Origin of the sequence: Phormidium sp. CCY1219 (assembly GCF_035615515.1) — a bacterium.
GTDB lineage: Bacteria > Cyanobacteriota > Cyanobacteriia > Cyanobacteriales > Laspinemataceae > CCY1219.
In genome coordinates this window covers 1-57,671 of record NZ_JAJENT010000479.1, presented here as the reverse complement: position 1 = coordinate 57,671, position 57,671 = coordinate 1, and the positions used below count along the sequence as shown (strand labels likewise).

General features: G+C 50.4%; 39 protein-coding genes and 2 pseudogenes (1 of these 41 running past the window's edge). 18 read left to right on the top strand and 23 right to left on the bottom strand.

The window, feature by feature from the left end; genetic code table 11:
- Positions 1–733, bottom strand: partial view of a Gfo/Idh/MocA family protein gene (locus LKK83_RS12300; RefSeq protein ID WP_324631435.1) — the 5' portion only. 257 nt of this gene lie to the left of the window's left edge; 733 of the gene's 990 nt are visible here — the first part of the coding sequence; the start codon lies at positions 731–733; its stop codon lies off the left edge, out of view.
- Between the two features lie 412 nt (positions 734–1,145).
- On the opposite strand from LKK83_RS12300, the gene LKK83_RS12295 reads away from it, so the two are divergent.
- Complete coding sequence (locus LKK83_RS12295) at positions 1,146–1,439, top strand: ferredoxin (RefSeq protein WP_324631431.1); 294 nt, start codon at positions 1,146–1,148, stop codon at positions 1,437–1,439.
- A 166-nt stretch (positions 1,440–1,605) separates the two neighbouring features.
- Here LKK83_RS12295 and LKK83_RS12290 read toward each other — a convergent pair whose 3' ends face one another.
- Entirely contained in the window at positions 1,606–3,315 is a 1,710-nt protein-coding gene (locus LKK83_RS12290; RefSeq protein WP_324631430.1) for a SpoIID/LytB domain-containing protein, read from the bottom strand.
- Between the two features lie 299 nt (positions 3,316–3,614).
- On the opposite strand from LKK83_RS12290, the gene LKK83_RS12285 reads away from it, so the two are divergent.
- The 5 genes from LKK83_RS12285 (at position 3,615) to LKK83_RS12265 (ending at position 6,055) form a co-directional block, all read left to right on the top strand.
- Positions 3,615–3,875, top strand: a complete 261-nt coding sequence (locus tag LKK83_RS12285; RefSeq protein WP_324631429.1) for a sulfiredoxin — start codon at positions 3,615–3,617, stop codon at positions 3,873–3,875.
- 73 nt (positions 3,876–3,948) lie between these two features.
- A complete protein-coding gene (locus LKK83_RS12280) occupies positions 3,949–4,443 on the top strand; it encodes a Dps family protein (protein WP_324631427.1) in 495 nt (164 codons plus the stop codon).
- 119 nt (positions 4,444–4,562) lie between these two features.
- Complete coding sequence (locus LKK83_RS12275) at positions 4,563–4,964, top strand: nitroreductase family protein (protein WP_324631426.1); 402 nt, start codon at positions 4,563–4,565, stop codon at positions 4,962–4,964.
- Positions 4,957–5,232, top strand: coding sequence for a nitroreductase family protein (locus LKK83_RS12270; protein ID WP_324631425.1), 276 nt, complete (start codon positions 4,957–4,959; stop codon positions 5,230–5,232). The genes LKK83_RS12275 and LKK83_RS12270 overlap by 8 nt, the downstream gene beginning before the upstream one ends.
- Before the next feature lie 13 nt (positions 5,233–5,245).
- Positions 5,246–6,055 (top strand): helix-turn-helix domain-containing protein, encoded by an 810-nt coding sequence (locus tag LKK83_RS12265; RefSeq protein WP_324631423.1) that lies wholly within the window; start codon positions 5,246–5,248, stop codon positions 6,053–6,055.
- Positions 6,056–6,230: 175 nt separating this feature from the next.
- Here LKK83_RS12265 and LKK83_RS12260 read toward each other — a convergent pair whose 3' ends face one another.
- The 3 genes and pseudogenes from LKK83_RS12260 to LKK83_RS12250 form a co-directional block, all read right to left on the bottom strand.
- The gene (locus LKK83_RS12260; RefSeq protein WP_324631421.1) at positions 6,231–6,683 is read right to left on the bottom strand and encodes a DUF1350 family protein; all 453 of its coding nucleotides are present in this window, start codon (positions 6,681–6,683) and stop codon (positions 6,231–6,233) included.
- A gap of 156 nt (positions 6,684–6,839) precedes the next feature.
- Positions 6,840–8,402, bottom strand: coding sequence for a reverse transcriptase N-terminal domain-containing protein (locus LKK83_RS12255; RefSeq protein WP_324631419.1), 1,563 nt, complete (start codon positions 8,400–8,402; stop codon positions 6,840–6,842).
- A gap of 602 nt (positions 8,403–9,004) precedes the next feature.
- A pseudogene (locus tag LKK83_RS12250) lies at positions 9,005–9,313 on the bottom strand (DUF1350 family protein); the annotation flags it as partial.
- Positions 9,314–9,876: 563 nt separating this feature from the next.
- On the opposite strand from LKK83_RS12250, the gene LKK83_RS12245 reads away from it, so the two are divergent.
- Positions 9,877–11,097 (top strand): sensor histidine kinase, encoded by a 1,221-nt coding sequence (locus LKK83_RS12245; RefSeq protein ID WP_324631418.1) that lies wholly within the window; start codon positions 9,877–9,879, stop codon positions 11,095–11,097.
- Between the two features lie 74 nt (positions 11,098–11,171).
- Here LKK83_RS12245 and LKK83_RS12240 read toward each other — a convergent pair whose 3' ends face one another.
- Together LKK83_RS12240 and LKK83_RS12235 are read right to left on the bottom strand one after the other, a co-directional pair.
- Positions 11,172–12,482, bottom strand: coding sequence for a restriction endonuclease subunit S (locus tag LKK83_RS12240; RefSeq protein WP_324631417.1), 1,311 nt, complete (start codon positions 12,480–12,482; stop codon positions 11,172–11,174).
- Between the two features lie 160 nt (positions 12,483–12,642).
- Complete coding sequence (locus tag LKK83_RS12235; RefSeq protein ID WP_324631416.1) at positions 12,643–14,259, bottom strand: type I restriction-modification system subunit M; 1,617 nt, start codon at positions 14,257–14,259, stop codon at positions 12,643–12,645.
- An 817-nt stretch (positions 14,260–15,076) separates the two neighbouring features.
- Here LKK83_RS12235 and LKK83_RS12230 point away from each other — a divergent pair.
- The gene (locus tag LKK83_RS12230; RefSeq protein ID WP_324631415.1) at positions 15,077–18,778 is read left to right on the top strand and encodes an EAL domain-containing protein; all 3,702 of its coding nucleotides are present in this window, start codon (positions 15,077–15,079) and stop codon (positions 18,776–18,778) included.
- A gap of 143 nt (positions 18,779–18,921) precedes the next feature.
- Here the strand turns inward: LKK83_RS12230 and LKK83_RS12225 are convergent, their stop codons facing one another.
- Positions 18,922–19,194 carry a hypothetical protein gene (locus tag LKK83_RS12225; protein WP_324631414.1) on the bottom strand — a complete coding sequence of 91 codons (273 nt, stop codon included), beginning with the start codon at positions 19,192–19,194 and terminating at the stop codon, positions 18,922–18,924.
- A gap of 260 nt (positions 19,195–19,454) precedes the next feature.
- On the opposite strand from LKK83_RS12225, the gene LKK83_RS12220 reads away from it, so the two are divergent.
- Positions 19,455–20,060 carry a DUF3318 domain-containing protein gene (locus LKK83_RS12220; protein WP_324631413.1) on the top strand — a complete coding sequence of 202 codons (606 nt, stop codon included), beginning with the start codon at positions 19,455–19,457 and terminating at the stop codon, positions 20,058–20,060.
- 58 nt (positions 20,061–20,118) lie between these two features.
- Here LKK83_RS12220 and LKK83_RS12215 read toward each other — a convergent pair whose 3' ends face one another.
- The 3 genes from LKK83_RS12215 to LKK83_RS12205 all read right to left on the bottom strand — a co-directional run bounded on the left by LKK83_RS12215 (position 20,119) and on the right by LKK83_RS12205 (position 24,066).
- Complete coding sequence (locus tag LKK83_RS12215) at positions 20,119–21,840, bottom strand: glycosyltransferase family 39 protein (protein ID WP_324631412.1); 1,722 nt, start codon at positions 21,838–21,840, stop codon at positions 20,119–20,121.
- Between the two features lie 53 nt (positions 21,841–21,893).
- Positions 21,894–22,901, bottom strand: coding sequence for a glycosyltransferase family 2 protein (locus tag LKK83_RS12210; protein WP_324631411.1), 1,008 nt, complete (start codon positions 22,899–22,901; stop codon positions 21,894–21,896).
- Between the two features lie 262 nt (positions 22,902–23,163).
- Positions 23,164–24,066 carry an alpha/beta fold hydrolase gene (locus tag LKK83_RS12205; RefSeq protein ID WP_324631410.1) on the bottom strand — a complete coding sequence of 301 codons (903 nt, stop codon included), beginning with the start codon at positions 24,064–24,066 and terminating at the stop codon, positions 23,164–23,166.
- Between the two features lie 88 nt (positions 24,067–24,154).
- Here LKK83_RS12205 and LKK83_RS12200 point away from each other — a divergent pair, with 88 nt between their 5' ends.
- Positions 24,155–25,651 carry a glycosyl hydrolase family 57 gene (locus LKK83_RS12200; protein WP_324631409.1) on the top strand — a complete coding sequence of 499 codons (1,497 nt, stop codon included), beginning with the start codon at positions 24,155–24,157 and terminating at the stop codon, positions 25,649–25,651.
- Between the two features lie 137 nt (positions 25,652–25,788).
- Here LKK83_RS12200 and LKK83_RS12195 read toward each other — a convergent pair whose 3' ends face one another.
- On the bottom strand, positions 25,789–27,858 hold the full coding sequence (locus LKK83_RS12195) for a prolyl oligopeptidase family serine peptidase (RefSeq protein ID WP_324631407.1): 2,070 nt from the start codon (positions 27,856–27,858) through the stop codon (positions 25,789–25,791).
- A 589-nt stretch (positions 27,859–28,447) separates the two neighbouring features.
- On the opposite strand from LKK83_RS12195, the gene LKK83_RS12190 reads away from it, so the two are divergent.
- From LKK83_RS12190 to LKK83_RS12170, 5 genes are all read left to right on the top strand, one after another.
- Positions 28,448–30,910 (top strand): PAS domain S-box protein, encoded by a 2,463-nt coding sequence (locus LKK83_RS12190; protein ID WP_324631406.1) that lies wholly within the window; start codon positions 28,448–28,450, stop codon positions 30,908–30,910.
- A gap of 2 nt (positions 30,911–30,912) precedes the next feature.
- Positions 30,913–31,068 (top strand): hypothetical protein, encoded by a 156-nt coding sequence (locus LKK83_RS12185; protein ID WP_324631404.1) that lies wholly within the window; start codon positions 30,913–30,915, stop codon positions 31,066–31,068.
- A 246-nt stretch (positions 31,069–31,314) separates the two neighbouring features.
- Positions 31,315–32,694, top strand: coding sequence for a VWA domain-containing protein (locus tag LKK83_RS12180; RefSeq protein WP_324631403.1), 1,380 nt, complete (start codon positions 31,315–31,317; stop codon positions 32,692–32,694).
- Between the two features lie 120 nt (positions 32,695–32,814).
- Positions 32,815–33,798 carry an ARPP-1 family domain-containing protein gene (locus LKK83_RS12175; protein WP_324631402.1) on the top strand — a complete coding sequence of 328 codons (984 nt, stop codon included), beginning with the start codon at positions 32,815–32,817 and terminating at the stop codon, positions 33,796–33,798.
- Between the two features lie 137 nt (positions 33,799–33,935).
- Entirely contained in the window at positions 33,936–35,060 is a 1,125-nt protein-coding gene (locus LKK83_RS12170; RefSeq protein ID WP_324631401.1) for a THUMP domain-containing class I SAM-dependent RNA methyltransferase, read from the top strand.
- Between the two features lie 51 nt (positions 35,061–35,111).
- Here the strand turns inward: LKK83_RS12170 and LKK83_RS12165 are convergent, their stop codons facing one another.
- From LKK83_RS12165 to LKK83_RS12150, 4 genes are all read right to left on the bottom strand, one after another.
- Positions 35,112–35,534, bottom strand: coding sequence for a peptidylprolyl isomerase (locus LKK83_RS12165; RefSeq protein WP_324631400.1), 423 nt, complete (start codon positions 35,532–35,534; stop codon positions 35,112–35,114).
- A 279-nt stretch (positions 35,535–35,813) separates the two neighbouring features.
- Positions 35,814–36,440 (bottom strand): TenA family transcriptional regulator, encoded by a 627-nt coding sequence (locus LKK83_RS12160; RefSeq protein ID WP_324631399.1) that lies wholly within the window; start codon positions 36,438–36,440, stop codon positions 35,814–35,816.
- 128 nt (positions 36,441–36,568) lie between these two features.
- Positions 36,569–38,518 (bottom strand): ABC-F family ATP-binding cassette domain-containing protein, encoded by a 1,950-nt coding sequence (locus LKK83_RS12155; RefSeq protein WP_324631398.1) that lies wholly within the window; start codon positions 38,516–38,518, stop codon positions 36,569–36,571.
- A gap of 72 nt (positions 38,519–38,590) precedes the next feature.
- Positions 38,591–38,797 carry a hypothetical protein gene (locus LKK83_RS12150; RefSeq protein WP_324631396.1) on the bottom strand — a complete coding sequence of 69 codons (207 nt, stop codon included), beginning with the start codon at positions 38,795–38,797 and terminating at the stop codon, positions 38,591–38,593.
- A gap of 485 nt (positions 38,798–39,282) precedes the next feature.
- Between LKK83_RS12150 and LKK83_RS12145 the strand changes: the two genes are divergently transcribed.
- From LKK83_RS12145 to LKK83_RS12135, 3 genes are all read left to right on the top strand, one after another.
- On the top strand, positions 39,283–40,350 hold the full coding sequence (locus tag LKK83_RS12145) for a glycoside hydrolase family 24 (protein WP_324631395.1): 1,068 nt from the start codon (positions 39,283–39,285) through the stop codon (positions 40,348–40,350).
- 1,123 nt (positions 40,351–41,473) lie between these two features.
- Entirely contained in the window at positions 41,474–41,842 is a 369-nt protein-coding gene (locus LKK83_RS12140) for a hypothetical protein (protein WP_324631394.1), read from the top strand.
- 1,017 nt (positions 41,843–42,859) lie between these two features.
- Positions 42,860–43,714 (top strand): Npun_R2479 family HD domain-containing metalloprotein, encoded by an 855-nt coding sequence (locus LKK83_RS12135; protein ID WP_324631393.1) that lies wholly within the window; start codon positions 42,860–42,862, stop codon positions 43,712–43,714.
- A 370-nt stretch (positions 43,715–44,084) separates the two neighbouring features.
- Here LKK83_RS12135 and LKK83_RS12130 read toward each other — a convergent pair.
- The 7 genes and pseudogenes from LKK83_RS12130 to LKK83_RS12100 form a co-directional block, all read right to left on the bottom strand.
- Positions 44,085–48,821, bottom strand: a pseudogene (locus LKK83_RS12130) (response regulator); the annotation flags it as partial.
- A 1,354-nt stretch (positions 48,822–50,175) separates the two neighbouring features.
- A complete protein-coding gene (locus LKK83_RS12125; RefSeq protein WP_324631390.1) occupies positions 50,176–53,397 on the bottom strand; it encodes a methyl-accepting chemotaxis protein in 3,222 nt (1,073 codons plus the stop codon).
- Positions 53,398–53,535: 138 nt separating this feature from the next.
- The gene (locus LKK83_RS12120; protein WP_324631389.1) at positions 53,536–54,150 is read right to left on the bottom strand and encodes a chemotaxis protein CheW; all 615 of its coding nucleotides are present in this window, start codon (positions 54,148–54,150) and stop codon (positions 53,536–53,538) included.
- A gap of 13 nt (positions 54,151–54,163) precedes the next feature.
- Positions 54,164–54,529 carry a response regulator transcription factor gene (locus LKK83_RS12115; protein ID WP_324631388.1) on the bottom strand — a complete coding sequence of 122 codons (366 nt, stop codon included), beginning with the start codon at positions 54,527–54,529 and terminating at the stop codon, positions 54,164–54,166.
- Entirely contained in the window at positions 54,526–54,771 is a 246-nt protein-coding gene (locus tag LKK83_RS12110) for a hypothetical protein (RefSeq protein ID WP_324631387.1), read from the bottom strand. The genes LKK83_RS12115 and LKK83_RS12110 overlap by 4 nt, the downstream gene beginning before the upstream one ends.
- A gap of 436 nt (positions 54,772–55,207) precedes the next feature.
- Positions 55,208–56,482: a response regulator gene (locus tag LKK83_RS12105; protein WP_324631434.1), complete on the bottom strand. Its 1,275-nt coding sequence runs from the start codon at positions 56,480–56,482 to the stop codon at positions 55,208–55,210.
- 953 nt (positions 56,483–57,435) lie between these two features.
- Complete coding sequence (locus tag LKK83_RS12100; RefSeq protein WP_324631386.1) at positions 57,436–57,627, bottom strand: hypothetical protein; 192 nt, start codon at positions 57,625–57,627, stop codon at positions 57,436–57,438.
- Positions 57,628–57,671 lie beyond the last annotated feature (44 nt).

Below are 57,671 nucleotides of genomic sequence, written 5' to 3'. Positions count from 1 at the left end.
ATTTCCGTTCCCCTTTCGAGAACTGGTCTCCTTTCCCATAAATCAAATCCGCGATCGCCCCACTGGTAAAACGAAGCTGGGCCGTACACAAACAAGCGGTATAGTAGTCCGGTTCCGACGCTTCCCAGAACCTTGCCTGAGCGCTTACCGTAGCCACAGAGCCAAATAAATCCGTAAAGCGATGCAGGCGGGAAAGCGCCCCGACGAAGGGAAAGCCAAACAGATTGAGATTGTAAGTCCACTTCAGGGGAACCGGGCGTTGCGGGGTGATGGTGGCGTAGCGGGCATAGGTGACTTCTCCGGCTTCGGGCAAGGAGGCTTTCAGGGCATTATGCAAGCCTCCCAAGAGTTCGATATGCTCCACATGCAGCAGTAATTGGCGCTGACTTGCCAGAGAAATTAATTCTTTGGCGGCGATCGCGTCGAGACAGAGGGGGTATTCCACCACCACATGCTTGCCGGCTTGCAGCGATCGCGCCACGATGTCCCCATGAGCGGAATTAACCAGGGAAATCATCACCAAATCGATATCGTTGCGTTCCACCAGTTGTTGCCAGGATCCGATCGCCTCCGCTTGGTAAGTTTGAGCGAATTGTTCGGTTTTCATGGCGGTATGACCTGCCACCGCCACCAGGGTGGCGCGATCGTCTCCTTGCAGGGTCTCCGCGCGCAATTTGGCGGCAAAACCGGTCCCCACCAACCCGACTCGAACGGGCAATGGCAGGGGTTTCACAGGAGAACTCGTTGCAGCGCTGGGATGAGAATTGGTGTTCACGGGCTTTTTCTGGGTTGGTGCTTGCAGTTGATATTCCGGGACGGGAGTGGCGATCGCCCCCCTCGCGATCGCGATCGATTTTACCACGCCCGCCGTGCCCCCCCCAGGTCCTCCCCCCAGAGGCGATCGCTGCCAAACCCTCATTTCGTAAGGGTTTTCCCCTAGGTATAAGTAATCAGGATGAAATTAGAAATTTTTATAATAAATTTTGTTGAAAATATTGGGAAAATCGGTGTTGCAAGCTTTGTTTTTTCCCGTAATATCAGAGATAGGCTTAACCTATAAGCAGTGTTGCAGGTTAATCAAGACGCAACATCTGTATTAGGAGAACTTATCTTTTAACCAGTCGATTACTTGAGAGGATCGCGAAATGGCAACTTACAAAGTTACCTTAAAAATGCCCGATGGCGAGCAGACCATTGAAGTGCCCGATGACGAGTACATTCTCGACGTGGCCGAAGAACAAGGTCTGGATCTGCCTTATTCCTGCCGTGCAGGCGCTTGCTCTACTTGCGCGGGCAAACTGGACGCTGGCACCATCGACCAGTCTGACCAGTCTTTCTTGGATGACGATCAAATCGAAGCGGGTTATGTGTTGACTTGCGTTGCCTACCCCACTTCTGATTGCACCATTACCACCCACCAAGAAGAAGAACTCTACTAGAAATTAACAATTGGAGTTCGATCCCGAGGTTTCCTCGGGATCGAACTCGTAGATCGGCTCTAGAGAGGGGAAATCAAAGCCTCTCGACTCCAGCCTGTTTCCAAGAGCGAACAAATTAATTTCCTCAAAGGGACGCGCGATCGCGCGCCCCTTTGCTGTTGCTACCTCACCCTTGGGATGCAGTGGGCGGGAGAGACTCGAGGGGGTCGCGCCAGAAGATAATGTCTTCATGGAGGGTCTCGATTTGAGTTCCGGGATAGTAAAATTCCAAAATGCGTACGCTCGACCACCCCAACTTGGCTAATTTGTGGGATCCGGTTTGACTCAATCCCACCCCATGTCCGAATCCACCACCCACAAAGGCATACCCTTTTAACGTTTTATCCGCACCGTAAACCCGTTCCACGTAAAAAAAGGTACTCAACGGCGCGTAAAATGCACGGAGAATTTCGTCTTTCCTGAGGATGATGCTTCCTTTATCGGTGGTGGCTTTCACCGCGATCGCCCGCCCGGCCCGACTGCGCTCGACTACCTCAATTCCGGTTACAGTATTAAAATTCGCCAGGGCATGTTTCTTTTCGACCAAATACTCCTTCAGGTCTTCATTGGTCTGTGCCAAGGGAGAGAATTCCCGCCAGCGAAATAAATCCCACTCCTCTTCATTAAATCCTTTTTCCAAGCTGAGAAACCGTCGGAAGTTTTGCTCGCTTGCCAAACTGTTGCGCGATAAGTCCCACAGATTGGCTACGGAGTCGATGACGGCGGTGAGGTAGGGTCGCCCTTCTCCGTCCCACATGTCGTTATAGGGGGAGGTGATTCCCCCGGTGGTGGAAGAATACAGGGCGTCTACTAATTCGTTGTTGTAGGTCAGCACTTTTCCCGCCGTGGCGGCGATCGCGATATCTGCTGGTTCCCAGGTTTGCCCCAGACCCTTATAAACCTGGCACTGGGTACTGGCGCATAGTTCGTAGTTGTCGATCGCAAATCGTCGCAGGTTCCGCAAGGCATAGGTGCGCGCGATGATCGCTTGCGCTTCTACCGCCGCATCTGGGGCATTGGCTCCAATTTCATGGGGCACCACGCCGCGCAAGTAGGTCTCCATCTTCACGTCATTCACTACGGTGAAGCTACCGTAGGCGTCGGGTTGCACCCGCAATGTCCCGCCATATAACCGGGGATTGCGATCGTCTTTCCCTTTGCTGACTTGAATTCGATTGTTGTTCGCGAAAATTTCTAGCCGATCGCGGTGGTAGCGAAATCCATCCACTACCCAGGTGGGTTGAGGCACCTGCTGCCGGATCTCGGTGTCTAAAAATGCCAGTTCGTTCCCTTGCGCTTGCAGGCTTTGCAGCAGCAACCGCCGCAGTAATGGGGTGCTGTAAACTTCCCGCTTCGCCCATACCTGCCAACGCCCGGGGTAGGCAAGTTCGACTTCGAGTCCCTGTTTGCGCCAGTCTTGGGCGCTTTGTTCGGCATTCTCAAAGCTGCGATGGGTACTCAGCACTAACCGCTCTTCGACAATGGGTTGTGCGAGGGGTTTCATCTCGATTTCTAGTTCCAGTTCGTTCACTGATTGGGTGACGGGGGTGCCGTCTCCTCCCTCAAACCGGACAAATAAGCGATCGCCGCTCATGGGTTTGAAGATCAGTTTATCCCTGGCTTCCCTGCCAAATCGCTGCACCACCCCCACTTGCAGTTCTCGGTTGGTGATGCTATTCCCCCACACTCCCTCGGTAACGACTCCCCACCAGCAAATTGCACTCAGCAGGGTGCCGGAAATTCTCCTCAACCACTTTCGGGTTGTCGGTGTCTTGGGGTCGATCTCGCGATCGCCAATCGCAATTGGTTCTCTGACGCTTGTTTTGCCAAAAGCCATAACGCTCGCTCTGTGTTTGATGGGCTGGGTTTTTTTTGCCCGGGTCTGGTGGTTCGATCCGGTTTGCTCCTACTTTACCCAATCTCGACAATTTGTATTGTAAAAAGGGGGGACTTCTATCTAACCTCTATTCTCCCCGGAACCTGCGATCGCTTCGGTAGTCCAGATGACGATTTCCCCGATCGCTCCTCCTCCCCTCCCCTCTTCCCCCTTCTCCCCTAGCTACTTCTACTCATGGCAAGTCGAAGTCATTATGAGTATGATTTAGTAAAGCACTTAAAATAGAGAAAAACCTGCTGATGAGAATCGAAGAAATTCCGATTGACAAGATTCGCCGCCCCTTACCGCGAACCAACGACCCGGAGAAAGTCGCCGCCCTGATGGAGTCGATTGGGCAAGTAGGCTTACTCGAACCGATTGACGTGCTAGAAGTGGATGGGCAATACTACGGCTTTTCCGGATGCCATCGCTACGAAGCTTGCCAACGCTTAGGCCATGAAACCATCCGGTGTAAAGTTCGCCGCGCCCCGCGATCGGTATTGAAAATGCACCTAGCGTAGCCCAGATTGGTCATCACCTCTTCATCGTTTGATGAGAAAATAAACATATTCTCGTTTTTTGGAGGCTTGCCTCATGGGCAAAGATAAAAAGAAAGCGCCGCAAATCAATCTCGGCATTGACGAAAAGGATCGCAAAGAAATCGCCGAAGGGTTATCGCGGGTGCTTGCCGATACCTACACCCTTTATTTGAAAACCCACAATTTCCACTGGAACGTCACCGGTCCGATGTTCCAGACGTTGCACCTGATGTTCGAGCAGCAGTACAACGAACTGGCATTGGCGGTGGATGGAATTGCCGAACGCATTCGCGCGTTAGGTTTCCCAGCTCCCGGGACTTACAGCGAATTTAGCAAGTTAAGCTCGATTCGAGAAACCGAAGGGGTGCCTTCCGCCACCGAGATGATTAAGCTGCTGGTGGAAGGTCAAGAAACAGTGGTCAGAACCGCGCGATCGGTGTTCCCGATCGCCGACAAAGTTAGCGACGAACCCACTGCAGACTTATTGACCCAGCGAATGCAGGTTCACGAAAAAACCGCTTGGATGTTGAGAAGCCTGCTGGAAGACTAGAGGAGGAGTAGGGTGGGCAAGTCCTTGCCCACCCTACAGCTACAGCTTTTGTCAAGTAGGTTGAGGCGATCGACCTACTTTTTTTTGCAGCCCTAACCCCGGAAACTTTATAAGGTAGAATGACCATTGAAATACAACCAACCTTGGGCTTAAAAGATGCGATCCAACAGCGTCGCGCGGCCAGAGCATTTCATCGAGATCCGATTCCCCCGGCAATTTTAGAAGCCATTTTGCGCTTGGGGGTGCGATCGCCCTCGGGGTACAATCTGCAACCGTGGCGATTTATTGCACTTCGCGATCGCGACAATCGAGAGAAACTAAAAGCCTGTGCCTTTGACCAAAGACAGGTGGGCGAGGCCCCGGTGGTCTTGATTTGCTGTGGCGATCGCCGAGTCACAGATTCCGAGTACATCGAATCGGTGATTCAACTGGGCAAACAAACCGATGCGATAAACGAACAATATGCCCAGATGATGCGAGAAGCGATTCCGCAACTGTTCGAGAGCCGCCCTTATGCATGAATCCGTCGAAGCCTGGACCAACCGCCACACCATGCTGGCTGTAGCGCATATGATGATTGTTGCCAAAAGCTTTGGTGTAGATAGCTGTCCGATGGAAGGATTTGCCAGCGATCGCGTCAAAGAGGCATTTAACATCCCCGAGGAAGTGGATGTTTGCTGCTTGCTAGCCCTTGGATTTGCGACCGAACCATACAAACAGTATGGCGGACGGTTCGATATCGATCGCGTTTGCTATAGCGAAAGTTTTGGCGAACCGTTTGTCCTCTAATTGGCGATCGCCAATGGTTGGTGATTCCCACTTTCGGGAACACTTACAATTAATTGCTAAACCGTCTGCTTCCCCCTTAACCATGATCGATCCACAACCAACCCTCAACCCTCAATTCCCCACGGAGAGTGACGCTGTAGATTACAGCCAAAAGTTGCAAGGGTTGATGCAACAAGTGGGAATTTCCAGTTTTCGCGCCCTCTCTCGCGCGGCGGAGGTTTCCCACTGGCAGGTGCGACAGCTTCGACGGGGGCAAGCGCTGCAAATTCGCGGGGAATATTTGCTCAAATTAGCGGCGGCCCTGCAAGTGTCGGTAGCGGATCTGCTGGCTAACTTTTCTCCGGGCGGCGATCGCCTCTTGGTGGAAAGCGCCGCGTCAGCAGAAGCACCCCTCCCCACTACGCACAGTGCCACCGACAGTCCCAAAGCCGCCAATTTCGCCGAATTGCAACGAGAGTACGAACAACTGCGCTTGGCCATGCAGCAGCAGCGGGAGTCTGTGATGCTCGAATTTCAGCAAGCGAGTTTGGAAACCCTGGAATCTTGGTTGCGACAATGGCCCACGGCGGCTCGTGCGGCTCAGAAAAATCCCGAGGTTCCCGCCACCCGTCTGCTACCCTTGCTCGGTCCGCTAGAACAGTTGCTCCAGCAATGGGAAGTGGTACCGATCGCCGCCGTGGGTTCCCAAGTCGCTTACGATCCGCAACACCATCAGCTCATGGAAGGCACCGCCCAACCGGGGGATCCGGTGCAGGTTCGTTACACCGGCTACCGCCACGGCGATCGCCTCCTTTTCCGCGCCCAAGTCAGTCCGCTGCCGTAGACTTACCACAAAGTTAGAAAAAAGTCAAGAGTAAAATTACTCATTTTTTGACTTTTTTCTAAACTTCAGGGTAACAGGTTAACAACAATCGATGACATTAAAGACCTGGAGGGTGGGCAACAATTTGCCCACCCTACCCGCGTGGGTTAGGTGAGGGTGTCCGGAATCGGTGAGGTTAAAGTGGATTGAGCCAGCGAAGGATTTCGCGCGTGAGGCCCTGGGGTTCGCGGTAGAGTTCTTGACGCAACCATTGAGCGATCGCATCTAAGGGAGAGAACTCAATCCCCGGTTTCCACCCCGGATCCTGACTCAAAGGCGTCAGATGGTTACCCGGGAGGGTGAGGATCGTCACCATATCCGGGAAGCGAGTTTCCAGGACCGGGAGCAACAGTAAAGTTTGGTCGATGGTATCCTCCTTAAATTTAACCACAAGATTGCGCCGGACCTGATAGCCCGAGGCAATAATTTCGTTCGTTTCTTCTGGGTCTGGGGTAAATTCCACCGCAAAAGACGAGGGAACCGTTTCTAACCACTCTAAAAATGGAATCGAACGACGTGCCGGATAATTGTTATAAGAAATCAGCACATTACCCGCGCGATCGACATCAAACAAACTCCCGATTAACAAATGCAGTTAAACTAAGCAATTTCGTCACCGAAACTGCTCGTCTTCAGAACCCTGCGTGAAAGTTTCCCTTCACAAGGCTCCTCTTTTCGATACTCCGTTTCATCGGCACTTCTCGCAGCATGGCACTCCGAAGTCGTAGGGTAAGCAATATCCAGCCTAAATTTCTTCTGGGGTTAATTGTTGTCCCGATAATGGGCCAGATTCCCTCAGTCGCGGACCCCAATAAGACAAATCCCCATCATAAGGAGAAGCATCTCCCCGGACTTTCAGATGACGGACAATGGCAGTTTCGGCATGTAACGCCAATCGGTCGTGTGGATGAGAGGCAAACACCGAGTTTTTCGACCCGATCGCCTGCCAATATTTTTGCTTCACCCAAGCATTAGACTTATGCGGATGGCGGCGTTTTGCCCATCGTTTTAGCTTCAGGTGAAGGTCGTAATCCAGGGAAGAAAAGGTTTTCTTTGAACTCACACTACAGAAATAGCCACACCAATGATTGATGAGCGGATTCAGACAAGCGATTAAAGTAGATTGACTGGCCGCTTGATGGGCTTTAATTGCCGCCTTTATCTGTTTTTTGTGAGCTTTAACCGCCGAATTAGAAGGCTGAATCAGGGTTTTGAAACCCAGCTTCGAGTGATATTTTCCCACCGGATACTGGCGGATATGAAAGCCTTGGAAATCAAACCCTGGTGGCGTTGCTTCATGGGAGTCGAGGGTATGAGCCAGACGAGTGTTTTCATCCCGCAGAGATAAACCCATTGTTTGCAACCATTCGCCAGCGATCGCCCGACACTGCAGGAGAACCGCTTTATCCGGATGAAGGAGAACCAACTGGGCCGCATAGCGCACCACAGTCAAGCCAGTTTGGGTGTCCCGATCGGGGACAAATAGAGTATTGGCCAACTGCATCAGGTGATTTTCCAGACCATCCAGGGCGATATTCAGCAGCAAAGGGGCGAGGATTTGAGAAGGGAAAAAAGCAGACTTTGAGGGATTGAATTCGAGCGGTTCACCTACAGCAGACCAAGCGATCGCCCCCGTTTTTAACCAAGCTTTCACCAGGCGTCGAATTGGGGAAACAGCGGCCATTTTCTGCGCCAGTGCTTGCGGGTCGATTTGGGGTAAATTGACAGACAAATCTGCGGTCAGCACATACTGGGGTTGAGCCTTAATGCTGGCATAAATTGCCGCGATCGCATCCTTGTAACTTCTGCCCGGACGGAAACCATAGCTATTTGGGTCAAACTTTGCCTCCCATTCCGGTTCCAGTGCAAACTTTACCAGATATTGCAAGGCGCGGTCTTTCATCGTGGGAATTTGCAAACGTATTTTTTCCCGACCATTGGGGAGAGAAACTTCCAGCGAGCGAAGCGGTTGTCCGCCCGTTAACAATTCCAGTTCCTTAACCAGGGTAAATCGTTGAGCCGCGCCCAAAGAAGTTAGGCCATCAATTGCCGGAAATTGCCCATTAGAATTATCCGCACAGACTTGAGCCACGGCAAGAGTTTTGGCCGCGCGAGACTTCAGCAAGAGCCGTTGTAAGCGGCGGAGTGATTTAAGATTGCCAGAGCGAGAAGCGTGATAGATTCCCTTTTGTAGGTGGAAGAGTTGCCGTTCCAACTGTTTCCAGGGAAGGGTTTTCCATTGTTGGCCAGCGGAGTTTTCTTCCAAACTACCGTCATCAGGTTTACTGTCCCGAGCGTTTGCGTTCATATCTACGAAATTCCGAGTCTATCGATTATCGAAAAGTCGGTACGTCAGCCTATCTCGTTCGTTACGAATCGAGCATTTGCTTCTTACCGAATCCTACACCTCTAACAACCTCCGAGATGGAGAAATTGCCTCTTGGGTGAGTACGCAATCCGAGAAAGGGATTGAGAGTCGCTAGAGGGTTTCCTCGTTCCGAATGACCTTTAATCGAGGGGTTAGGGCGGTACTTTCCACCGGGTTTATGGAAGTGCGTGATGGTCAGACAAACAACTGCCATCTCCAGATATCCAGTGCCGTTTGGCTCCAGCTTTTTTTGTGCCTAATTGAGCTGGTGATGGGTGACGATGGTTCGGACGTACCTTCGGAATCTACCCATATCCTCTTGCTTGAAGGGTACCGAGTTAGGCCCTCGGGATTGCCTCCTTTCATCCCCGCTTTCCGGAGTGATGCCCAGTCGTTACCGGAGGGGAAGTGCTGTCAGCGCTGCACCTGCGCGGCAGGATTTTCACCTGCAAGGTCATTCAGTTGTCAAGGTTCTATTGGGGAACCTTGCTAGCATTCCAATGCCCGATTTAGGGGCAAATTTCAGCTAAACGAGTCGCACGTTTGCATCCCATACTGTGTCCGATGCCGTAAATTGGAAGATAGCGCTTGGGTAATTTGCGCGATAAGCGAAGTTGTTCGATGCACCATTCAAAGCGATCGAGAACCTGGTGGGCGATCGCCGCATGATCCAGGGTATTGACAAATGGAGTGGCGACAATCGCATAGCCTTTTAGGCTAAGCTGTTCGAGTAGCCATCGGTAGGTGACTTGCGGGGCCGCCGCCACGAAAGCGCCGCCAAGAAAATGGACGATACCCTTCGGGTGGGGTGGAATATGAACCCAGTTCCCAGAAATTTCTTGCCAGTTCATGCCAAAGTCTCTTTGTTAGTTGAATCCGCGATCGAGATTTTCATTTTTTATTTTAATGGATTCGCGCACAGCAGGATATTCGGTAATTGCGTTTCCAGGCTTTTGTGTAGTTTGCAGGAGCAACCAAGCGGGGAATCTTACCTCAGAAAACAAGCCAGGGGGAGAATTGGACGGACTTTTTCCCGTCAAAGGGGATAAATGAGGGTTGGTAAGGGGTAGACTGATTGCTACAATTGAAGGATAATCAGAGAAACTATTTTTGGCAAAGGGGAGTAAGACGATGGAAGAGACAGGGAGGTGATTTGAGAAGGGAGGCGCAAACCTCCACTTAGAGCACAGAGATGGGGGTAAGGATGAGTACACTTGATTGGAGAATTTTCCCAGCGATCGCTGCTGCGGAAGCAATCCAGGGGCAATCCACCGCGCGATCGCATCGCCGACCCCGGAGTAATGGTAAATTGAGAAATTTTACCGATTCTTGGGAGTTTTAGGTAAAATCTATCGAAAAATACTCGACTGTCTATTTTATAGCCACTAACAACAAACGAGCTGTAGCTGTTGCAATGATGAGCCAATCTTTTATGGTTTCTATTAGTCAATCTTTGGCGAATAAACTTGATGTAATCCTTGAAAAATGGAAAGAAAAAGTTCGAGAGGATGCGAAAATAGAAAGTTCAAAAAATTTATCCGAACCAGCGTTACAGAACTTAATTCCTGAGGTACTTAAGGCGATGGTTTCCGCTTTGGATTATCCGGAAGACGATGATTTTGAAGTGGTGGCGCAAGCCAGTTTGGGTCATGCAGTGGAACGGGCGGAAAATGGATATGATGCGGAAGAGATTGCCCGAGAATATCGCTTTTTGCGGCAAACGATATTTTCAGCATTAGAGGAAGATTTTTTAAAACTGACGCCCCAGCAATCCTATCGGGCATTTCGGATAATCGATGCGGCGATCGACCAAGCTAGCGCCTATTGTTTTCAAAGATTCGTGAAAGAGCGCACCAAAAAGCTAGAGCAGATTCAGCAGCAACTCACCCAAACGAATGAAGAACTGACGCGGTTGCTGAATTTGAGTCAGCAGAGCTTTTCGCAACTGGCGCACGAGTTTAAAACGCCGTTGAATTCGATTATGGCTTATTCGCAAATGCTTTTGCGCCAGCAACAGGGGAAAACCGAGTCGGATGCGTTGAATATCGATCGCATCGAGCGCGTGTTGCGTTCTTCGCGACAATTACTGGAAATGGTGAATAATTCGTTAGAATTGTCCCGGGTTGAAGCGGGAACTGCCACGTTGAAACTAATCGAAGTGGACGTGCAAAGTACCCTGGTTACCGCAATTGAAACCATCGAACCCCTGGCACAAAAAAAAGGATTGGAGTTACGAATTTTTAGCGATTTGGCACCGGAACGAGTGGTAACGGATCTGTCGCGCTTGCAGCAGATTTTGATTAACCTCTTGAGCAACGCAGTGCGTTATACCGATGATGGTTCGATAAGCATTTCTTGCGAAACTTTACCCGAGAACAAATGGTTGCTCAGCATTAGGGATACGGGAATTGGAATTTCGCCAGAAGATCGAGAAAAAATCTTTCAGCCCTTTTCGCGGGTGGGAGTGAATATCGCGCCAGAAAGGGAAGGAAGTACGGGGTTGGGATTGGCGATCGTGGCGCAACTGGTGAAACTGCTGCAAGGAGAGATTCACATGATCTCGGAAGTGGGGGATGGATCGGAATTTAGCGTGGTTTTTCCCATAGAAGTTAGCGTAACCAATCCTGAAAGTTAAGCGGATGATGGAGAAAAAGTGCCCACCCCTGAGCGATCGCGCCAGGGGATTGCAGGGGAATAGCGGGGTTTGGGTTAGGCAATTTGACAGAAGCGATCGGCAATATCCACTTCTCCAGAAAGCAGTTTAGCCAGGAGTAAGGCGCGGGTGCGTTTTAGGGTAGAATTTTTGGCTTGTAAGGCTTGAATTTCCGAACACAGAGGGTCGAGGGTGTCTATAAACTGACGATGGATGTGGCGATCGGGAAGTGCGATCGGCAACTTGCGAAATCCACTCAAATTAATTTCTCGATACATCAACCCCGACGCCAAACTAAAAATCCAGTCTCGATTTTCTTTAATCCAAAAATAGAGATAATATGCCGAAAGTTGTTCGTTGGGAATGCAGGTAATAAACCCTTGATTCGTGGAAGCTTCTGTGGTATTGATTGCCACCACCCCAATAGTTGCCCGGGAAGTCATCATCACCGAATAGGGCGGAAAAACCCGAATTTTGCTGTTGCGTCGCCCCAAATCAGTAATTTTGTTGGCAGATTCGGAAATAAACATGGTGCCCGACGCGGTTAAATCCGTGGTTCGATACCACATCAGGGTGCCATTCGCCCAATATTCCGGTTTTTTCTTCGAGGGAGTATCGCCGCCGATGGTATCCACCACATCCCCGATCGCCTCCACTTTCCATCCCACGGGAAACATCTCTTTACCCGTGACTTCTCGTTCCAGATCCGTTGCCCGACGCATTTCTAAATGGGGCAAATTCAATTTAACAAACCACTCATAATAAACCGTTTGCGCCATTGTTTCCAATAACTGAATTCGGCGATCGTTATTGGCAATTAAACTATCGTAGTCCGACAGAATCTCGGTAATCTTGTACTGAGTGGGCAGATCGGGATAGTAAATTGGCAGGGATTTCAGCGACTCCAAACTAACATAAGACTGCACCACGCCAGCTTTCAACCCGTGCAAAGCATTTTGAAAAATCGGAGTTTTTACCCAGTAATAAAGATAAAGCGGCGAGATAAGATGTTGATTGGGGCGTAAAATAGCCACACTGCTAGAAATGCCAAAATAATCTTCCGGTTGCACTAAATACGGTTCGCCAATACTGCCGATAATCCCGAATAAAACATCTCCTGCTTCGGGTTTGCGGATCGCTTGAATATTTCTACAGAAATGTCTCTCAAAATCCTGGCCAGAAATATAGTCAACTTTTGACAAATTCAAGCTATTGGGCTTGAGATTTTTAGCGGTTAAATAAAGCACGCCGCTATCTTGTCGTTTAACTTTGGCGTGGATGCCATCTCCCACGAGACAACACTCGCCAATGCGTTGCACGGTCCAATTTTGATTTGGCTTGACGGGGAACTTTGAAAATGTAGTCACATTCACACCTCTAGCGCGTCGATTCGGATTCAAACGGAACCCATTAAAAAAAATGGGGAAACGAGAAGGAGAGAGAATCAAATGTTCGGGAAAGAGAAAGAGAGAAAAACGACGCCAAAAGACTGACGATGGGAAAATGTTGCCCTTCAAGCTACAGATATTACACGACTCGTTTCACCTTGTCAAAATTATCTGTTTTCCTTGCTTCAGTGGTTTGGAGTAAATGAACCACTGTTTGAGAAATGCGTTGTTCCAGTTCTCGGGATTGAGTGCTGAGGGTTTCGAATTCTTCATTGAGTTGCTGGAGTCTTTCGCTAAAATCGAAATCATCTTCCGGTTTAGGTGGAACGCCAACATAACGCCCTGGATTGAGACTGTAACCTTCTCGTTCGATTTCTGCCAAAGTCGCGATGCGGCACAATCCGGGAACGTCTCGATAGATGTTGTTGGGAAAGGTTTCTTCCCAATCGGGTAAAGTGCCGTAAGCGGGAACGGCGGGATTTTTTCGAGTGTGTTCCGGTAAAGTTTCCACCGATTCAACCGTTTGACCGCGATACATGCGGACGATGTTGGAGAGGAAGTGAATTTGTTCCGGGCTAAATTGACGATGGGAACGATAAACATGCTGGTAAAATTGACGGGCGTCGATAAACAGCACTTTATCTTTGCGCGGAGAATAGACTTTCGCGCGATCGAGAAACCATAACGTACAAGGCAATCCGACACTGTAGAAAAAGTGGGGACCGACGGCGATGATAACATCAATTGCCCCAATTGACAGGAGTTTTTGGCGGAATTCCAATTCGGAACCTCGGGCATCGCTGGCGGAATTTGCCATAACAAATCCGGCGCGACCTTTGGAATTGAGGGCGCTATAAAATAACTGAATCCACAGGTAATTGGCGTTGTCGATGCGAGGCAGACCGAAGGGGAAACGGGAGTCGTTTTTGAGTTTTTCTTTGTCTACTTTGTCTACGTTAAACGGGGGATTGGCCATGACAAAATCGAATTTGCCCAGGCAATTGTGGTCGTCTTCATAGTAGGTATTGCTTTGGCAGATATTGCCGGCGAGTCCGTGAATGGCGAGATTCATGCGACACAGACGAACCGTTTCGCCGATGCGTTCTTGTCCGTAAATGCCGATTTCGGTGTTGGGATTTTGCTGATGTTTTTCGATGAAAGCTGCACTTTGAACGAACATGCCGCCACTGCCGCAGGCGGGGTCAAAAATTTTGCCGTGAAAGGGTTGGAGAATTTCGACAATCAGTTTGACCAGGGAGGTGGGGGTAAAGAATTCGCCGCCTTTTTGTCCTTCACTCATGGCGAAGTGACTGAGAAAGTATTCGTAAATTCGGCCAAAGGCGTCGCCTTCGATGTCGAGGGCGATCGCGTTAAAGCTGGTCAGCAATTCTCGCAGGATGTCGTTGCCCAGACGATGGTAAGTTTTGGGCAAGACGTTTTTGAGCGTGGGATTTTCTGCTTCGATCGCCAGCATTGCTTGATTCATTGCTTCACCAAGATTGGCGTTTGGCGGCAGATTTAGCAAGCTATCGAACCGCGCCTCTGGGGGTAGGTACAAGAAATTCCCCGCGAAATTGAAAGGGCGATCGCTGCGGCGATATTGCTGCACTTGTTTCGCAAAATTATGGTCGGCATACCGCAAGAATATCAGTCCTAGCACGGGCAAGGAATATTCCGACGGTTTGAGTTTTGAATTTGCTCGCAATCGATCGGCGGCATCCCATAGCCGCTTTTCAAGTTCGTAATAGTCTGGCATTTGTGATTTGAGTTTCCAATTGACGTCAAGGCGATAAGTGGAACACTATCGCTCAGTCGGGTGTTGACAAAAAGTTTATTATATGCTAAGAATCATGCTGAGTAAAGTCCATTTTCTCCACCGCCGCGTCTGCATCGGGTAAAAATAGCGCGATCGAGACGCCCGCGAGATTGCCCGAGTTGAGGAGAAAATAAGCCCCTGACCAGCCCTAACCTCCGCCCCAGCAAAATCTAGGGATGGAAACGGCTGCCAGTGTCGGAAAAATCCGGAGTAAAATACCGCCTTTTCAAGGGATAACAATTTCTGTAGGCGCTATTTTTAGCGCCCATCGATGGGATGACCCGCGTCAATTGTCTGAGGACACAGATGGCAGAATCAGCAAATTTTAGCCATTCAATCAGAATGACTTAACGGTTAGATGACCCAGGCAATTGCAGCTCAACTGGGAAAAAACGCCAGGGTTGCCGATTGGCAAGGGCGGGTTGCCGAGCTGAGGCAGCAAAGTCCCGGGTAAAAAATGATAAAATTGACAGTAAATAAAGAACAGATAACCTGGAAATCCCGAGGACAGTAACAAAAATCACTCTACCCGATAGGAGAAATCGGCTAGGCTACACCTATTTTCCAGGGAAGGAGGACAACGGTGGGATCCGAAATCAAAGCAATGCCCTGCCACGGGGACTGCCAAAGCTTGCCAACTTTTTGCAAGCACTTGCGCCACCAGCGACAGCACCGTACTGTCTGGAACTCGAAGAGCGAGCGATCGCGCAGATTGGGCTTTCAACGGAGTGGCGGCGTGCAATGGTAGGCAGAAAAAGTGGCTGAACGCAACCTAACAGGACAACTGCGGCAATCAATTGTCGTGTATGCAGCAGTAGGGATGTTGGCAATTGGGGTCATCATTTCCATCGCCAGTATGGTGCCCCTATATCGGTATCTGAAACAAGATGCCCAAGAAAATCTGCTGTTGGCGGTGCAAACAAAAAGCCAAGCCGTGGAGGAGTACCTATGGCGAGTTCGAGACGTTGCCGAACAGATTGCCAGTCGCAGCAAAGCGCGCGAAGCGCTAGAAAATTATAACCAAGGGGAGGTGAAGAAGCCCGAGTTAGCGGCATTCAGCACTCCTTTGCTCGCCGACGCCTTGAACCAATCTCCCGAAATTGTCGGCATTACCCGACTCGATCGCGCCGGAAATCCGGTGGTGCAGGTGGGGAGGCCCATTGCGCGCCATCTCTGGCAAGTCCCCACAGCGGAAGGGAAAAAAGCGATCGTCTCTCAACCCATCCGCCTGCAAGAGCAATTTTACATTGTTGCCGGTGCGCCGATAATGAACAAACAATCCCAACGAGTCGGCACTGATATCGTTTTGTTTGATATTGCCAGACTGGTGGACATTCTCCAAGAGTTTACCGAATACGAAAAAAACGGAAATCTCCTGTTAGCGGCGCAGCAAAATAATCGCATCGAGCAGTTATTTCCCTTTGAGGGCGAGACCCCGGGTGTGCCGTGGCAAGATAACGTTTTAGCCGCAACACTTAGAGAAGCGATTGGGGAAGAAAAGGGATTAATGATGACCAAAAATGCGGCGGGTTCTACAGAAGCGATCGCCTACGATTGGTTGGCTAAAAACCAGTGGGTGCTGTTAGCTAAAATACCCCCCGAGCAACTCTACGCACCCCTGAGACAGCAAATTACCATCTTAGCCGCAATGATGGTAGTTTTTCTCATTTTAGCCACCGGCGGTATGGTACTGCTGCTGCGCCCCCTGACCGGCAAAGTGCTGCTGCATACCGACGAATTAGAACGACTCTTGGAAGAAAAAACCGCCCATTTGCAAAGGGAACTGCAACAGCGTCGCCGCACGGAACGGTTATTAGCCGCTCACGCCCGCGAGAGTGCTGTAGTGGCAGGGTTGGGGCAATGGGCACTAGCTGGGATGGACTTGTCGAGCCTGATTGAAGAAGCCGCACGGCAAGTGACGCAAACCTTAGAGGTAGATTTAGGCTTGATTTGGGAATGGGTCGAAAATGAGAATATTTTGCGGTTGCGTGGGACTGCCGGCGGTTGGGAAGCCGAACTGAAAAAAGCGATCGGGAATGGAGTGAGAGATTCCCAAGAGTATTATACAGTAGTCACCAACGAACCGGTGCGGGTGGAGGATTTGGGTGAAGAAATGCGCTTTTCGCCGTGGGAACTGTTGGTGCGGTGCGGAGTGGTGAGCGGCATGAGCGTGCTGGTGCCCGGACCGGCGTGCCCGTTTGGGGTTCTGTCAGCGTACAGTTTGGAAAAGCGGCAGTTTAGCAATGATGACCTGTATTTTTTGCAGTCGATCGCGAATGTGTTAGCCACGGCGATCGAGCGTCAGCAACAGGAAAAAGCCCTGCGCGAAAGTGAAGAGCGATATGCGTTGGCGGTAGCCGGTGCGAATGACGGACTGTGGGACTGGAATCTCAACCGAGATCGCCTCTATTTTTCGCCGCGCTGGAAGTCTCTGCTGGGATATGAAGATGAAGACATCGGCGATCGCCCCGGAGAATGGTTCGAGCGCGTTCATCCGGAAGACTTGGACAGCGTAAAAGCGGCGATCGCCGATCATTTGGCCGGCGTTACCCCTCACTTCAAGAGCGAACATCGCATGTTAGACGCCAACGGCGAGTATCGCTGGATGCTCAGTCGCGGACTTGCGGTACGCGACAGTGAGGGAAAACCCTACCGCATGGCCGGTTCTCAAACCGATATCAGCGATCGCAAAGCCACCGAAGAACTGAATCTGCGTCTCGCCGCTTTCCCCAAACACAACCCCAATCCCGTCCTCGCTTGCAATCCGAATGGCGAGATTATTTACGTCAATCCCGCCACCGAGCGGGTGTTAGACCAACTGGGAATTGGACTCGCCACCGGATTTTTACCCGTCAACCATCGGCAAATTGTGGCTACTTGTCTCACACAAGGCAATCGCGGTTGGCAGGTGGAACGGCAAATCCACGATCGCGTCTATTCCTGGCTCTATCACCCGCTACCTTCACTTCAGGTGGTACATATGCACGTGATGGATATCAGCGATCGCGCCTCTGCGGAAGAAAAACTGCGTCACGAAGCTCTGCACGACAATCTCACCGGCTTGCCCAACCGCGCTTTTTTTCTCAATCGACTCGGTGCTGCCCTGGAACGCGCCCAACAGGATTCGGATTGTTGGTTTGCGGTGGTATTTCTGGATTTGGATCGGTTTAAAGTGGTGAATGACAGTTTGGGGCATACTATCGGCGATCGCTTGTTGATTGCCTTCTCTCGCCGACTGCAGGAGTGCGTCAATCGTCGGGATGTTGTGGCTCGGTTTGGCGGGGATGAATTTACCCTGCTGGTGGAAAATCTGCACCACATTGACGATGCGATCGCGATTTGCGATCGGATTCACCAGGCTCTCGCGTTGCCGTTTAATGTGAGCGGCTATGAAGTGTTTACTACAGCTAGCATCGGCATCGCCCCTAGCTGGATGGGCTACGATCGCCCGGAAGACTTGCTCCGCGATGCTGATATTGCCATGTATCGCGCGAAAGCTCGGGGCAAAGCCCGCCATGAAGTGTTCGATCGCCGCATGCTCGATGGGGCAGTGGCGCTGTTGACGTTGGAAAATGACCTGCGCCGCGCGATTCTCAAGGATGTGGAACCGCGCAATAACGGACATCTCCCATCGGCGATCGCCCCGCCAACCTCTCGGGTGCGGGTTTCTTATGGCAATCCTACCAATGGCAAGGGTTGTCTGCCCTCGAGTTTGGATAGTTCGGAATTTTTGGTGTACTATCAACCGATTGTGAGTTTGGAAACCGGCTTGCTTTCCGGGTTTGAAGCCCTGGTCCGCTGGCAACACCCAGAACGCGGCTTGATTTCTCCGGCAGAGTTTATCCCGGTGGCTGAAGAAACCGGTTTGATCCTGCCTTTGGGAGAATGGGTGCTGCGCGAAGCTTGTCTGCAAATGCAACAATGGCAAGGGTTATATCCGAATCCGCAACCTTTGAGCATCAGTGTGAATCTCTCCGGGCAACAGCTCTCTCAACTGGATTTGATTGCCCGCATCGATCGCATTTTAGCGGAAACTCATTTGCCTCCGAGTCATTTGAAGTTGGAAATTACTGAAAGCGTGTTGATGGAAAATGCTGCATCCGCCGCGCAATTGCTGGAACAACTGCGATCGCGCAATATTCATTTGTGTATTGATGATTTTGGTACCGGGTATTCTTCTCTGTCTCACTTGGCTCAGTTTCCGATTAATACGTTGAAAATTGATAAGTCTTTTGTGATGGGAATGTACGGGGATAACGAAAATGCGGAAATCGTCCGGGCGATCGCGATGCTCGCCCATAACCTCGGCATGTATGTCACCGCCGAAGGGGTGGAAAAAGAGGAGCATCTGGTTAATCTCTGGGCACTGCACTGCGATTTTGGCCAGGGCTATTTCTTCTCCAAACCTCTGCCGAAAGATGCTGCCGAAGCCCTCTTGAAAAAGTGCCCTCGGTGGTGAAAATTGAGAATATGAAATTGAGAATATGAAATTGAGAATATGAAATTGAGAATTTGAGATTGAGAATGGCCTTGGGATCGATCGCAATTCTCCCGGAAATTGTGACCAATCCCATTACCACACAGCGTGCATTTTGTCAAGGATTACAGGAAATCCTCTGGTTGGGGTGGTTCTCGATTAGAGAACTCAGAGGGGGGGCGATCGCTACTCCAGGCCCACCAAACACAGCCACATTCGCCACACTCGTAAAACTCCTGCCATTTGCGACGGCGATCTTCCGTATAGACCGGCGATCGTCGATTGATCCAAACCCGCGCAGCTTCCATCGGAGTTGCTTTGCAGGAGGGGCAGCAGAACTCGTGAGCGTGAACTGCGCTCGTCGTCCATTTCGGCACAATTGGCTCAAAAGCTTCCATATTTAGAACTTGATTTAAACGCGATCGGGTCTCGCTCGAGCGCCTGAAACAGGCATTCCCAGGAAGGTGAAAACCGCCCGGGGTAAACACTAGGGGGGAATCTAGCCGATTGGGATTGAAATCGAGCAAAAACTCCACAACCCTAAGCACACAGAGCACGAGTTACCGTATTCTATTTAATTGTAGGACTCTCCCTGATTTTATGGTCGATCGCCCACCCATGAAGTCCACTGTAAAATCCAAACTCTAAACCCCCTATCATGGATCCATCCGCAGAAACCATTCGCTTGCTCGATCTGATGCCGGCTAGCGGTCGAATGATGACAAAACTCGTCAGCAAACCGCAACAATCCACGCCCATCGAGAGTCCCTTTCCCATGCCTTGGGCCACCAACCGACCCATTTACATTAATTTTGACTTGTGGCGCAGATTATCCAAGCCGCAACGAGACATGCTCCTGCTGCGAACCGTGAGCTGGGTACTCGGCGTCAAATGGTTTAAACCCGATTTATATCAAGGAGTGGCGATCGCCGGCGTAGTCGGCACCTTAGTCGAACTGGTACAAGGCGACGCCGTAGGTATTTTAGCCGCTGGAGCCTTAACCAGCCTTGCCGGTGCCCAAATCTGGCGCATCACTCGCCGCACCGAAACCGAAGTCGCCGCCGACGAAGCCGCCCTCCAAGTCGCGCAACGACGCGGCTACAGGGAAACCGAAGCCGCCAGTGCCTTAGTTCAAGCCATTGAAGCAGTGGCGAAAATAGAGCGGCGAAATTTAAACTTTAGCGAACTGATTCGCACCCAAAACTTAAAAGCGATCGCCGGAATCTCCCCAATAGGTATTCCCGAAGAAGGCATTCGGGAGTGAGGCTGTTTAGCCGCCTTCCTCGTTCCCAGATGAGGCTGGGAACGAGAAAAATGATTAACTAACGCGAATAAATCTGCAAATTAAACTCATCTAATTCCATCGTCCCGGAAAGTTGCAAAGTTTCCGAAGAAAGGCAAGATGAAAGAGTCTGACAAAACGCCTCATCCAGTAACCGTTCTACCTGTTGGTTTTGCGCTGGGGTGGCATTTGGCGACCACACGGATTTTTCTGCATCTAACCAAAGAATGCGAGAATAGGGGGAATTGTCAGCATTGAGAACCTTCTCTAAAGCCGGAGCCAAATCGGCGGGATCGCGAGCTAATAAGTCAACATTTGCTGTGGGGGGAACGTAATAAGCCAAGCGCAGAACGTGACCCCAGGCGCGGGAATTCATCGCGATTAAAGTGGGGGTATTCGGTTGAGAAGCGATCGCATCAGCAACCTGGTGAAACATGGCGCGATCGCGAACCGTGTAGTCGAGAATGCCCACCGTTAAAAAAAAGACTAACAAACCGCTCGCCGCCAGATTACGCCACCGACCCGCCGCCCGTTCTATCCAGACCGCCAGTAATAATAAAAAACCGGGTAAAATAAACAGAACCGCGCGTCCCCCGCCCCAGCCTACGGTAAATTTAGTAGTTAAACTATCGACGATAATGCCGAGGGTCAGGGGCAGAACTGACAGCAGCAGCGCCACCGTGAAGGATTGGCGTAAGCCAACTTTCCACAGATGAACGATCGCCGCCAAGAACAGCGCAATCGCGATCGCCCCAGCCACCATCACCGACGCCGGTGGGAGATTGCTCGTCCACTCTCCCAAAATGAACTGAGTGCCGAAAAATGTCAGTACGTCTTGCAGGTGCCTGAGCGCCACCGACTCTCCTTCATTGGCTCCAAACTGATCTAGAACGAAGCGAGCATTTCGCAATTGTTGGCGTACTCCCCACAGGATCCAGGGCACGGTGAGCGCTCCCGCCAGTGCCAAACGCACCCCATGCAGGAACCATCGTCGGCGATCGAGATAGAGGGATAAAACAGCCAAGCTCAGTGCCCAGTAACTAAATAAATAATTGGTCAGCAATCCCGCCGTGACCGAGCCAATTAAAATAGCACTCCAGGCTAACTCAGCGTAAAGCGATCGCCGTGGAGATAAAGCGGAAACATCTCGGTTTGTTACCTCAGAAGACAGATTTTTTCGCCCCGTCAGATTCAGCATTGCCCAACCGCTCAATGCCGCCCAAAAGGGCAAAGCACCATGCATCCTGAAATGCAGAGATTGAGCCAGGTAAAATGGATTTGTAGCGAGTAATGCAGCGACAATCAGTCCGCCGCGATGGCCCAGTAATTTGCGTCCCAACCCATAAACCGACGCGATCGCTGCAATACTCATCAAGACCACCAAAGAGCGCATGGCGATTTCGCTATTCCCAAACAGCCGCATCCAAAAATTATGAAACAGGTAAAATAAAGGAGCGTGCTGGTTGTTTGTAATGCCGCGCAGAACGTTGGCAAGATTGGCCGCCATCTCGGATAAACCGGAACCCGGGGGAATATGTAAGAGAGCGGTATAGCTGTCTAGGTTAACCGGGACTTCTCCGGGATTGCTATAGACATTTCGCTGGCCGGAAACAAAAACTATCGATAAGGCTTCATCATACCAATATTCTCGGCTGCCGAGATTGATAATTCGCAAAAAAATGCCCAGGGCGATCGCCGCGATCGACACCACATTCAACGAAAATCGCCCTAGAGCTTTAAAGCGCGGTTGGCTTTGGGTCATAATCCTTGGAAAAGTTCATCGCAGTTCAAGTGATTTTAACGGTGCAGTTTTCTTTAGCGGTTCGGGTGAATTCCCACCACTTCGCGAATCCGATAGATGGGGCGCTGTTGAGATTCGTGGTAGGTTCGCATCAGCAATTCTGCAAGCAACCCAAAGCTAAATAACTGCACCCCGCCTAACAGCAGCACCACCGACAAAATCAGCAAAGGGCGATCGCCAATATTTTGCCCAAACCCGAGTTTGATAATCGTCAAATACAATCCTAACAGAAATCCCACCGCCATCGAAAGCAAACCAAAGCTGCCAAATACATGCATCGGGCGCGTGAGAAACTTTTTCATAAAAAACACAGTAAGCAAATCCATCAACACTCGAAAGGTGCGACCCAATCCATACTTACTGCTGCCATAACGGCGTGGGTGGTGACGCACCGGCATTTCCACAATTTTTGCCCCTTCGATATAGGCTAATGCCGGCAAAAAGCGATGCAATTCCCCGTAAAGATTCATATCTGCCACAATTTCGGCGCGGTAAGCTTTTAGAGAACAGCCATAATCATGTAAAGAAACCCCGGTAACTTTTCCGATAATCCAGTTGGCAATTTTAGAAGGGAGCAAGCGAGTCAGAGCTGCATCTTGCCGATTTTTTCGCCAACCACTAACCAGATCGTATCCTTCGTTGAGTTTGGCGAGCATTTCTGGAATGTCAGCCGGATCGTTTTGCAAATCCCCATCAAGGGTAATAAAAATTTGGCCTCTGGCACACTTAAATCCCGCCGCCATTGCCGGGGTTTGACCGTAGTTGCGGCGTAGAATCACCGCTTGCAAATCATTTCGTTTGGCGGCTTCTTCTTTGAGCAGTTCGGTGGAGCCATCGGTGGAGCCATCATCGATGCAGATGATTTCGTAGCTAATTTGATTTTCGCTCAGGATATGGGCGATCGACTCGATCAGATGCGGAATGCTATCCACTTCGTTGTGAATTGGCGCCACCACGGATAAGTAAGGATGGTCTTCGGAGGTTTCATAAGCCGAGGGGCGAGAAAAGACTGTAGTATCCATTGGAGTCCTAAGAAAGAATAATGGGCTAAGGGTACGATTTAGGTATAGCTAAATTGAAACATCACTGCCAAGGTAGGGTAAAGCTTCGTTAAGGTTTTTTAATAATTCAGATGATGGGGGGATTGAGGATCTTCCCCTGGGCGATCGCAATTTGACTCCCTTGGCAATTTTGCGCTCTATCCCGCGCTTCAACGATTGCTGTAGTTGAGCCTCTTGCTTGTCCCCAGCAAGAGCTGGGAACGGAGTTGAGAGAGTGCGTCTCTTATGGCTCGATCGCTTGCCCGAAACTCCAGGTCAAAATGCGATCGGCAGTGATTTCAGGCTGTTCGAGGTGCGGCACGTGACCGCAATTGGGAATCCAAATCAGCTTTCCTTTTGCGATCGCTTTTTCAAATTTCGCCGCATCTTTCGTCCCTAAAATTTTGTCGTTCTCTCCCCATAAAATCAAAGTTTCCTTATCAATTGTGGCGATTTTATCCGCCAAAAAGTTGTAACCGCCGCTGCGGGTAAATTCAATCGTCCCTTGATTCCAACGCGGCATTTTCAGATGCAGCGCCGCACAAGTTGCCGCATCTTCCGACGCCAACCGTTTGTCGAAATAGGCTTTCAGGCTAATTTGCTGCCGCACGTTCGGATTTCGCAGAAATTCCGTAGCCAAATATCCCAACGGCGGAATCATAAATTTACCTAAAATTGGCCCTTTGGCAAATCCGGCGCTATCGATTAAGATTAATTTTTCTACCGCCTCGGGATGAGATAAGGTAAAATCAATTGCTGCCGCACCGCCCATCGAGACGCCCAGCAAAATCATCGGACGGGAAATTTGGGTTTTCCAGAAATAATAAAGATGGGTTTTAATCGCCTGGGGAGTGACGGGAATTTCCGCCAAGCGATCGCTAAATCCAAATCCCAACAAATCCACCGCCCAAGTTTCAGTTTGCGCGGCAAGTAATGGCAGCAGGCGACGAAATTCAAACAACGATCCATCAAAGCCATGTAGCAACATAATCGGCGGGTTGCCACTGCCCTGACAGGCGAAACTGCTGCCGATCGCCGTTTCGCATAACGGCGTCAAAATTTCCTGACGCTGAATGTTTTGCGCCAGAGCAATGGAAGTAGATTCGGTGAGAAAATCCACCTCAGACGGAAGAAAACTCGGAAACATGATTTTATTTTTATCCAGAACCCAGGGTGACAAACTGCCAATTGACGTTAAGCTTAAAATAACACGAGAAGGTCAAAATTAAAATCCTATGGTCTCAACGACTTCATTAACCAATCTTCCCGCTTTGGACGAAACCATCGCGGGATTGCCGAATATTTGTGGGTGGGAACGAGAAGTCCGCCTGGTGACGCAAAATGACGAGCCGGTATTTTTACCCGTAACCAATGTCCGCCTAGAAGACATCAGCGCCGCCTTTGCGATCGCCTTGCACATGCACCAACCCACCATTCCCGCTGGGGCAAATGGCGAACTGATTAGCAACCTTCAATATATGTTCGAACATCCCGGTGAAGGAGACAATCATAATGCCGGTCCGTTTGCTTGGTGCTACGCTCGTATGGGAGAATTTATTCCCGAATTGGTCAACAACGGATGCAACCCGCGCATCATGTTGGATTACTCGGGAAATTTGCTCTGGGGAGTGCGACAAATGGGTCGGGATGATATCTTAAATAACCTGAAGCGCATTACCTGCGATCGCGCCTATTATCCCTACGTAGAATGGTTGGGAACCTTCTGGAGTCATGCGGTAGTTCCCTCCACTCCCATTCCCGACCTCAAACTCCATATCCAAGCATGGCAACATCATTTTGCCGCCATTTTTGGCTGGGAAGCTTTGGGTCGCGTTAAAGGATTTTCCCCCCCAGAAATGCACCTGCCCAATCACCCAGATACCCTATTTGAATTTATCAAAGCTCTGAAAGAATGCGGCTATCGCTGGGTAATGGTGCAAGAACATTCTGTAGAAACCTTAGACGGTCAACCCCTGGGTTACAAGCACATTCCGCACCGTCTCGTAGCGCGCAATTCCCACGGCGAAACGATCGGCATCACCGCGTTAATTAAAACTCAAGGTTCCGATACGAAACTGGTGGCGCAAATGCAGCCCTATCACGAAGCCAAAGGGCAATCAAAACAGCAAATCGGTTCCCACAGCGTTCCGCCCTTAGTCACCCAAATCGGAGATGGGGAAAATGGCGGAGTGATGATGAATGAATTCCCCCGGGATTTCTTTAAAGAAACCCAGGCGATCGCCCAAGAAAATGGCGGCAAATCCGGCACTATCGCCCTGAATGGCACCGAGTATTTAGAACTCATTGAAGCCGCCGGCTGCTCTGCGGAAGATTATCCCACCTGTCAGGCGATCGGACAACACAAAATCTGGCAGCGCGTTCCCTCGGAAAAGATTACCCCAGAAACAGTGGAAGGGGCGATCGCGCAGTTGAAAGAAGAAGACCCTAACTTTCACGTCGATGGCGCATCCTGGACCAATAACCTCAGTTGGGTGCAAGGATACGAAAATGTCTTAGAACCCATGAACGCCCTCAGCGTCTTATTTCACGAGAAAATCGACCCGTTACTCGGGGAAGAAAACTTCACCCAACAACCCCGCTATCGGCAAGCATTGTTGCACAATTTGCTCTTGCAAACCAGTTGCTTTCGCTACTGGGGACAAGGAATGTGGACGGACTTCGCTCGGACGATTTACGAGCGGGCTAAAGCCCAATTAGAATCGGATTTTTAACCTCAGAATTTTAGGTAGGCGATGCCCACCTGACAGGATTCTCAACTCGCAAAAATTGCCAATCAATTATCCGTGAATTCTCCCATAATTGAGGGTAGGGTGGGCAATGCCCACCCGAGAATTATCGTTCAATGGCGTTAACCAACGGTGGCATCAATCTGCAACGTCCGAATTAAAAACGCCCATTTATCTGCCACTTCTTCGATAATTTTAGCCGTAGGTTTACCCGCACCGTGACCGGCTTTGGTTTCGATGCGAATCAGCACCGGGTCTTCGCCGGTATGAGCCGCTTGCAATGTTGCGGCAAACTTGAAACTATGTGCCGGCACCACGCGATCGTCGTGGTCTGCAGTGGTAATCATCGTCGCCGGATAAGCCGTCCCGGGTTGCAGGTTATGCAAGGGCGAGTACGCATAAAGTGCTTTAAACTCTTCCGGATTATCGGGGGAACCATAGTCCGAAGTCCAGGCCCAACCGATGGTAAACTTATGGAAGCGTAACATATCCATCACGCCCACTGCCGGGAGTGCGGCACCGAACAAGTCGGGACGTTGCGTCATACAGGCACCGACTAACAATCCGCCGTTGCTCCCACCAGCGATCGCCAGCTTTTCTCGCACGGTCCACTGGTTCTCAATTAACCACTCCGCCGCCGCAATAAAATCATCAAACACATTCTGCTTATTCAGCTTCGTGCCGGCTTGGTGCCATTTTTCCCCATATTCGCCGCCACCGCGCAAATTGGGAATGGCTAAAACCCCACCGAGTTCCATCCATACCACCAGGGACACAGAAAAACTCGGCGTCAGGGAGATATTAAATCCGCCATATCCATACAGGTAGGTGGGATTATTTCCATCCCGTTTCACCCCCTTTTTGTAGGTGATAAACATCGGTACCTGGGTGCCATCTTTGCTGGCATAAAAGACCTGCTGGGTTTCGTATTCCTCGGGGTTGAAATCCACGGTGGGTTGCCGATAAACCGTACTTTCCCCCGTGACCATATCGTAGCGGTAAATCGTCGGCGGTGTGGTAAAGCTGGTGAAACTATAAAAAGTTTCTACATCGTAGCGCTTGCCGCCAAAACCGCCCACGGAACCAATCCCGGGTAATTCCACTTCCCGCGCGAAGGAACCATCGAGTTCAAAAATTTTAATTTGACTGCGAGCGTCTTTGAGGTACTCGACGACAAAGCGATCGTTTAGCAATCCCACATCTTGCAGGGTATCTTCGCTTTCGGGAATGATTTCGCGGCGTTCTGCGCTGCGGGTGTCGATCGCAATTACTCGACCGCGCGGCGCATCTAAATCGGTTTGAAACCAGAATACTGTGCCATCGTTATCGATGAAACTATATTGCGCTTCAAATTCGTCAATCAATTCGATGACTTCTGCCTCGGGGTCGCTTAAGTCTTTGTAAAAAACCATATTTTTGGGGTCGGTGCCGCGCCACACGGAGATAATCAAATAGCGGCCATCTTCGGTGACATTGCCGCTAAATCCCCATTCTTTTTGGTCTGGGCGGTGATAGATGAGTTCGTCTTCGGACTGGGAGGTGCCCAATCGGTGGTAAAAGAGTTTTTGGTAATAGTTGACATCTTCATATTGGGTTTTTTCGTTGGGTTCGTCGTATCGACTGTAAAAAAAGCCTTGATTGTCATGGGTCCAGGATGCGCCGGAAAATTTAATCCATTTCAGATGGTCGGATAACTCTTCATAGGTATCGATATCCATGACTTTCCATTCTTGCCAGTCGGAACCGGAAGCGGATAAGCCATAGGCGATTAATTTGGCATCCTCGCTAATGGCAATTCCCGAGAGAGCCACGGTGCCATCTTCGGACAGTTTATTGGGGTCGATTAAAAGTTGGGGTTGGTCCTCGAGGTGATTTAATACATAGAGGACGCTTTGGTTTTGCAGTCCATCATTTTTGAAGTAAAAGTAGCGATCGCCTTTTTTAAAGGGAGTGCCGTATTTTTCGTAATCCCACAGTTGGGTGAGACGCTGTTTGAGCGGTTCGCGTTGGGGAATTTCCTGGAGATAACTGAAAGTGACTTGATTTTCCGCTTCGATCCAAGCTTGGGTTTCCTCGGCGTCGGGATCTTCCAGGGGTCGATAGGGATCCCGAACCTGCACGCCGTGGTAATCTTCAACTACATCGCTTTGGGGCGGTTTTGGATAGTTTAGGGAGGGTTTGGAATAATTCATACACTTTTGGTGCTAAGCAGCACTGTCTAGTGTAGCGCTTCCCTGAGAAGCGGATCCATTCGGGGGATCGAGTGGGATTTGCGATCGCCTATTCGGCAAAAAATCCGAAAAAATAGCCGCTTTGTGAAAGGTCTACTCCCCTGTGGTGGCGACAACGCCAAGAAATGCGATCGCTCCATCTATTCCCTCACGCACAGCAAGTTTTGCTACTGTGAAGCTATAACGGAGCGCCACATCCCCACTTGGGGGTAGCAACTCCATCAGAGCGTACTTTACCCTAGGGGAAGGGGGATCCCATCTGGGGCAACCGAACTCGCGACCCGCAAAGGGGAAGCCCACCTGTTATCGGTGCCAATCTGTGGAGTTTTGCCCGGGAAACTATGGGGGATGCCAAACGCCCTTTACACCGCCGGGGTCGAGTAGCAAGCCTCAAACCGCCTTGCTTTTTTAGGGGTTATGAGTTGGATAAAATGTGCTTTTTTTTGGAAAAAATCCCCAAAAATTGCCAATAATTAATGCAACCTGCTGAAAATTTCGACTTCATAACTGAATTTTAAACTGTCTGTTTTCCGATTTTTTCTACTTTACTATGGCCAAAATTTTGATTGTGGATGATGACATAACCGTTCAGTTGGTCCTGCAAGACCTGCTGGAAAGCGAAGGACATGAGGTGGCGGTTGCCCTCGATGGCGAGGAGGGGCTGCAACTCGCCCATAAACTACATCCGGATTTAATGATTTGCGACTGGATGATGCCGGGAGTTGATGGACTCGAAGTCTGCCGACAAGTGAAGGCAAATCCGGAATTAGCCGCCATGTTTTTTATTCTGCTGACTGCTCGCGAAGAAGTGACCGATCGCGTGGAAGGTCTCGATACCGGTGCGGATGATTTCCTCTCTAAACCTATCGAAACTGAGGAATTTTTGGCGCGGGTGCGCGCTGGGTTGCGATTGCACAGTTTAACCCAAAAATTAAGCCAAGGAAATCAACAATTGGAAGCCTTGGTTGAGGTGCAGCGTCGCTTATTGGCAGTGCAAGGAAATATGGCTACCGCGACAGAACCCGCAGCGCTTTATCCTCAGATTATCGCACCATTAGGACAGGCAGCCAGTGCCAGTCACGTTTATCTGTGCCAATATCATCCAGACAGACCCGAACACCCATTCCAACTTTTGGCGCAATGGTGCGAGGAAGACAATCGCATCAATACTGAACCAGATTCCCACAGTTCTGCATCTGCCATATTTAATTCCTCGGCATTGATAAAAGGATGGATTCCGCAGTTAGAATGGGGTGAAATTATTGGGGGGGTGGTGGCGGATTTTCCCGCCGCCGAACGGGAGACTTTAGAAGGGGTGGGAATTCAGTCGATTCTGGTTTTACCCTTGATGGTTCATGGGGAATTTTTTGGGTTTATTTCGTTTGATAATTGCAAGGAAGCGCGGGCCTGGTCCGAGTCGGAAGTCTCGATTCTGCGGGCAGCAGCGGCAGCAGTGTCGCTACAAAAAGAGCGCGCGATCGCGGAAGATGCCCTTCGCAAAAGCGAGGCGCGCTATCGCGCGATTGTGGAAGATCAAACGGAATTGATCTGTCGGTTTGCCCCGGATGGTACCCTGACGTTTGTCAATGACGCTTACTGTCGCTATTTTGGGGTGCAGCGATCGGATCTGATGCGCGGATCCGTGGTGCCTCTGATTCCCCAATTCCCTCGAGACCCCGCCCAGACCCCAGTGCTCAGTCGCGAATGTAAGGTCATCCTCCCGAATGGAGACTTGCGAATTCAACAATGGACCGAACGGGCTATTTTTGACCCCCAAGGAGAGCTGACGGAGTTCCAAGCGGTGGGGCGCGATATCACGGAACGCAAGCAAGCAGAAGCGGCGTTGCGATCGAGTGAGGAACGGTTTCGTCAGTTGGCGGAAAATATTCAAGAGGTGTTTTGGATCGGCGATCCGCAATACAGTAAAATTCTCTATGTGTCTCCCGCTTACGAACAAATTTGGGGGCGTCCTCGGAAGGAATTGTACGAACAGCCTTATGCCCGTTTGAATGTCATTCATCCCGACGATCGCGATCGCGTTTTGGCTGACTTGATGCCTTTAGAACAACTGGATATCGAATATCGCATTTTGCGCCCCGATGGCTCGATTCGTTGGATTCGCGATCGGGGCTTTCCCATCCGCGATGAGCAGGGCCAGGTCTACCGCATTGCCGGGATTTCTGAGGATATCACCGAACTCAAACAGGCAGAAGAACAACTGCGCCAAGCTGTGGCAAAAGAACGGGAAATTATGGAGTTTAGAACTCGGTTTGTCTCGATGGTATCTCACGAGTTTCGCACTCCTCTCACCACCATTCTTTCTTCGGCAGATTTACTGGAATTTTACCTAGAAGAATGGCCCAACGAGAAACAAGACAAAAAACAACAATCTCTCGAACGCATTCAAACTGCGGCTGTGAATATGACGCAGTTACTCGAAGATGTACTCTTCATCGGTCGCGCCGAAAATCATCGACTTCCCTTTACTCCAAAACCGATAGATTTATCCGAGTTTTGCCAAAAGATTGTGGAAGAACTACAGCTATCGGCTGGAGAAGAAACTTGGATTAATTTGACTCATAAAATCCCCTTACACGAAGCTGACACCACTGCGCTTAGCAAAGCTTGTATGGATGAAAAATTGCTGCGGCATATCCTCACGAATTTGCTCTCTAATGCCATTAAATATTCTCCCGATGGGGGCGAAGTTGATTTTGAGCTAGCTTGCCATCAATCTGAGGCAATTTTTACCATTCAAGATTCTGGCATTGGCATTCCCCCAGAAGAATTACCCCGCTTGTTTCAAACGTTCCATCGCTGTGGTAATGTGGGCAATATCCCCGGAACGGGTTTGGGTTTGGCAATGGTAAAACGCAGTGTGGATTTACACGGTGGTACTATCGATGTGGAAAGTGAAGTGGCTGTCGGAACTCGGTTTACGGTAAAACTCCCGTTGCACCATTCCCCTCAAGGGTCGAATGTCGGTTCGTCAAATGGGAATTCCTTCGCATAGTCATGCGGTTTTCTTCCCTTTCCTATGGGCGCTTACACCTGGATTTCTCTGTTTCTCGTTATCGGATTTTAGTGACAATGGGTAGAAAATACGCGATCGCCCCCCTGCGCGATCGCCGCGTTTTTCCTCCCCTTCTCGAGTTCTTTTCTTATCATTAATCGTTTATCCAAAGCCTTCTGTGACATTCCCAGAAATAGTTGGGTGGGCAATGCCCACGGTACAAATATTGCTTATTGTTAACCAGTTATAAGCTTGAAAGCGCTGTAATCTCCCACTGACAAAGGGTTTCCGATTTATTGCCCGCAGTGATTGACAAGTTTGTAGTATTGTTGTAGTATTGAGTAACATCAGCAAGCGAGAGGGGGAAACCTCTCGATGACAAACTGCGAGAAGGAGGTGGCGAGATGGATGCGAGTCAATACACATTCGGCGGATTTTTAGACCACCTGCGACGCGATCGCCTCCCGTTGCAACTGCGGCGCAATGGCCAACCGGCACAGTGGGCGGACGAAGCCCTGCACCAGTGGGCATACCAGGGAAATCCGGAACTCTATGCCCTGTTAGGGGTAGCGTCTGGGGTACAACCCGAACAGCGCTTACGCATCTTGTATCAACTGTTGCGGGTATCGCGCGCCGGAATGGCCAAAGAGCTGCGCCGCCAGCTCGATCGCCCGATCGCGGTGTTGCTAAGGATTTTGCCGCCCGATTCCGTGCTGACTGTGTTTCTGGCATTGCGCCGCGATCGGGCGAATCACAAGCACACCGCCAAAGCGATTCTCAAGTATATCCTAAATCATCCTCACTTTGAGGACATGGCGCGCTGTCGGCGTCTGGCTGTGGTGGATTCCCTGGAACATGCAATGGGCAAAAATGTTGCCCGCGCCTGTGCGAAAATGCTGTCATCTTCTGAGTGCGCCGACCCAATCTATCTGCGCCGCCACCTGCTGCGCTTTGCTCGCGAACCGGAATGGGTGAAACAAGTCTTCCCCCTGCTTTACGCATCGGGACCGCGCACCCCCGGGCAAGGCACCTATCAGCTCGTGCATACTCAGTATGCCGATCGCATGGGAGAACGGCGAGAACGCCCGAAAACCATCACCGCCACCAATCGCGGGGATATTTCCGCAACCCTGGTTCACTTATACCGGGGTGGCACATCGCCGCAATTGCAACAAGCCCTCGATCGCTATGTAGAAGTAGCCGCCCGGGAGCTTCCCGTTTTTGCCGGCAAACTGGCGATCGTGCTGGATGCTTCCGCCTCCACGCGCGGATATGGGGAACGGGAATACTGCAATATCGCCCAGTCGATGGCCCTGACATTGGTGCTGCAAAAATGCTGCGATCGCGCAGAAGTATTTACCGTCGGCGGTTCCGGGAAAATCCCGATTCCCGAAGGTAGCTCCGATCTGGCGTCAGCGACGATTTGCGCCTTGGAAACTCAACCGGATCTGGTGGCGATCGTTTCTGACGGATACGAAAATCTGTATCCCTCCGACTTGGCGCGCGTGGTGGCGACTTTACCGCAACTGAACCTTCGCACCCCGGTGGTCTTTTGTCACAGCAAATTCACCAATAACGACGACTTGAGCTTGCGCCAACCCGCGCCGAATTTACCGCAAATCGAATTCTGGCATCAAGATGATTTTGAAGAAGTTATCTTGTCGCTGTTTTCTCTCCTTTCGGGAAGTCATGTAGAAGCAGCCATGCAGAATTTTTTGCGGCAAAAACTCGAAGCGCTCGAACAGCGTTTTAGTTCCGCCACCGAGTTAGCAAAAACGGCTTAATTTCCGTCGTTTTCCTCATGAGCTGCAAATGCCTATCTGTAGAGACGCGATGAATCGCGTCTCTACCACCATTCACTCAAAACCCGCGCCATTTCCCCACATTTTTGACGGAGGAAACACATGGAATGCAAACAATTAGTTCCCCAAGCATTTGACCTAGCACCGTATCAGTTCGGGATGCCACAAAAATCCGGTTTCTTGACCGTCGTGCCCATTTTTGGCAACGATCGCAACGGGCAATTTACCAGTCCCCTTTCCGGGCTAAAATTGTCTCGCGTTACCGGATATGGTAGTGTAGAATTAGCCAACCCCGGGGACACTGGATTGGCGATCGTGCCCCTTCATATTGGCTACATCCAAGACAAAGCGCAAAACCATGCCCTCTGTCGTTCTGCATTTATTGCGGCGGGTCAAAAACTGATGTTTCAAGATGCGTGCTGCGTGCAAGAATCCCAAGGAGGCTATCTGGAAGAACGGGACCAGTGGTTCTTCATTCTCCCGGTACAACTGCGATCGCAAGCATTATCCTTGCGCGGGCAAAATGACTTCACCAAACTCTGGGAGGGGATTAGCGAATTAAACCGACAATATGGGTTGAGCGATCGCGGTCATCTCGAACAAATTATCGCCCGCAAACGCGCCTTTTTGACCCAATATCAAAGCCGTTTAGAATGTCTTCCCGGACAAACCGGGGCGCTATTCTTCTTGCAGGATAAATTAGCCGGGGTAGAAATTGCCCCCAATGCGGCATATTTCCGCGAAATGTGGATGCCCTTGGTCTGTTTCTGCTACGGGGCGGGGGCGATGTATTTCGAGCATAACGCACCGGAATCGAGCGAAACGAAGGCTATTCCTTTTGCGGCAAAAACCCTACAGGAATTGCGCGATCGCCTTCACGAAAGTCGCCTACAGGTGCAAGAAAATCTGCTCGATTCGTTAGCCAAAACCCCACCGGAAACCTTTAAAATTACCGAAGAAGAACGCTTTCTGGAATTCCAATTAAAGACGGCTGAAGGCAATAATTTTTCCGGTCAGTTTGTGGAAGAAAAGGGTGAGTTAGTCTATGCTTCCCTATTTGCCAAACCGGAATATCTGGCGGCTTAAACTTGCGATCGCGGTTTTCAATTGCACATTTTTAATGGATTGTCAACTGTCCTAGAATCGTAGGGTGGGTATTGCCCACCCTACCGCTTTTTATGGGGTTTATTTTTTTTGACAACCATGCTAAAATAGGCTTTATTATGAATCAATACTTTGCTACAGTAGCGCGGGGATTAGAATCGAGTGCCGCGCGGGAGTTAGAGCGCTTGGGGGCGCGGGAAATTCGCCCGGATTTTGCCGGGGTGCATTTTGTCGGCGATCGCCCCTTATTGTATCGGGTGAATTTGTGGGCGAGAACCCTGTTTCGCGTCTTGGTTCCCATCCGAGAATTCCCCTGCGCCAATGCCAAAATGCTTTATCGGGAAGTGCAACAAATCCAGTGGAACGAGTATCTCGAGCCGGACAATACCCTAGCCGTTCGTTGCACCGGCGGTAACAAAACGCTCAACCACACCTACTATAGCGCCTTGCAGGTCAAAAATGCCATTGTGGACCAACAGCGCCAGGAGTGGGGAAAGCGCTCCAGTGTGGATGCGAAAAATCCCGATTTGCAGTTAAACCTTCACATTCATGGCGATCGCGCCATTCTCAGTTTAGACAGTTCCGGTCACAGTTTGCATCGACGCGGATATCGCCAAGCAATGGGAAACGCCCCGTTAAAAGAAACCTTGGCGGCGGCAATTTTAGATTTGGCAGAATATGACGCCACTTTGCCCTTTTTCGATCCGCTTTGTGGGGTGGGAACGTTACCTTTAGAAGCGGGGTTAAAAGCGTTAAATATTGCCCCGGGATTGTTTCGCGATCGCTTTGCATTTATGACTTGGCGCGATTTCGACGCCCCACTGTGGGAAAACCTGGTTTTAGAGGCAAAAAATAGCCAGCGCGATGCACTTCCCGCGCCAATTTATGGCAGCGATCGCGATTCCGAGGTCATCAAACTCGCCCGCGTCAACGCCCAAAACTGCGGACTTGCCAACCGGATAAAATTGGTACAAAAGGAATTTTATCATATAGAACCGCCCAGCGATCGGGGAATTGCGATCTGCAATCCGCCCTATGGCGAACGCATCGGAGAACTGCGCGAACTCGGAGATTTTTATAAAGCGATCGGGGATATTTTAAAACAACGCTTCACCGGATGGGTGGCCTATATTTTATCGGGCAATAAACAACTCACCAAACGCATCGGATTGAGAACTTCGGCGCGGATTCCAGTTTATAATGGTTCCTTACCTTGTACGTTACTTAAATACGAATTGTATTAATAATTTCAATCCCTCGTTCCCAGGCGGAACCTGGGAACGAGTGAGTTGCGATTAATTCCGTTCGATTTTCACCGAGAGAATCTTATCTCCCTGACGAATCGCATTCACCACATCCATATCTTCGGTTTTGCCAAAGGTAGTGTGCATTCCATCTAAATGCGGTTGCGGAGAATGGCAGATAAAAAATTGACTTCCGCCAGTATTCGGTCCGCGATGCGCCATCGAGAGGGTACCGCTCAAATGCTTGTTTTTGTTAATTTCGCAGTTGATGGTGTAACCCGGTCCGCCGGTTCCCGTTCCTTGAGGACAACCGCCCTGAATCATAAAATTAGGAATGACGCGGTGAAAGGTCAAGTTATCGTAAAATCCACTTTCCGAGAGTTTGACAAAATTTTTCACCGTGTTCGGTGCATCCTCATCGAATAGTTCCAGGTTAATCGTCCCTTTTTCGGTTTCCATAATGGCGCGAGTCATGGTTTCTCCTTACTTCTCGAATGATGATTGACAAAGTTGGGTGGTGGTGGTATTAGAATCAGTCTCGATTCTAGAGTCAAGCAAAGGTGCTGCGTTCTCTGAAAACAGAGGCAAATTCCCACCGCCTAAGAATAGTAGTTTAGCTTCCCATTAGCGAAATCGCTCTTAAATCTCAAGATTTATTAATATTTTCCCGAAAAGTTCGGCATTGCGCCGAGAGCGCAACCCCGAACGAAACCTATCCCCAATCGGGTAAAGGAGTCGGATATTTTTAGACTGCTACTGTGCCGAATTAAACGCCATTTGCCAAAAATCTTTTTCCAACTTTGCCACCGTGACAAACGCTTCTTCCGCTTGCTCTTGAATGGTTTCCGAGGCAGTTTCTAGGGAAATATCGGCAAGGCGTTCTAATTGTTTCACGTACTCCGTAAACCCGGGATTGCCCCAGCGATCGGCAAATTCGCTGTAGGGTGCCGGCATTGTTCCTGGCAATTGCCATCCTTGATTGTACGCGAATTCTATCCCCCACAATGCAGTGGATTGCACTGGATAAGGTGACAGGGCGAGACTGTGCATGTAGTCGCAATATTCGGCGCAGGTGGGTTGTTTGGGGACATCCAAATAGAGCGATCGCTCCGATGCTTTGGCTTGAAACCAGTTTAGCTCATCTTTTATCGCACTCAATCCCGACAAGAGAATATCGAAATCCGACTGTGGGGCGATCGCGACAATCCGGGCCAGCATCCGGGTAAATTCTAGTACAAACTGATAATCTTGCACCAACCAAGTATTGAATTGTTCGGCTTTGATGGTTCCTTGTTGGCACTGGGTTAAAAATGGATGCACCGTCGCTTCATGCCACAGTTGACGGTGTTTTTCCAAAAGTTGATTGCAACTCAAACTCATAATCAATTGGGTAGAAACGCCCTCGTTAGGAGAAACTGATTGATTTCTATTCGATTGTAGTATAGCGCGTGCCAATCGTTTCCAGGCGGCGAAACCTGGAAACGAGTTTACCAGCCGAGAGACAGAGATTAACTCGCCGATGCGGCATCAATTTCTGCCAGTTCCATCCAGCGTTCCGTCGCCGCCTCGATCGCCTCGCCAATCGATTCCATTTGCGCGTGCAGTTTTTGCACTTCGCTCACCGATCCAGGCGGTGCATTATAAAGCGCTTTTTCCAGTTCGGCTTTTTCCGCTTCCATCTCCACAATTTTAAGTTCCAATTGCTCGTATTCCCGCTTTTCTTTGGAAGATAACTTGCGATTTTGGTTCTTATCCCAAGTCATGCGCTGGGATTTCCAGGATGTATTTTTGGATTTGGTTTCTTTTTTCTCCGGTTCAGCCGTAGCTTGTCGCGCCGCTTCCACTTCCTCGGCAGTTTTGAACTCCAGATAAACCGAATAGTTGCCGGGGTACTGGCGCAAAATTCCGCCCTCTTCTAAGGCAAAAATGGTATTGACGGTGCGATCGAGGAAATAGCGATCGTGGGAAACCACAATAACGCAGCCGTTAAATTCTTCTAGATAATCTTCCAGAATCGATAAGGTTTGCACGTCCAAATCGTTGGTGGGTTCGTCGAGAATCAGCACATTTGGGGCACTCATCAGCACGCGCAGCAAAAATAAGCGTCGTTTTTCGCCGCCAGAGAGTTTGTGAAGGGGTAAATATTGTTGATTGGGCGGAAACAGAAACCGCTCGAGCATTTGCGAAGCACTAATTTTGGTACCGTCGGCGGTAGTGACATATTCGCCTTCTTCTTTGAGATAGTCAATGACGCGCTGATTTTCGTTGAGGGCGGCTAATAAATCGTCCGAATGCTGATCGAAATAGCCGATGTGAATGGTTGCGCCAATGTCTACAGTTCCCGCGTCTGGTTCGAGGCGTGCGGTAATCAAATCGAGTAAAGTGGATTTTCCCGCCCCGTTTTTGCCAATTATACCGATGCGATCGTCGGGGTTGAATCTGTAGGTAAAGTCTTTGACGATCGCCCGATCGCCGTAGGATTTAGATAAGTTTTCCAGTTCGATAACTTTCTTGCCAATTCGCCGACTAGCGGTAGAAATTTCGACTTTTCCCAGGGCTTGTTTGAACTCCCGTTCCTGCATGTCTGCGATGCGATCGATGCGGGCTTTTTGCTTGGTACTGCGCGCTTTCGGTCCGCGTTTGAGCCATTCTAATTCCCGGCGCAATACCCCTTGATGCTTGCGCTCTTGACTGACGGCGGCGGATTCGGCTAAAGCTTTTTTCTCGAGGTAATATGCATAGTTGCCTTCGTAGGCGTAGAGATCGCCTCGGTCAATTTCAATAATTCGATTCGTAACCCGATCGAGAAAATAGCGATCGTGGGTAATTAATAAAATCGCGCCGCGAAAGCTGTTTAAATAACTTTGCAACCACTCGACAGAAATTGCATCTAGATGGTTGGTGGGTTCATCCATCAGCAACACATCCGGATCGCGAAGCAATGCCGCCGCCAGGGCAATGCGCTTGCGATATCCGCCGGAGAGACTGCGGATCGGCGCATCAAAGTCATCAATGCCCAGTTTGCTGAGAATAATTTTCGCGTTCGTTTCCAGTTCCCAGGCATTTTTTGCCTCCATTTGCTGCATCACATCGGAAAGACGCGCCAGCAGTTGACGATTCTCCGGATCGCGAGCGATTTGATGACTGAGCTGTTCGTATTCGCGCACTAATGCCATGCGATCGCCGCTATCTGCAAAAACCTGTTCTAAAACTGTGTGGTTTTCATCTAGATCCGGTTGCTGAGGTAAGTACACGATTCGGGCATTAGAATTGACTATCAGTTCCCCACCGTCGATGGGTTCTAATCCCGCAATCATTTTTAATAAAGTAGATTTCCCCGAACCATTGGTGCCGATGACGCCGACTTTATCCCGGGCATCCAGGCTAAAATTGGCATCTCGGAGAATTTCTTTTATGCCAAAGTCTTTTTTAACGGATTGTAATGTGAAGATGCTCATCGAGTTCCTAAGCGGCTGCTGATTCTTTCCGATCTAATATTATCGCTTAGAAATGGCGCGTTTGGGGGTGAGTTATTCCGAATTGGGTTTGTCCCTGGCAACCGGTTGCACTCTCCGGGGGATTTGTCTGGGTGGTTTTTGCCGTTCCTTGCTGAGATTTTCCGCCACTGCCCTCAGAGGAGAGTGGATGCAGAAGCAGTGATTTGGCAAGACAAAAAACGCGGCGATCGCGGTGTATGGGTTTTTCGAGACAGAAAATGCCTCAAGATATTGTACCACTATTTTTTTTCCTTTGAACCACAAGTTAATTCATAAAAATTATGATAAAAATCAATCAGAGTGATTAAAATTAATGCAGGTTTCTCATTCGGGAGAGTCGGCAATTGAGTACAGACTCAACCTTGGAGAGAGAAAAAAGCACTGGCAATTCTACCCCTAGGCTGGTTTTTTTGGGGGGAGAGCGCGCATACTGATGGAGAGGGATCGATTTTCCCCAGGCTCGATGGCCACCGATTATGGGAAAATAGATGGGCGTGAAAAACCTCGATTGAGGCCGCGATCGCCTTCGGAAAGCTTTCCATTGTCGTGGATGTCGTATGCTGGAAAGAGATTTCCAGGGAAAAGCGATTCGGGTCAACTCTGCGCGCGGGAATTGGGTTCGGCTTTCTCCATGAGATGCCCTGGCGCATCAACCGAATCCCTGGCCCTCGTCAGGGAGGAAACCCTCTCGAACGTCGTCAGCACTCAGTCACTCAAATGTAGCAATGAATCAGGATCAATTATTAGTAGAAGACTCTCGCATCGGTTATTCCGATACCGAGTTAATTCAGTTGTGGGTGCAGCAAAAAGCCCCCCACCAACGGCGATGGGCGTGGCGGTTGGTGAAAGAGTTTCTGCGCTTTGTGGGCAAACCGTTGGGAACCGTGACCTTAGCTGACGTGCAAAGATATGCTCAGGCGATCGCCGCGCGCGGAATTCCCCCCAAAAAGGCAGCGCGACGGTTGGGGACCTTGAAATCCTTGTTTGGATTTGCTTATCAAATCAGGGCAGTGCCGATGAACATTGCTTTACATCGTTGGCCCAAGGTAAAACGGCGGCGATCGCCCAATTCCTGGCGATCGGCGGCGGCGATTTTCCTGCAAAAGTACCTCTCCTCTTCTCCCACCGCCTGGAGGCGATCGCCTCATAAACGCTCAAACCGCCAGATTTTTGGCATGTGGTTGGGTTTCCTCCTCTGCTTGGGCGGGTTGAGTCTCACCGTTTCGCGCCATATTTCTCCAGAAGAATCCACCCCATCCAAGCGGGAAAGACGCGCATCCGATGCCCCGGGGGATGCTTTATCCCCACCACAGGGATCCGCTCGAATTGCGGCGTTAAAACAGGCGTATGTGAAGGCTTTTCTCGATACCATTGCCTGGGCAGAAGGCACCGCCGGACCCGATGCCTATCGAATGCAATTTACCGGCACCACATTTTCGAGTTTTGCGGATCATCCGCGCGAAATCAAATGTGGGTGGCGCTACGGGCAAAGACTCTGTTCCGATGCTGCCGGTCGATACCAGTTTCTCAGCACCAGTTGGGATAGACTGGCGAAAAGAATCGGTGCCAAGGATTTTTCTCCGGCAAATCAAGACCGCGCCGCGATCGCCATGCTGGAAGAATATGGGGTTTTAGCGGATATTGAAGCCGGTTTGATTCACTTTGCGGTGCTAGAACTCATGCCGGTGTGGCCTTCATTCCGGGATGTGGGAGAAGGCGATCGCACTAAGGCGATCTCCCGCGTAGAAGCAGTTTATCAAGAAAAATTAACCCAATATCACCCGGACCGATAAGTTTTTTGTCCCGAAAACTTTTGTGGTTTTGCAGGGGTGTTTTTTCCTCGCCATCTCCCCTCGCTTCGCCTCCAAACCCATCGGTTTCGCCATGCCCTTTCCGATTTTATCCCCCTCCAGTGTTAGGGTCTCTACCGGATCTGATAATATAGCGCCCAAGTGCTGTTTGGTGCTTTAAATTTACCTCCAAAGATAGAGTTGTCCGAGAATGTGTACGCCCCAAAGGACAGTTTCGGGGGTAAACTTTTTCGCCACATTATGTCATGGATCTTGCATTTTGCTTGATATCCTGGGCTGAGGAATAGATGTAAAAAAGATTGACTCCGCGTAGGCGGAGGAGGGTTCGACTCCGTTCATCCCCCGAAAAGCCTTGGCGCGATTTCAATCGCCCCCGTGTTAGGGGCGTTTGACCGGACATCAGATGAGGCTTGCTCTGAGAAAGCAGGGATTTCGAGGGCGAAATGACCGCCTTCAGAGGCTTGGATGGTGCATTTTGCTCAAAAATTACCCCTTTTCCTGCTCCTGTTATTTTACTTATTAAAATGTTACAATTTTTTATATTTGAGGGATAGCCGCGTGGGTCGAGTTTTCTACATCTCGTTCATAGTGGAACATCAATTTAATCTCTGTCTGATGAGGGATTAAAAAGCGCAAAACGCGGAACAATATAGTAAATAGCTCAATCGATTTTGATTAAATTGGCTCCCGGGGTAGAAGAGGGTCGATTTAATCGATGAAAAACTTGAGGGAAAGCCGAGCGAACCACAAGTTGCCAATATGGGCGGTCTGAGTTTCGGGAAAATATCTCCCGGTTTGAGAACTCGGGACGGAGCGCTCCTTGTGTGAGCTATGCCATGCCTTTGGCGATCGCTTCGGGGAGATTGTGGGGTGGGCAATCTCTTGTCAGGCGGCTCATGTGCCCGAGAAAGTTAGTTTTCCTGAAAAGCGATCGCACCGACACAGTGGGAAAAAATCTCCATAGGGATTGAGGGAGTCACAGTCATTTGGGCTGATTGATGCTCCACATGAGGCGAAATCAAACCGAGAACCCCACCCTCGGACTAAACCAGGCGATCGTCGAGCGTTAACTCAATCATTGTTTTTCCGCGAATAGGATTTTTTTATGAAAGCAAGTGCCATTCCCGTGAAATTAAATCCCCAACCGCCAACCCCCCGCGCATTCTCCGAACATGCAGAGGGAGTCGCTTCGTTAGAAACCCGGGCGATCGGCTGGATTTTGCTAACCCTGTTGTTGCTGCTCGCCACCTTAACGATGTGGGTTTTCTCGGTGTGGGCGGAAGTTGCCACCCCCAGTTTACTGCCCACCCTGTGGATTTTTGGAACCATGACGACTTTATTAAAAATTCTCACCGGTGTGGCGGGAATTTTGGCGGCCATTACCTTTGTCTCCTATCGAGCTAAAGTGCTTCGCTGCGGATCGTCACCGCTGGAGTCCAGGTTTTCTCATCCCGCATCTTTTGGCAGTGGATAACCTATCACAGGGGTGCGCTCTATCCCGGCAATTCCTCTCCTCCATACGGAAGGAAAGGTTGCCGGGAATTTAGTATGGGTGGTTCTTCCCGGTGAAGATTGGGGTCAGGAATGCAGAGGGTGGGCGGCGCAGGGCGGAGGTGGATTTCATCTCACATCTGCGCCCTCCAATTCATCGGGGGGTTGGGGGGAGACGAGAGCAAAACGTCACCCTCGCTTTTTCCACATGCAGGCGGACGGGAAAGTAAAACCCTTGTTGGAGGTGGCAATTCCCCTCCCGCAAAGATGCGATAAATCCAGGTCTCCATAAGAAGTCTGACGGGAGTCCCTTTGCCGCATTTCCGGTGGATCTGGGCGAGGCGGATCCCTGGAGTCTCCTAAATTTGAGACAGTTTTCACCGCAGATTGCCCTTGCCCGTTGGGCACAGAACGAAGCAATACCTGCAAGAGCAAGGCAGTGGGCGTGATGCCACGGCGAACCCGGCTAATTGGTTGGCCGTGTTCTTGGTTGGTACTCAGGCAGGAATTAAATGACGAGGCTTTAGTGTAGGGGCGCGAGGCGATCGTCAAAAAGGTTGGCAATGTCAAGATTTTTTGACAGATTCCCTGGCGGAATTCCTTCCCGGACGAGAGGCGCGTACCAGAAGCGATCGCAATTGAATCCCCTCAAGGGGGGGGTGGTGGTATCCAAAACATCACAAGCATTAATTGACCTCAATCACATCCATCTCGGTCAAATCGATTCATAATGAAGTTATTTAGACAAACTCTTAAGCTCTCTGAAACAATGCAACCATCATTGATGTTGTCAGAGAGCTGCTTAGCTCTCTGGAAACTGTCAAAAAAGAGGGGTGTGACCCACAAGTGGGGTTTCCCCTCCTCAAACCGATTGATTGACTTTCAGACTTAGCGGTTTACTGAAAGCAATTGCGGAGAGTGCTGGCTACTGTAGCTGGCAAAGAGCGGTCGAATATCGGCCAATAAACTTAAGGTTTAGGTTGACGCAAAATAGTTCAAGATGTTTAATTCCACAGCACTGCTAATTGACGCTTTCGTAGAACGTCTACAAGAAGGCTACCACCGCACCTATGGTGGTTACAAGCCCAACTATGCAGAAATTATTGCCTGGGCGGGTGGCATGGCCCTGGAAAACATTGCCAACAGCGATGCCCTTTATCATAACGTCGAACACACGATTTTAGTCACCTTAGTGGGTCAAGAAATTCTGCGCGGTAAGCATATTCGCGAAGGAGGTGTTTCTTGCGAAGATTGGTTGCATTACATCATTTCTTTGTTGTGCCATGACATCGGCTATGTTAAAGGTGTCTGTAGGCACGATATAGACAGCGAACGATTATATGCCACGGGGAAAGACGGCATGAGAGTTTCGATTGCCTTTGGAGCCACTGATGCCAGCCTGACTCCCTATCATGTGGATCGGGGCAAACTGTTTATTCAAGAACGCTTTGGCGGACACAAGCTGATTGACGCGGAAGTTATTAAGCGCAATATCGAACTCACCCGCTTTCCCGTCCCGGCGGATGAAGATCACAACGATACCTTCCACTATCCTGGCATGGTTCGCGCCGCCGACTTGATCGGACAACTCAGCGACCCGCGCTATTTGCAAAAAATTGGCGCTTTATTTTATGAGTTTGAAGAAACCGGTGCTAACCAAAAGTTAGGCTATCGCAATCCGGGAGATTTACGGAAAAATTACCCCAAATTTTATTGGAATGGTGTGTTTCCCTTTATTTCTCAAGCGACCCAGTATTTGAATTTGACCCAACAAGGTAAGCAAATTGTGGCGAATCTCTATGCGAATGTGTTTAGAGTCGAACACGAGGAGCAGCCACATTCTGAAGTCGCTTGAAGATTTTGAAGGGTAGATTGACTCCCGGAGTAGAATGAAAAGAGCAGCAGGTTTTAACTGCTGCTTTTTTGCTTTTTTCTGTAAGGTTCGGTATCCGGTTTGTAGGAATAATAGACGTAAAAAAATGAGTGGGTTTAAGCGGAGGAGTGGCTGTTCGGCGCGATTTCAATTCTCTGTTTTTATGAGCGATCGACCGGAATAATATGATATGCTGTCCCCACGATTGCCGATAAAAAGAACCTAGGTAGAGGCTTGATTGTGGGTTTACGATACCCTCCCAGGGTGCGGGGTACTATTTTACTCTAAAAAATACCAAAAGTCAAGCCTCAAGTTGTTTGCTTGAGGCTTGACTTTTTTGAATGGGATCGGATTATGCTTCGGCCTTGAGAGAGACGAGTTTTTCGCCTTTGAGCATTCGTCCGGCGGCTTCGAGCAAAGACTCTTCCAGATAGGGTTTCGTGAAATAGCCGCTTGCTCCCATTTGAACGGCCATCTGGCGATGTTTATCCGCACCGCGAGAGGTGAGCATCGCGATCGGCTTGCTTTGCAGTTGCGGATCCTTCTGCATCCGCGAAAGCAGTTCCAAACCATCCATTCGGGGCATCTCGATATCGCAGAAAACCAGATCGCAAGGCAGACCCGATCGCATTTTTTCCCAAGCCTCCTGACCGTCACGAGCTTGTTCCACGCGATACCCCGCCTTATTGAAGGTCATCGAGAGCAGTTCGCGCACCGTAATCGAATCATCCACAATCAACACCGTGGGTTCGGCGAGGGTTTCCACAACCTGTTCGTTGCTCGTGGTCATTGCTTCCTCGTCTTCATCCCACAAGGTTCCCACACCTTCTCGGCGCAGACGTCCGGCGGCCAAATCGATCAGTTCCAAAACATCCCCGATCGCCACAATGCGGCCATCCCCCATCACCGTAGCCCCGGCAATTCCCACCGGTTTGGGCACTGGACCTTCGAGCTGTTTAATCACGATTTCCTGTTCGCCCAAGACCTGATCCACCTGAAGCGCCAGGAAGTTGCCTGCCGATCGCAGCACCACCACAGAAATGATATCCTCTTCCGCATTGGTACCATAGACCCCACCGCGACCGAGATGGCGATTGTACTCCAACAGTTCGCGCAAATGACGAAACGGCAAACTCGTATCGCGCCAGGGAATAAACATTTGCCCGTCGTCCTTCACCTGAATGCGATCGCGCGGCACATCGAGCATATCTTCCACCCCATCCATCGGGAAAGCAATCCGGGCGCGATCGCTAATGCAACAAAGCGCTTTTGAAATACTCAACGTCAGGGGCAACCGAATCGTAAACGTCGTTCCCTTGCCCTGATTCGAATCGATATTGACCACACCCCGGATTTCGCTCAACTTGGTGCGAACCACATCCATGCCCACACCGCGACCCGCCAAATCGTCAGCCCGATCGCGCGTACTAAATCCCGCCATAAACAGCAGGTCATACACATCCAGACGCGACATACTCTTCGCCTGCTCTGGAGTAATCAAGCCCTTTTGCAGCGCCTTCGCCTTCACCCTCTCCGAATCAATTCCCGCCCCATCATCCGAGACCGAAATCACCGTTTGGTTTCCCTGGTGGAACGCGCGAATCGTAATTCGGCCCATCGCCGGCTTGCCCTTCTTGGTGCGCTCATTCGGTGCTTCGATGCCGTGGGCGATCGCATTGTTCACCAAATGAGTCATCGGATCGGTGAGCTGCTCGAGAATCATCTTGTCAATCAAGGTTTCGCGACCTTCCACCTTCAGCTCCACCTTTTTGCCAAACTTAATCGCATTATCGCGCACCCCCCGTGGCAGGCGATCGGCAGTATTGGAAAACGGCACCATGCGCGCTCGCGTCAGTCCTTCTTGTAGCTGGGTCGTGATCTGCCGCAGTTGTCGCGTTACCTGTTCGGTTTCATCCACCAAAAACTCGATATCCGACGACGACTCGCGCACCCGGACAATCAACTCCAAAATATCTTGCGACAAGGTATGGAACGGCGTAAACCGATCCATTTCTAACGCACTCCAATTCTCATCAGAACCGTTCCCCTGCCCTTCGCTGACCCCGGCCATAAAATGATAGTTTTGCCGCGAAGCCAACAGGGAAATTTCCAGCAGCGATCGCTCGTACAAATCCTGCATCCGCTGCCCCACATCCGTTAGCTGAGACACCTGATGCAGCAAATTATCCAAAAACTGCCGCATCCGCTCGGAATTCTGTTCGATACTGTTGCGGTTGACCACCAGTTCCCCAACCAAATTGCTCAGGTTGTCCAACTGCCGCACTGGCACCCGCATCGTCTGCTCAAAGCTACTCCGGCGCGTGGTCATCCGTCCCCCAGCAGATGGATGGCCGATATCTGCATGGGCAATCAATTCTTCCATATCGGCAAAATCATCCCCGGCTTTCCCCGGCGCAGGGCCGCCTTCTCCTTTACCATGAGAAGCACTATCCACCGAGGAGGATTTCGCCCCCTGGGCAAGCCCAGAATCAACCGGATGAACGTCCTGTTGCTGTTGCGCTTCCGCTTCTTTCCCGTCTGTGCCTTCTGGGGCAAGGCTCAACAACGCTTCGAGTTCCGCAAAACTCCCCTTCGGGCTGCCGAGTTCCAATAGGGCCTCTAACTCGAAATACTTAGGAGCACCCACATCAGCCTTGGCTGAACTCCCGTCGCTGTCCTCCCGCTCTATGGCTCCCATCGGTTCAGCAGAAGGCGACACTCCTGTAGGCTCCTCCCGTGCAGTGACCTCATCGCTTGAGGCAAACAACTCCTCGAAATCGGTGTCTGTTTCCGCAGGTTCCACCAACTCTCCACCCGCAGAATTGCCCTCATCGAACATCGTCAGCCAAGAACTATCATCCCCGTCCGCCGCGCTCTCTTCTTCACTGGGCAGCTCGAAGAGTTCCTCTAAGTTTTCATAAAAATCCGCTTTCTGTTCCATGTTTTCCATCGAGCCAGAATCGGAGAGTGTTTCTAGCTCAAACAAGTCTGACTCAGAGGCAAGATCCGAGTCTTGCTCTTCTATCTGTGCCATCCCTGTGGAATTTATGTCTTCAAATAACCCACCGAGCGCCTCAAAAACTTCATCGCCAGAATTTTCTTCTATGTCCTCTGAGTCGAAATTGAGCCAATCCTCCTCGTCCTTGGCCGGGGTTCGGGCGGCTCCAGCAGCTTCCCCTGACTGCCTTGCGGTATCCCTCGATTCTGTCTCAAATAAATCGGCAAAATCATTGTCGAGGGATGATGCAAAATCGGCACTGTCTTCTATGGACTCGGCAAACAGTTCTTCTTCTTCAGCGTTTGGCTCCGCTGGGGTTTGCGATGCCGATGGGAGGGTTCCGGCGTCCCCTTCCGTTTCGGTTGTATCCAAGGGAAATAGGTTTTCTAACTCGTCGAGAACCCCCACAGCGTCGAGTTCTAAACCAAGGTTATCCTCTGTCGCTGCATCGGAGTTGCTCTCGTCAGAGCCTGTAATTTCAAGCAGATCGCTAAAGTCCGAATCTTCTGAGTTTAGGTTGGATTGAGCTGCTCCTTTAGCTGCGGATCTGTTGCGATCGCCCGCTCCACCCGCCGATTTTTCTTTTGCCGCCATATCTGCTGCCTTCCCGGCGTTGGATTCAACCCACAAGTCTTCTCCTAAATCCGGTTCTTGCAGTTCTTCGGTAGCCTCTTCCTGGAATAAATCTCCGAGGTCATCAAGGTTATCTTCGCTCGTCTCTAAGGTTTCGAGCTGCTCCCCATTTTCGCTTTCACCCCCCCCATCGAAGGGTTCGCTCAAATCCCCAAACTCGGTGGAGCCAAACAGTAAGGCCAAATCATCGTCGGGAAGTCCCGAAACTTCTGAAGAATCGATCTCCGCAGAGTCAAACAGCAAGTCTTCAAAATCATCGCTTTGGGTCAGCTCGGCTAAATCCCAGGCGTTGGCTTCCTCGACATGGGCAGAATCATTCTCGCCTTCGGCTGATGCTTCTTGCCACTCGGTTTCCTCGAAGTAAGAGGATTCTCCTTCAAATAAGTCCGCAAGACTATTGAGTTCTGCCGCTCCCACTTCTGGTCCTGAATGTTCGCTTGACTTGGGATGCTGTTTTTCGCGAGCTGTATTTGCCGTTTTTTCCGAGAACTCAGCGGCACTGGTGGGGTGATTTAAGCTCTCGGATGTTTCTTTATTTCGATTGGCTTTGGAGGAGTGATTAGACATAGGAGAAACGTTGGAACTATAGGGGTGGTCTTCTCGGATGACTGACTCAGATGATGTCACGGGTTGCAAGGGAACAAGCGCTTCTAGTTCGGGAGCGATGGTAATTTCACTCTCCCTTCGGGATAAAATTAGTTCTCTGGCTTGTTTGATTTGCTCGAGCGCAATCGGCGCGAGGGTGTGATAGGTATGGTTGGGATTCGCGATCGCTCGCGATATTTTGTCTATTAAGTTGCACCACAAGTGCAGATCGAATTGCTCCCCCGCTTGACTCAGTTTCCGGCAAATTTCTTGCATTTGTTGCCGAATCTGCTCCGTGTCTTCACACTTGAACAAATGCAACAATTCTTGTAGTCGTCTCGGAACATCACTTTTGAAAATGAGTTGTCTGGCACTCTCTTCGTCATTATCTCTGCGCCGGGAAGCCATCGCTTGATTTGCCTCTTTTTTCTCCGGACGAGGAAGGGCTGCACTCTTGGCAGGTTGGCGTTTTCGCTGTCCTCCCTGCTTGGCGAGTTCCTTCAGGTGCTTTTCTAGGGCGATCGTTTCTGCCTCGCTCGAACAGCGGCTTTCTTCCCCATTTTCTGAGGTCAGACTCCCCGGGGCACTGCTAGCTGTTTCTAATCTTTCCTGCAGCGCTTCAAATACCTGCAAAAACAAGGATTCTAGCTGTGGATCCACTTGCACCGGGCTTTCCTGCAGCACTTTGAAGCTATCTTCTAGCTTGAGGGCTATTTTTTGAATGCTTCCAAGTCCCACCATCGCCGCCCCTCCTTTGATGGAGTGCGCCGCACGGAAAACTTCCGCCAACTCTTCTGGATTGTCCACCGTAGCTTGCAGATTTTGCAACCCTTGTTGGATCGTATTGAGGTGGTCGGCGGCCTCCTCAATAAAATAGCCCATTATTCGCTCTCGTTGTTCCGGCTGCATAGCGTCTGTCCCATTCCTCGTCCTGAGTCCGTCGTCCCTTGTCCTTTATCCCTTGTCCTGGGTTCTGGGTTCTGGGTTCTCGGTTCTGGGTTGTTGGTTCTTGCTGGTTGATGATTGGCTCTCGATCCTGAGTCCCTTGGTACCCCCTGGGAGAAGGCATAAAAGCGCAGCGACAAGGCGATCGCTTTTTCAATATCTTGATACTGCTCTATTTATAGGATAACCTTTTTGACATCCTCCTTTGCCCCATCTCTAAATTCTGGCATGGAATTCCCCATATCGTTCTCGCTTCTTAGTTCCTCGTGCCACTTTCAAACAGTAGGGTGTTCCTTATCTATCCCGCCATCCCTCTGTTCCTCAATGCCTCTCGCCCCTCAGCTTTAGAGAATCTGCCTGTGTCCTTCTATCGGCTCTCTAATACCCTTTCTCTGTACCGATTTTCTGTACCCATTGAGATTTTTTGATTCTCCCCAACCGCCCAACTCCTCGGGAGCAGCCAGAACCCTCTCTAATACGATTTTTCACGAATTCTCTAACCTGTGTTTTCCCCCTTGCGATCGTTTTTGCTAATTCCCCTCGCCGTGAGTATTTATCCCCTCTAAATTATTGAATCCCCCTTCCCAGTTCGCTCTATCATTACCCCCTAAATTAGGGTATTTTTCATACTAAAATTATATGGGGGTGGCTTTTAATTGGTTTTTAACTCGTTAACGAGGCTCGGCTCCCCCAATAAATGCGACTGCAAAGGTTTGCACCCTTGCTTATAACTTCTACGACAGCAACGCTCTAACTGTAGCCGAGGTGAAGATTTCAGGCTAGTTTTGCTCCACAAAAATGGAGAGTTTACCTATTGAATCCCTTCGTTTACTTAAGGGTTGTTCGGGGCATTTACAGCAGTTTTCGCCGATGTTTTAAGCGCCCCAACAGATTAATTTGCTTGGCAGATTGCCTTGCTTGTTGTGTAGAGATTGTTCGGGGAGGCAGTAGGTTAAAAATCAGCCGAGTTTTTGTGGCGATCGGACGGGACGGGAAAATTTTGCCCTACAGGGTTTCTGGTTGCTAAAATATCAGGGGGAAGTTAGGAGGATTCGCGAGCCAAAAGTTTGGAGGTCATTGTTCGGGAATCCTCTATTTTTACCACCAAAAAACAGGTTTCCGTGAGCTAAACTTGTCCGAAGGACTTAAAAAGTTTACCCTTCGGAGGGGTGGAGAAAATGGCAGTTTTAGGTTGCAGCATTACACAGAGCGATTTGTAATAGCTGCATGAGACGGGGAAAGTGGCGGGGGAACTTCAGGGATGGGGAGGTCTGCGATCGCCCTAGCGACGCTCTACAGTTTCGACCCGGAACCGTTCCACCGAGGTCAGCAAATCGCGAGCAACGCCGACCAAGTTTTGCAAAGAACCCGACACCCGTTGTGCTTCTTGAGAAGTTTCTTGAGCGGTCAATTCCACCGCTTGCATCACCTGAGCCACAGCACGGGAAGTTTCCGTTTGTTCCACCGTATCCGCCGTAATCGAGCGCACCAGAACGTCAATGCGATTGGTCACTTGAATGATATTTTCCAGCGCCCGCTTAGCTTGTTCGGCGCGCTTCGTCCCTTCAATCACCTGCTGGGTGCCTTCTTCCATTGCCATCATCACGCCGCCAGTTTCGCTCTGAATTTGCATCACGATTTGTTCGATGTCCTTCAAAGCTTTTGCAGAGCGGTCTGCCAGTTGGCGCACCTCATCGGCAACGATCGCAAAACCCCGACCCGCTTCACCGGCGCGAGCCGCCTCAATACTAGCATTGAGTGCCAGCAAGTTAGTTCTGCCCGCAATTTGGGCGATGAGAGCCACAATCTTAGAAATTTCCTGAGTAGATTCCGCCAATCGCTTGACTTTTCGCGTAGTTTCTGCTACGGTTTCTCGAACTTCCAGAATCCCCGCCACCGTTTGTTCTACTGCTTCACCCCCTTTCATAGCAGTGGCGGATGCAGAGCGAGCCACTTCTTCAGCCTCGCGAGCGCTATCGGCCACCCGCTGGATCGAGTCAGTCATCACCTGCACGGAGTTGAGAGTCGCCGCCAGTTCTTCAGCTTGGCGCAAAGCATCGGAAGACAAACTTCTTGCGAACGATTCGCTATCCGTAGCACCTTTCGTCACTTGTCGGGCCGCCAATTTCACTTGCAGAACGATTTCGCGCAGGTTTTGAATCGTCAGATTAAACGAGTCAGCAACAGCACCGAGCACGTCAGCCGTCACTTCAGCTTGCACCGTCAGATCCCCGCGAGCGGCACCTTCCACGTCATCGAGCAACCGAATCACTTGTCGTTGCAAGTCTTCCTTAGCTTGCTCTTGTTCTTCAGCCTTGCGCTGCGCCTCAGAGGTGGTGGTATAGATGATCCGAGCCATTTGGTTAAATTTATTGGCCAACAGGCCCAGTTCATCTTCGGAATACACCGTAGCTCGGGTAGAAAGATTGCCCTGAGACATGGCATCGAATTGTGCATGCAGATCGTCAGTGGATCGACGAATCTGTTTAGAGCTAGCCGCACCGATTCCGAGGCAGGTTGCAATACTCGCGCCGCCTGCGGCAAGAGCCATGAGCGGATCCTTGATTGGTTGAGGCCAACTTGGTTTAGCCGCAAAGGCATAAGACACGCTAGCTGCCGCGATCGCCGACACCGCTCCCGCGATCAGACTCATCCACAGTTGCTTCTTATAGAGCGAAGCATTTTCCAAAAACCCAAAAAGTCCGGGTTCGGCATTCACCGTCGATTCAACCGGGGCACTTTCAGGCTGGGTAAATACCGGAACCTGTTCGGCACTGCCGGCCATGCTGAAAATTTCATCGTCTCGAATGATCGAACCATCGGTATCCTCGCCGATGTCGTAGTTATCATCCACGTCTTGGAAAACCGCATTGCTCCCGCTCATGCCGAATCCGCCGGTGGTGGATCCGGTGGTATCTTCCGACAAGTCAAAATCTGGAATATTTCCGAAATCTTCCAAATCTTCGAGTTCATCCAAAAAATCCACCCCACCTTGCACATCAGCCGAGTCTGACATGCCGTTGGCGGTTTCATCATCAACGGATTGCAAAGCGCTATCGGAGGCCGCAACTTCGTCAAAATCCTCCATATCGAAGCTATCTGAAGCGTTGAAGCCGTTACTCGAAGGTTCGGCAACGAAAGTTTGGGTCTCGTAGCCCTCTTCAAAATCCTCTTCTTCTGCGATCCCGTTTGTCTCGGCGGATTGGTTGGAAGTAAAGGAATTGGCCGACTCTAATTCTGGGTTATTTTCTAGCTCCTGCGCTCCCATTAAGAGGGTTTCTTCTTCTTCCGAAAGCGGGTGGGGAGGGAAGTCTTCGTCAAAATCATAGGGAATATCCTCACCCGAATCTCCCTCGTCGGGATAAGCGTCGAATTGTGCGCCAACATCGTCGAATTCTTCGCTCTCGGAGGGAATGGCGTACTGGGTCTGCTCCTCCTCATCGTTTTCTGCTAAACTTTCAGGAGCGTTTGACTCATCGAAAGTTGCCTCAGTGCTGCCGTTCTCGTCGCTTGACTCTTCAAAATCAAAGGCATCATCTTCAAATGCGTCATCAAATTCGTCAAACGGTGTGGCGCTCTCCACAAAATCCATATCGGATTCTGGGTTGTCAAAAGGGGACGACTCTCCGGAAGTCGTGGATTCGCCCTCTCCGACCAGATCTGGCATTTCATCATCTGTGGGCAAAAAGTCAGGTAAGTCTGTGGCGAGCGGATCGCTCCAGTTGGCGTTTTCGACTTCTGCCAGGAGTTGCTCATCATCAATGGCAAAAGGATCTTGTTGTGAGTCTAAGGTTTGAGTATCTGACCCGAGGTCCTCATCATTATCATTAAAAGAGGTACTTGCCTCGGCAAAAGGATTGTCCTCTTCTTCCTCAAAGTCCTCTAGACTGGCGTCGAACGGATTCTCGTCAAGTTCCATGTCCCCGATCGCCATTTCGGCGTCGGGATCCTCGAGGGTTGAGGTGATGTCGCTTTCCTCCAAATCCATTTGGCTCAGCGCCAAGCTTTCGTTATAGCTTGACGCTTCCGAATCGATTGGCGCACCGGAAAGATCCTCGTCTATTTCTTCCGAGAGGTCTTCATAGTAACTGTCTGAAATTTCCTCGGATAGGTCTTCATAGAGTGCTGTATCTTCTTGGGGTTCTTCGAGTTCGAGCTGATTGTCATCTAAATCCAGGTAGTTGTCGCTAGTTTCGAGATCGGAGTCTGGGTCAAAACTAGCTGATGTAGCGTATTCCTCAGCATAGGCAATGCCTTCTGAGGCTCCCTCGATAAAAGCTGGATCTTCAGTTAAGCTCAACACCCCTTGGTACTGTTCGAGTGCCACATCATACATTTGGAGTCCATAGCAGTAGATGTGACCGGCAAGTAATCGGGCACTGGGATCTTCGGGGAAATGTTCGACTAACTGATTGACGATTGTGGCGGCTTCTTCATAATTTTTGTCGGTATAAGCCGTTAATGCTTGTTCGTACTCCTGTTGATAATCTGTGCTTGATGCCATTTGCCTCCTCCTGCCGGTGCGTGCCGGGGTGGTGCGCCCCTTCCTAGTCTGTGCTCAAAATGCTGTTGTGTTGCCCGTTAATGGGGTTTCGGAGGATGCGCTGCGGACCGTATTGCCCACCTCCCTCTATCAAGGTCCTCATGCGGCCCAGCGTGCCGATCGCACAATTGCCACCTGATCCAACAGCCGGAGAATTCGTTCTTTCTGTTCTTTCTGTTGGTTCTGTTGGTTCTGTTTGTCCTGTTCGTCGTGTTCTTTCTGTTGCTCTTTTTTGTCCGATTGCTCTTTTTTGTCTGGTAATACCCATTCACCCCGAAGAAAAGGAGCCATGCTATCTGGAACGTTGGTGGGAAGACGTACCTGCTCCACATCCAGCCAGTCCATACCGACAATTTTGTCCACTGCTAACCCTAGAATAGTTTCTTGGTCTTCCACTGCAATGACTGGAATTTCGGCGCGATCGGTGTTGAGTGGGGTTGGATCGCCGAGAAATTGACCGAGATCTGCGACCCAGATGACTCTTCCCCGAATATTGAGCGTGCCCAACAGTAACGACGAGACGTTTGGAATCGGCGTAATCCGTTCGGGAGAATGAGAAATGACCTCGCGAATTCCTGTGGCACCCAAGGCAAACTCATTTCCCGAAGGCACGTAAAACCGAAGGTGCAACTCTCCTTCAGGGCTTTCTAACTCTTGAAATTCCGGAGCCTGCTCCAGGCCCACACCTGTTAAAAAGTCCGGATTACCCACCATGATTTACAACACCCTACCTTCTTAATAGCTGTTTGACCGTGCCCACCAGTTCAGTGGGTTGGAACGGTTTGGCAATATATGCATCAGCGCCTTGTTTCATCCCCCAGTAGCGATCGAATTCTTCGCCTTTTGAAGAACACATTACGACTGGCACGTTTTGCGTTTTGGGATCCGCCTTGAGACGCCGGCAGACTTCGTACCCATTCATCCGAGGCATGACAATATCGAGGACAACCAGATCGGGGCAATTATCCTGAATTCTTTCTAATGCTTCGAGACCATCACTCGCCACGGTAACACTTATCCCACACCCTTTTAGTAGGTTTGAGATCATCTCCCGTTGCGTGACGCTGTCTTCCACAACCAGAACTGTACTCATAACTTCCGTTCGGTGAAAAGCTGGGTCAATATCTTAACCGAACCCATCGCACGCCGGCGGGCTTGGTGGATCCAATGTTGCATCAAAGTCATGCCATCCGGTATTGGGGAGGATTGTTCGCAAAATTTCACGGGTGTTAAACACAGTTGACGCCGATCGGTTTTCAAACGCAAAGTCGGTGCGGGACGCGGGTCAAATCCCCACAGGCCATTCTCCCAACCATTGCGGTTGGCGTCACGCACCTTTAGATGCTTGACCTGGATTGAATTCCTACGGGCCATTTTGCCACCCCTTGCGGTGTCGCGTCACGCACTACTCTTATTTAAGATTGACACCTTCTCCCCCTAAAAATAACACCTTCCCCACCCATGCATGCCAAAGGTCTTAATTTTTTGAGCTGAGAGAGGGGTGCTGTTCGGGGAGGTGGGGCTAGCCAGAGACCCTTCTTCAAAAGAAGTGGTTGGGGTTCTCAAGCGGCATTTGGGTTGGGGACTCAACCAAGTTGGGTTCATCGGGATGAGCTCAAGGCAGTCTTGAACGTACCGACTGTTTTGTTTTGCGCTAATTATAGTTTATCTCGTCAACCGCGCGATCGTCTGTTAAGTCACCGAAGATTTAATGGAACTACCCTGTGGTGGAAAATGCAACCTGGAAAAACCGGATCGATTTCCTCGCCCACTAGAGTTCTCCGTCGAGAGCGTCGGCTAATAAACTATCCGGTTCTGGATGCTCTGGATCGCCCGGACCGATATATTTTTCCACGAGCATTAATAGTTCACTCTCGCCGAAGGGTTTGGTCAAGTAATCAGTGGATCCTACCATCCGGGCTTTCACGCGATCGATAAACCCATCTTTCCCGGTGAGCATCACGATTGGTGTTTGGCGAAAGGCGCTGCTGCGACGCAGCATGGCGCAAATTTCATACCCATCCAGTTCCGGCATGGTAATATCGCACAGAATTAAGTCGGGTTTGAGTTGGAAGACCAAACTAAGGGCTTTGAGTGGATTCATCAGGGCGGTGGCTTCGTAACCATGTTGGGCGAGGATCGATTCTACGGCTTTGCCAACACTGAGATCGTCTTCAATACAAACGACTCGCGGAATGTTTGCGATCGAATCTAATCCCAATTCTGGGTTAGACCCTCCCCCTTCCTGGGATTCTGGATAGAATAATTGCACTAATCCAAGCTGAACGAAGGGGTAGATGGCTCGGGCAACGGTTAAGATGTCTCGGTTTAAATAGCGCGACATTTGACGCAGGTTGGTTTTGCCGTCGGCCCACCGATTGAGATTGTTAAAGGTATTTTCGGGCAAGGCTTCGCGCATCTGCGCGGCGTCGGAGATGATGGGGCACTGGGAAGGAGACTGAATGTGGGGATGAAACTGCTTCCACTCTTGCACCTGCTTCATAATTTTGGTGACTAATGGCCCTATTTCTAAGGTGGTTAATTGCGGCGCTAGTGCTGGCCCCATCTCGAAAATAAAGGATCCTTGGTGCAGGCTGAGCAGATCGAATAGGGTTTCGCCCACCATCCCTTGGATAATACTGCGCCCTTGCGCGGGGGTGAGGATGTGGTTTTCTAATAATGCCCACAGATACCCATACTCTAAGGCGTTGGTGGCGGAAATCGCTGGGTTTTCAATCGAATCTAATGCTTCTTCGAGGTTGTAGCGACGCAGATAGTCGCGCAGACGCAACAAACTGGTATCGGTGTCGGCGGCATAAATAATTTGCCCGTTGGCGAAAAATACAAACCAGGATTGCTCGCCACTGCGCGATCGCTCTCGGTAGGGTTGGCGATAGGCTAAGCTGTCACGCACGCTCTCGCGCAAGCCCCCTGCGCCAGTGGGCTGGCTCCCATATGCCTCTACGAACAGTTCGCCGGTTCGCTGCCCCAACTCAACGAGTTGCAGGATGCTACGGATGTCGATTTCATTCAAATTTCCCTGCATGCCACTCAAATAATCTCCTTAAAATCGTTTGAATCTCACCGGGGTTAAGGCCCACAAGCGTTGCGGCGTTTTGCCACATTTTCTACTCCGGGGGAGTCTCAGTTGTTTTTGTCTCAATCGATTCGCCTTGCCCCACGATTTTAACGATGCTGCAATCTCACTCTACCGTCTTATCTGGCGGCTCTGTCTCGAGGAAGGATTTTAATCTGGCGATTCTGTTTTACTCGCGATCCTCCAACGGCGCGATCGCATCCCCGCTCTTTTGTCTGTGTGCTGTTTTCTGAACCCATCGCTCGGGTTCAATCCGCCTTCGAGCGGCTTGTTTCCCCCAGCGATCGCCTCCCTCGCTCTGTTTTCCCTTTTGTCTCTAGTCCCCTAGATCGATCCCGCTGTGCCTCCCCACTTCCAGTTTTCGCCCCCTTCCCCTAGGGGGATTTTGCACCTAGCTCCACAGCAAGATGGCTCCAATGACGAGCGCGATCGCCGATTTCGCGAAGGGGTATTTTTATTTTTCCCTCCCCCTACCCCGCTGCATATCTCTTCTCCTCATCTCCCCCAACCCTGACGGACAATTTTGACCCTCCTGGCAAAGCGCTTTCATGGAAGATGCTGTTGGAGTGGGCTGCTCGGGGACATTCTTCGGCGTTTTCTTTTGTTATCTCCTAAGCGCATCAACCTGTCAAAGGTATCCATTTGAATGGCGGAGCGTTTGTTGGCGAAGCAACACGGCTCGGTGCTTTTAGCCCCGCGAGGATTCTGGGGTTCGCCACTGAGGGAGGTTCTCGCCCCTTTTAGATCCATATCAGCCGGATTTGGTATGATGCAGAAACTCCCATTATCCCCGGGCAATTGGGATCGGGCGCACTCGCGGGGTTCTAGTTTTCCAGATCTTTCCCCGCCACTGCCTGTTCCCATCCAATTCTCCACGGGGATTTTCCGGCGGTGCCTTGACTTTAGTCGTCGCCAATTTCTGTGGAAATATTGGGCAGCCATCGGGATTTCTGTGCTTTCAACGCGGTTCGGCGCTGGAGTTGGACTCTCCTCTGAATGGCGTCTCTATAAAACGGCGATCGCTGTGCATTTCCCCATCCTTTTGTCTGGGAAAATCTCTGTTCTGTCAGGGACTCCGTAGAAACCAACCCCATGTCTAAAGCCAGGGGCTTGTACTTCTAACCACCTGACCAGCCTA

Excerpts from the sequence above, each read along its gene's own strand:
- LKK83_RS12285 (WP_324631429.1), top strand. The coding sequence starts at position 3,615 with ATGAGAATCGAAGAAATTCCGATTGACAAGATTCGCCGCCCCTTACCG.
- LKK83_RS12140 (WP_324631394.1), top strand. The coding sequence starts at position 41,474 with ATGAAAGCAAGTGCCATTCCCGTGAAATTAAATCCCCAACCGCCAACC.
- LKK83_RS12265 (WP_324631423.1), top strand. The coding sequence starts at position 5,246 with ATGGTTGGTGATTCCCACTTTCGGGAACACTTACAATTAATTGCTAAA.
- LKK83_RS12160 (WP_324631399.1), bottom strand. The coding sequence starts at position 36,440 with ATGAGTTTGAGTTGCAATCAACTTTTGGAAAAACACCGTCAACTGTGG.
- LKK83_RS12165 (WP_324631400.1), bottom strand. The coding sequence starts at position 35,534 with ATGACTCGCGCCATTATGGAAACCGAAAAAGGGACGATTAACCTGGAA.
- LKK83_RS12180 (WP_324631403.1), top strand. The coding sequence starts at position 31,315 with ATGGATGCGAGTCAATACACATTCGGCGGATTTTTAGACCACCTGCGA.
- LKK83_RS12225 (WP_324631414.1), bottom strand. The coding sequence starts at position 19,194 with ATGGAAGCTTTTGAGCCAATTGTGCCGAAATGGACGACGAGCGCAGTT.
- LKK83_RS12105 (WP_324631434.1), bottom strand. The coding sequence starts at position 56,482 with ATGCAGGGAAATTTGAATGAAATCGACATCCGTAGCATCCTGCAACTC.
- LKK83_RS12190 (WP_324631406.1), top strand. The coding sequence starts at position 28,448 with ATGGCCAAAATTTTGATTGTGGATGATGACATAACCGTTCAGTTGGTC.
- LKK83_RS12120 (WP_324631389.1), bottom strand. The coding sequence starts at position 54,150 with ATGGTGGGTAATCCGGACTTTTTAACAGGTGTGGGCCTGGAGCAGGCT.
- LKK83_RS12125 (WP_324631390.1), bottom strand. The coding sequence starts at position 53,397 with ATGGCATCAAGCACAGATTATCAACAGGAGTACGAACAAGCATTAACG.
- LKK83_RS12205 (WP_324631410.1), bottom strand. The coding sequence starts at position 24,066 with ATGTTTCCGAGTTTTCTTCCGTCTGAGGTGGATTTTCTCACCGAATCT.
- LKK83_RS12100 (WP_324631386.1), bottom strand. The coding sequence starts at position 57,627 with ATGGGGTTGGTTTCTACGGAGTCCCTGACAGAACAGAGATTTTCCCAG.
- LKK83_RS12210 (WP_324631411.1), bottom strand. The coding sequence starts at position 22,901 with ATGGATACTACAGTCTTTTCTCGCCCCTCGGCTTATGAAACCTCCGAA.
- LKK83_RS12145 (WP_324631395.1), top strand. The coding sequence starts at position 39,283 with ATGAATCAGGATCAATTATTAGTAGAAGACTCTCGCATCGGTTATTCC.
- LKK83_RS12200 (WP_324631409.1), top strand. The coding sequence starts at position 24,155 with ATGGTCTCAACGACTTCATTAACCAATCTTCCCGCTTTGGACGAAACC.
- LKK83_RS12220 (WP_324631413.1), top strand. The coding sequence starts at position 19,455 with ATGGATCCATCCGCAGAAACCATTCGCTTGCTCGATCTGATGCCGGCT.
- LKK83_RS12195 (WP_324631407.1), bottom strand. The coding sequence starts at position 27,858 with ATGAATTATTCCAAACCCTCCCTAAACTATCCAAAACCGCCCCAAAGC.
- LKK83_RS12290 (WP_324631430.1), bottom strand. The coding sequence starts at position 3,315 with ATGGCTTTTGGCAAAACAAGCGTCAGAGAACCAATTGCGATTGGCGAT.
- LKK83_RS12135 (WP_324631393.1), top strand. The coding sequence starts at position 42,860 with ATGTTTAATTCCACAGCACTGCTAATTGACGCTTTCGTAGAACGTCTA.
- LKK83_RS12255 (WP_324631419.1), bottom strand. The coding sequence starts at position 8,402 with ATGAACGCAAACGCTCGGGACAGTAAACCTGATGACGGTAGTTTGGAA.
- LKK83_RS12270 (WP_324631425.1), top strand. The coding sequence starts at position 4,957 with ATGCATGAATCCGTCGAAGCCTGGACCAACCGCCACACCATGCTGGCT.
- LKK83_RS12235 (WP_324631416.1), bottom strand. The coding sequence starts at position 14,259 with ATGCCAGACTATTACGAACTTGAAAAGCGGCTATGGGATGCCGCCGAT.
- LKK83_RS12115 (WP_324631388.1), bottom strand. The coding sequence starts at position 54,529 with ATGAGTACAGTTCTGGTTGTGGAAGACAGCGTCACGCAACGGGAGATG.
- LKK83_RS12215 (WP_324631412.1), bottom strand. The coding sequence starts at position 21,840 with ATGACCCAAAGCCAACCGCGCTTTAAAGCTCTAGGGCGATTTTCGTTG.
- LKK83_RS12185 (WP_324631404.1), top strand. The coding sequence starts at position 30,913 with ATGCGGTTTTCTTCCCTTTCCTATGGGCGCTTACACCTGGATTTCTCT.
- LKK83_RS12170 (WP_324631401.1), top strand. The coding sequence starts at position 33,936 with ATGAATCAATACTTTGCTACAGTAGCGCGGGGATTAGAATCGAGTGCC.
- LKK83_RS12295 (WP_324631431.1), top strand. The coding sequence starts at position 1,146 with ATGGCAACTTACAAAGTTACCTTAAAAATGCCCGATGGCGAGCAGACC.
- LKK83_RS12245 (WP_324631418.1), top strand. The coding sequence starts at position 9,877 with ATGATGAGCCAATCTTTTATGGTTTCTATTAGTCAATCTTTGGCGAAT.
- LKK83_RS12175 (WP_324631402.1), top strand. The coding sequence starts at position 32,815 with ATGGAATGCAAACAATTAGTTCCCCAAGCATTTGACCTAGCACCGTAT.
- LKK83_RS12155 (WP_324631398.1), bottom strand. The coding sequence starts at position 38,518 with ATGAGCATCTTCACATTACAATCCGTTAAAAAAGACTTTGGCATAAAA.
- LKK83_RS12275 (WP_324631426.1), top strand. The coding sequence starts at position 4,563 with ATGACCATTGAAATACAACCAACCTTGGGCTTAAAAGATGCGATCCAA.
- LKK83_RS12280 (WP_324631427.1), top strand. The coding sequence starts at position 3,949 with ATGGGCAAAGATAAAAAGAAAGCGCCGCAAATCAATCTCGGCATTGAC.